50 protein-coding genes and 1 pseudogene (1 of these 51 running past the window's edge) are annotated in these 55,679 nt (G+C 72.1%); 24 read left to right on the top strand and 27 right to left on the bottom strand.

All coding sequences use genetic code 11. The annotated features are described in order from the left end of the window. A protein-coding gene (locus ACFVXE_RS24165; protein WP_389673998.1) for a carbohydrate ABC transporter permease crosses the window boundary here: on the bottom strand, positions 1-839 show its 5' portion. Its footprint begins 121 nt before the window's first position; only the first 839 of its 960 coding nucleotides appear in the window; its start codon is at positions 837-839; the stop codon falls past the left edge of the window. A 125-nt stretch (positions 840-964) separates the two neighbouring features. Between ACFVXE_RS24165 and ACFVXE_RS24160 the strand changes: the two genes are divergently transcribed. After that, complete coding sequence (locus tag ACFVXE_RS24160) at positions 965-1,831, top strand: phosphotransferase enzyme family protein (RefSeq protein ID WP_389673997.1); 867 nt, start codon at positions 965-967, stop codon at positions 1,829-1,831. Positions 1,832-2,362: 531 nt separating this feature from the next. Here the strand turns inward: ACFVXE_RS24160 and ACFVXE_RS24155 are convergent. The 4 genes and pseudogenes from ACFVXE_RS24155 to ACFVXE_RS24140 all read right to left on the bottom strand — a co-directional run bounded on the left by ACFVXE_RS24155 (position 2,363) and on the right by ACFVXE_RS24140 (position 5,906). Next, the gene (locus tag ACFVXE_RS24155; RefSeq protein ID WP_389673996.1) at positions 2,363-3,214 is read right to left on the bottom strand and encodes a PHP domain-containing protein; all 852 of its coding nucleotides are present in this window, start codon (positions 3,212-3,214) and stop codon (positions 2,363-2,365) included. Positions 3,215-3,496: 282 nt separating this feature from the next. Then, positions 3,497-4,216, bottom strand: a complete 720-nt coding sequence (locus tag ACFVXE_RS24150) for an exonuclease domain-containing protein (RefSeq protein WP_389673995.1) — start codon at positions 4,214-4,216, stop codon at positions 3,497-3,499. Positions 4,217-4,278: 62 nt separating this feature from the next. Then, positions 4,279-4,584: pseudogene (locus ACFVXE_RS24145) on the bottom strand (3'-5' exonuclease); the annotation flags it as partial. An 89-nt stretch (positions 4,585-4,673) separates the two neighbouring features. Next, complete coding sequence (locus ACFVXE_RS24140; protein WP_389673993.1) at positions 4,674-5,906, bottom strand: SAV2148 family HEPN domain-containing protein; 1,233 nt, start codon at positions 5,904-5,906, stop codon at positions 4,674-4,676. A 345-nt stretch (positions 5,907-6,251) separates the two neighbouring features. Between ACFVXE_RS24140 and glgX the strand changes: the two genes are divergently transcribed. Both glgX and treY read left to right on the top strand, forming a co-directional pair. Next, a complete protein-coding gene (gene glgX, locus ACFVXE_RS24135; protein WP_389673991.1) occupies positions 6,252-8,423 on the top strand; it encodes a glycogen debranching protein GlgX in 2,172 nt (723 codons plus the stop codon). An 87-nt stretch (positions 8,424-8,510) separates the two neighbouring features. Next, positions 8,511-10,907 (top strand): malto-oligosyltrehalose synthase, encoded by a 2,397-nt coding sequence (treY, locus tag ACFVXE_RS24130; RefSeq protein ID WP_389673989.1) that lies wholly within the window; start codon positions 8,511-8,513, stop codon positions 10,905-10,907. On the opposite strand, the gene ACFVXE_RS24125 is transcribed toward treY, so the two are convergent. Beyond that, positions 10,867-11,880, bottom strand: coding sequence for a cytochrome P450 (locus ACFVXE_RS24125; RefSeq protein WP_389673987.1), 1,014 nt, complete (start codon positions 11,878-11,880; stop codon positions 10,867-10,869). The genes treY and ACFVXE_RS24125 overlap by 41 nt on opposite strands. A 67-nt stretch (positions 11,881-11,947) precedes the next feature. Next, the gene (locus ACFVXE_RS24120; protein WP_389673985.1) at positions 11,948-12,856 is read right to left on the bottom strand and encodes a LysR family transcriptional regulator; all 909 of its coding nucleotides are present in this window, start codon (positions 12,854-12,856) and stop codon (positions 11,948-11,950) included. Between the two features lie 99 nt (positions 12,857-12,955). Here ACFVXE_RS24120 and lpdA point away from each other — a divergent pair, with 99 nt between their 5' ends. Next, positions 12,956-14,392: a dihydrolipoyl dehydrogenase gene (lpdA, locus tag ACFVXE_RS24115; protein WP_389673983.1), complete on the top strand. Its 1,437-nt coding sequence runs from the start codon at positions 12,956-12,958 to the stop codon at positions 14,390-14,392. Between the two features lie 14 nt (positions 14,393-14,406). On the opposite strand, the gene ACFVXE_RS24110 is transcribed toward lpdA, so the two are convergent. After that, positions 14,407-15,000 (bottom strand): DUF1707 and FHA domain-containing protein, encoded by a 594-nt coding sequence (locus tag ACFVXE_RS24110; protein ID WP_389673981.1) that lies wholly within the window; start codon positions 14,998-15,000, stop codon positions 14,407-14,409. Between the two features lie 181 nt (positions 15,001-15,181). Here ACFVXE_RS24110 and ACFVXE_RS24105 point away from each other — a divergent pair, with 181 nt between their 5' ends. After that, positions 15,182-16,135 carry a GNAT family N-acetyltransferase gene (locus tag ACFVXE_RS24105; RefSeq protein ID WP_389673979.1) on the top strand — a complete coding sequence of 318 codons (954 nt, stop codon included), beginning with the start codon at positions 15,182-15,184 and terminating at the stop codon, positions 16,133-16,135. A 72-nt stretch (positions 16,136-16,207) separates the two neighbouring features. Here ACFVXE_RS24105 and ACFVXE_RS24100 read toward each other — a convergent pair whose 3' ends face one another. Continuing rightward, a complete protein-coding gene (locus ACFVXE_RS24100) occupies positions 16,208-17,338 on the bottom strand; it encodes an alpha-L-fucosidase (protein ID WP_389673977.1) in 1,131 nt (376 codons plus the stop codon). 130 nt (positions 17,339-17,468) lie between these two features. On the opposite strand from ACFVXE_RS24100, the gene ACFVXE_RS24095 reads away from it, so the two are divergent. Next, a complete protein-coding gene (locus ACFVXE_RS24095) occupies positions 17,469-18,695 on the top strand; it encodes an MFS transporter (protein WP_389673975.1) in 1,227 nt (408 codons plus the stop codon). Here ACFVXE_RS24095 and ACFVXE_RS24090 read toward each other — a convergent pair. Further along, on the bottom strand, positions 18,684-20,045 hold the full coding sequence (locus tag ACFVXE_RS24090; protein WP_389673973.1) for a GH1 family beta-glucosidase: 1,362 nt from the start codon (positions 20,043-20,045) through the stop codon (positions 18,684-18,686). The two genes, ACFVXE_RS24095 and ACFVXE_RS24090, sit on opposite strands and share 12 nt — an antisense overlap. Before the next feature lie 157 nt (positions 20,046-20,202). Between ACFVXE_RS24090 and treZ the strand changes: the two genes are divergently transcribed. Continuing rightward, positions 20,203-21,963: a malto-oligosyltrehalose trehalohydrolase gene (gene treZ / locus ACFVXE_RS24085; protein WP_389673971.1), complete on the top strand. Its 1,761-nt coding sequence runs from the start codon at positions 20,203-20,205 to the stop codon at positions 21,961-21,963. A 134-nt stretch (positions 21,964-22,097) separates the two neighbouring features. On the opposite strand, the gene ACFVXE_RS24080 is transcribed toward treZ, so the two are convergent. Further along, positions 22,098-23,225 carry an aminopeptidase P family protein gene (locus ACFVXE_RS24080; RefSeq protein ID WP_389673970.1) on the bottom strand — a complete coding sequence of 376 codons (1,128 nt, stop codon included), beginning with the start codon at positions 23,223-23,225 and terminating at the stop codon, positions 22,098-22,100. Between the two features lie 70 nt (positions 23,226-23,295). Beyond that, positions 23,296-23,931 (bottom strand): nucleoside/nucleotide kinase family protein, encoded by a 636-nt coding sequence (locus ACFVXE_RS24075; protein ID WP_389673968.1) that lies wholly within the window; start codon positions 23,929-23,931, stop codon positions 23,296-23,298. Positions 23,932-24,009: 78 nt separating this feature from the next. Here ACFVXE_RS24075 and ACFVXE_RS24070 point away from each other — a divergent pair, with 78 nt between their 5' ends. Next, the gene (locus ACFVXE_RS24070) at positions 24,010-24,399 is read left to right on the top strand and encodes a VOC family protein (RefSeq protein WP_389673966.1); all 390 of its coding nucleotides are present in this window, start codon (positions 24,010-24,012) and stop codon (positions 24,397-24,399) included. 124 nt (positions 24,400-24,523) lie between these two features. Here the strand turns inward: ACFVXE_RS24070 and ACFVXE_RS24065 are convergent, their stop codons facing one another. Then, positions 24,524-24,991: a winged helix-turn-helix transcriptional regulator gene (locus ACFVXE_RS24065; RefSeq protein ID WP_389673964.1), complete on the bottom strand. Its 468-nt coding sequence runs from the start codon at positions 24,989-24,991 to the stop codon at positions 24,524-24,526. A gap of 94 nt (positions 24,992-25,085) precedes the next feature. On the opposite strand from ACFVXE_RS24065, the gene ACFVXE_RS24060 reads away from it, so the two are divergent. Next, complete coding sequence (locus ACFVXE_RS24060) at positions 25,086-25,580, top strand: PaaI family thioesterase (protein ID WP_389673962.1); 495 nt, start codon at positions 25,086-25,088, stop codon at positions 25,578-25,580. Positions 25,581-25,748: 168 nt separating this feature from the next. Here ACFVXE_RS24060 and ACFVXE_RS24055 read toward each other — a convergent pair whose 3' ends face one another. The 4 genes from ACFVXE_RS24055 to ACFVXE_RS24040 all read right to left on the bottom strand — a co-directional run bounded on the left by ACFVXE_RS24055 (position 25,749) and on the right by ACFVXE_RS24040 (position 29,879). After that, entirely contained in the window at positions 25,749-26,663 is a 915-nt protein-coding gene (locus tag ACFVXE_RS24055; protein WP_389673960.1) for a LysR family transcriptional regulator, read from the bottom strand. A gap of 109 nt (positions 26,664-26,772) precedes the next feature. Continuing rightward, entirely contained in the window at positions 26,773-27,966 is a 1,194-nt protein-coding gene (locus ACFVXE_RS24050) for a glycine C-acetyltransferase (protein ID WP_389673958.1), read from the bottom strand. Positions 27,967-28,020: 54 nt separating this feature from the next. Then, complete coding sequence (tdh, locus tag ACFVXE_RS24045) at positions 28,021-29,049, bottom strand: L-threonine 3-dehydrogenase (protein ID WP_389673956.1); 1,029 nt, start codon at positions 29,047-29,049, stop codon at positions 28,021-28,023. Between the two features lie 380 nt (positions 29,050-29,429). Continuing rightward, positions 29,430-29,879: a DUF2690 domain-containing protein gene (locus tag ACFVXE_RS24040; RefSeq protein WP_389673954.1), complete on the bottom strand. Its 450-nt coding sequence runs from the start codon at positions 29,877-29,879 to the stop codon at positions 29,430-29,432. Positions 29,880-30,363: 484 nt separating this feature from the next. Here ACFVXE_RS24040 and ACFVXE_RS24035 point away from each other — a divergent pair, with 484 nt between their 5' ends. The 3 genes from ACFVXE_RS24035 (at position 30,364) to ACFVXE_RS24025 (ending at position 34,519) form a co-directional block, all read left to right on the top strand. Then, the gene (locus ACFVXE_RS24035; RefSeq protein ID WP_389674038.1) at positions 30,364-32,781 is read left to right on the top strand and encodes a GTPase-associated protein 1-related protein; all 2,418 of its coding nucleotides are present in this window, start codon (positions 30,364-30,366) and stop codon (positions 32,779-32,781) included. 394 nt (positions 32,782-33,175) lie between these two features. Continuing rightward, positions 33,176-33,943 carry an SDR family NAD(P)-dependent oxidoreductase gene (locus ACFVXE_RS24030; protein ID WP_389673952.1) on the top strand — a complete coding sequence of 256 codons (768 nt, stop codon included), beginning with the start codon at positions 33,176-33,178 and terminating at the stop codon, positions 33,941-33,943. Positions 33,944-34,057: 114 nt separating this feature from the next. Then, entirely contained in the window at positions 34,058-34,519 is a 462-nt protein-coding gene (locus ACFVXE_RS24025) for a hypothetical protein (RefSeq protein WP_389673950.1), read from the top strand. Between the two features lie 144 nt (positions 34,520-34,663). Here the strand turns inward: ACFVXE_RS24025 and msrB are convergent, their stop codons facing one another. From msrB to ACFVXE_RS24005, 4 genes are all read right to left on the bottom strand, one after another. After that, the gene (gene msrB, locus ACFVXE_RS24020; protein ID WP_389673948.1) at positions 34,664-35,074 is read right to left on the bottom strand and encodes a peptide-methionine (R)-S-oxide reductase MsrB; all 411 of its coding nucleotides are present in this window, start codon (positions 35,072-35,074) and stop codon (positions 34,664-34,666) included. 10 nt (positions 35,075-35,084) lie between these two features. Then, positions 35,085-36,479, bottom strand: a complete 1,395-nt coding sequence (gene murC, locus ACFVXE_RS24015; RefSeq protein WP_389673946.1) for a UDP-N-acetylmuramate--L-alanine ligase — start codon at positions 36,477-36,479, stop codon at positions 35,085-35,087. A 42-nt stretch (positions 36,480-36,521) separates the two neighbouring features. Continuing rightward, positions 36,522-36,974: an indole-3-glycerol phosphate synthase gene (locus tag ACFVXE_RS24010; protein ID WP_389673944.1), complete on the bottom strand. Its 453-nt coding sequence runs from the start codon at positions 36,972-36,974 to the stop codon at positions 36,522-36,524. A 134-nt stretch (positions 36,975-37,108) separates the two neighbouring features. Continuing rightward, positions 37,109-37,888, bottom strand: coding sequence for a pyrimidine reductase family protein (locus ACFVXE_RS24005; RefSeq protein WP_389673943.1), 780 nt, complete (start codon positions 37,886-37,888; stop codon positions 37,109-37,111). A gap of 35 nt (positions 37,889-37,923) precedes the next feature. Here ACFVXE_RS24005 and zapE point away from each other — a divergent pair, with 35 nt between their 5' ends. The 4 genes from zapE to ACFVXE_RS23985 all read left to right on the top strand — a co-directional run bounded on the left by zapE (position 37,924) and on the right by ACFVXE_RS23985 (position 42,056). Further along, entirely contained in the window at positions 37,924-39,015 is a 1,092-nt protein-coding gene (gene zapE, locus ACFVXE_RS24000; protein ID WP_389673941.1) for a cell division protein ZapE, read from the top strand. Between the two features lie 40 nt (positions 39,016-39,055). Continuing rightward, positions 39,056-39,481 (top strand): OsmC family protein, encoded by a 426-nt coding sequence (locus ACFVXE_RS23995; protein WP_389673940.1) that lies wholly within the window; start codon positions 39,056-39,058, stop codon positions 39,479-39,481. 124 nt (positions 39,482-39,605) lie between these two features. Further along, positions 39,606-40,985, top strand: a complete 1,380-nt coding sequence (locus tag ACFVXE_RS23990; protein WP_389673938.1) for an alkaline phosphatase PhoX — start codon at positions 39,606-39,608, stop codon at positions 40,983-40,985. A 204-nt stretch (positions 40,986-41,189) separates the two neighbouring features. Next, entirely contained in the window at positions 41,190-42,056 is an 867-nt protein-coding gene (locus tag ACFVXE_RS23985; RefSeq protein WP_389674036.1) for a polysaccharide deacetylase family protein, read from the top strand. 241 nt (positions 42,057-42,297) lie between these two features. Here the strand turns inward: ACFVXE_RS23985 and ACFVXE_RS23980 are convergent, their stop codons facing one another. The 4 genes from ACFVXE_RS23980 to ACFVXE_RS23965 are packed head-to-tail and all read right to left on the bottom strand — an operon-like array spanning position 42,298 to position 44,730. After that, a complete protein-coding gene (locus ACFVXE_RS23980; protein ID WP_389673937.1) occupies positions 42,298-42,498 on the bottom strand; it encodes a hypothetical protein in 201 nt (66 codons plus the stop codon). 14 nt (positions 42,499-42,512) lie between these two features. Further along, positions 42,513-43,181: an ABC transporter gene (locus ACFVXE_RS23975; protein WP_389673936.1), complete on the bottom strand. Its 669-nt coding sequence runs from the start codon at positions 43,179-43,181 to the stop codon at positions 42,513-42,515. Beyond that, complete coding sequence (locus ACFVXE_RS23970) at positions 43,178-44,008, bottom strand: ATP-binding cassette domain-containing protein (RefSeq protein ID WP_389674034.1); 831 nt, start codon at positions 44,006-44,008, stop codon at positions 43,178-43,180. The genes ACFVXE_RS23975 and ACFVXE_RS23970 overlap by 4 nt, the downstream gene beginning before the upstream one ends. Before the next feature lie 44 nt (positions 44,009-44,052). Next, a complete protein-coding gene (locus tag ACFVXE_RS23965; protein WP_389673934.1) occupies positions 44,053-44,730 on the bottom strand; it encodes an AIM24 family protein in 678 nt (225 codons plus the stop codon). 83 nt (positions 44,731-44,813) lie between these two features. Here ACFVXE_RS23965 and ACFVXE_RS23960 point away from each other — a divergent pair, with 83 nt between their 5' ends. From ACFVXE_RS23960 to ACFVXE_RS23940, 5 genes are all read left to right on the top strand, one after another. Next, complete coding sequence (locus tag ACFVXE_RS23960) at positions 44,814-45,527, top strand: peptidyl-tRNA hydrolase (protein ID WP_389673932.1); 714 nt, start codon at positions 44,814-44,816, stop codon at positions 45,525-45,527. Positions 45,528-45,671: 144 nt separating this feature from the next. Next, entirely contained in the window at positions 45,672-46,409 is a 738-nt protein-coding gene (locus ACFVXE_RS23955) for a DUF4142 domain-containing protein (RefSeq protein ID WP_389674033.1), read from the top strand. A gap of 123 nt (positions 46,410-46,532) precedes the next feature. Next, on the top strand, positions 46,533-47,978 hold the full coding sequence (locus tag ACFVXE_RS23950) for a DUF692 domain-containing protein (RefSeq protein WP_389673930.1): 1,446 nt from the start codon (positions 46,533-46,535) through the stop codon (positions 47,976-47,978). Between the two features lie 5 nt (positions 47,979-47,983). Then, positions 47,984-49,063 (top strand): TIGR04222 domain-containing membrane protein, encoded by a 1,080-nt coding sequence (locus tag ACFVXE_RS23945; RefSeq protein WP_389673929.1) that lies wholly within the window; start codon positions 47,984-47,986, stop codon positions 49,061-49,063. A 78-nt stretch (positions 49,064-49,141) separates the two neighbouring features. Continuing rightward, positions 49,142-49,930 carry a TIGR04222 domain-containing membrane protein gene (locus ACFVXE_RS23940; RefSeq protein ID WP_389673928.1) on the top strand — a complete coding sequence of 263 codons (789 nt, stop codon included), beginning with the start codon at positions 49,142-49,144 and terminating at the stop codon, positions 49,928-49,930. Between the two features lie 373 nt (positions 49,931-50,303). Here ACFVXE_RS23940 and hemQ read toward each other — a convergent pair whose 3' ends face one another. Further along, the gene (gene hemQ, locus ACFVXE_RS23935; protein WP_389673926.1) at positions 50,304-51,017 is read right to left on the bottom strand and encodes a hydrogen peroxide-dependent heme synthase; all 714 of its coding nucleotides are present in this window, start codon (positions 51,015-51,017) and stop codon (positions 50,304-50,306) included. Positions 51,018-51,021: 4 nt separating this feature from the next. Continuing rightward, complete coding sequence (hemG, locus tag ACFVXE_RS23930; protein ID WP_389673924.1) at positions 51,022-52,497, bottom strand: protoporphyrinogen oxidase; 1,476 nt, start codon at positions 52,495-52,497, stop codon at positions 51,022-51,024. A gap of 127 nt (positions 52,498-52,624) precedes the next feature. Between hemG and ACFVXE_RS23925 the strand changes: the two genes are divergently transcribed. The 3 genes from ACFVXE_RS23925 to ACFVXE_RS23915 all read left to right on the top strand — a co-directional run bounded on the left by ACFVXE_RS23925 (position 52,625) and on the right by ACFVXE_RS23915 (position 55,641). After that, positions 52,625-53,638 carry a DUF4349 domain-containing protein gene (locus ACFVXE_RS23925; protein ID WP_389673923.1) on the top strand — a complete coding sequence of 338 codons (1,014 nt, stop codon included), beginning with the start codon at positions 52,625-52,627 and terminating at the stop codon, positions 53,636-53,638. A gap of 46 nt (positions 53,639-53,684) precedes the next feature. Next, positions 53,685-55,064 carry an FAD-dependent oxidoreductase gene (locus ACFVXE_RS23920; RefSeq protein WP_389673921.1) on the top strand — a complete coding sequence of 460 codons (1,380 nt, stop codon included), beginning with the start codon at positions 53,685-53,687 and terminating at the stop codon, positions 55,062-55,064. An 85-nt stretch (positions 55,065-55,149) separates the two neighbouring features. Continuing rightward, the gene (locus ACFVXE_RS23915) at positions 55,150-55,641 is read left to right on the top strand and encodes a hypothetical protein (protein ID WP_389673919.1); all 492 of its coding nucleotides are present in this window, start codon (positions 55,150-55,152) and stop codon (positions 55,639-55,641) included. The last annotated feature ends 38 nt before the right edge of the window (positions 55,642-55,679 follow it).

Here is a 55,679-nt window from a genome sequence, read left to right as displayed (position 1 = left end):
TCCTCGTACGCGAAGAGCATCGGCAGCCGGGTACGGCCGCCGGGCCCGCCGTTGGTCAGGACATAGACCAGCGCGAACGAGTTGAAGTTCCAGATGAGGTTGAGCGCGGTGATGGAGAGCGCGACAGGCCGGAGAGCGGGCCAGGTGACGGTACGGAACCGGCGCCAGGCACCCGCGCCGTCCAGGGCCGCCGCCTCATGGAGTTCGTGCGGCGTGTTCTGGAGTCCGGCCAGGAGGGCGACCGTGGTCTGCGGCATGCCGGCCCAGACGCCGACGAGGATCACGGCGGGGAGTGCCGTGCCGAGTCCGGTGAGCCAGTCCCGGCCGTCGCCGAGCCCGAGGTCGCGGAAGGTCTCGTTGAGGACGCCGGCGTCGGGGTTGTAGACCAGTCGCCACATGATGCCGACGACCACTTCGGGCATGGCCCACGGGACGATCGCGAGGGCCCGCGCCAGCCAGCGCATCCGCAGGTTCTGGTTGAGCAGGAGGGCGAGGCCCAGCGCGAGCACGAACTGCGGGACGGTGACGCCGACCGCCCAGACGAGGCCGATCCGGAACGATTCCCAGAAGAGGGTGTCGTGGAGCAGGTCCTGGAAGTTCAGGCCGCCGACCCACTGGGTGGAGCGGGTGCGGCCGGACTGGGCGTCGGTGAATGCCAGCGCGACGCCGTAGAGCAGCGGGCCCACGCTCAGGATCAGGATCGGGATCAGCGCGGGCAGCACCAGGAACCAGGTGCCGGAGTTCCGGTTGCTCCGTGGCGCTGAGCTCCGCTGCCCGGACCACGGGCCGGAGGGCGGGTCGTGCTGCCCGGGTCGCACCGCTGCATTGGCCAATGTCATGAATTCGCCCCCTTGCGTCATTGGATCTGTTTCATCCAGACCTGGCCGCTCAGGTGGCCTCCGCCATGGTCCTGACGGTCCGTCGGTTCGTCAAGGTGGCCTGCACGGATGCGAAAATCGACGCCATGAACGAGATGCGTGCGCGCGAGGTGCTGACCGCCGCCGGCCTGTCCGACGGCGCGGAGCTGCTCGCGCTGGGTGAGAACGCGGTGTTCGCCGTCGGTGACCTGGTGGTCAAGGTCGGCCGGGACGCCGTGCAGAACCCGGAACTGCTGAGCCGGGCCGAACGTGAGGTGGCCGTCGCGGAGTGGCTCGCCGCGTCGGGGGTCCCCGCGGTGCGGGCCGCCGAACCGAAGGCCCGATCGGTCGAGGGGCACCCCGTGACGGTGTGGCACCGGCTCCCCGACGCGGTACGCGCCGCCGAGCCGCGGGATCTGGCACAGCTGCTCACCCAGGTCCACGCGCTGCCCTCCCCTGAGGGGCTCGCACTGCCGCGGCGGGAGCTGCTGGGCGGGGTGGAGCGGTGGCTGCGGCTCGCGGGGGACGCGATCGATCCTGCCGACGCCGCGTATCTGCGCGAACGGCGGGACGGGTTCGCCGCGGCGGCCGCGGCGCTGGTGCCGCATCTGGCCCCGGGGCCGATCCACGGCGACGCGCTGCCGCGCAATGTCCATGTCGGTCCGGACGGACCGGTGCTGGTGGACCTGGAGACGTTCTCCATGGATCTGCGCGAGCACGACCTGGTGGTCCTCGCACTGTCCCGGGACCGGTACGGGCTGGCGCCGGAGGCGTACGACGCGTTCACGGACGTCTACGGCTGGGACGTCCGTGACTGGGACGGGTGCGCGGTGCTGCGGGGGGCACGGGAAACGGCCAGCTGCGCATGGGTCTCGCAGCACGCGCCGGGCAACCCGAAGGCGCTCGCGGAGTTCCGGCGCAGGGTCGCGTCCCTGCGCGACGACGATCCGGAGGTGCGCTGGTATCCGTTCTAGGGGGTGTTTCGAAAGTCCCGCCTGCTCGGCGACGTCTCGCACGCACGCTCGCCGCGTTGTCGGGATCCCCCCGATACATCCAGTATCGGGGCGACCCTCCGCCTTGCGATCGAATCCACGGGCTTCGCGGCGTCCCCGCGCCGAGAGGTGGCCGGGAAGCCAGCCGGTGGAGATGCCGGCCTCGTTGTCCGTGGTGGTGGCGTGCGTCTCGTAGATGATTTCCACTGCCGTGCGAGGGCTCCTGGGGTGCGGGTCTGCAGAACGACCGGGTCATGCCGCGTCAATGATGAGGGGGCGTCCGCCCCACCGGATGCCCCTTCTCGCTGCGGATGCGGGCGCGTTCGCGGCGTTGGGCTGCGAGGACGTCTGGGTCAGTCTGCGCATACGGACAGGCTCGGCCACCGCACCTCCACCGAACGGATCGGATGTCACCGCGCATCCAACCGCGCCGACCATCAAAACCGGCGAACCTGTGCGATCACAGCCAGCCCACCTGATGCAGGGCTTACGGGGTGGCTGACGCAGGCGAGATCAGTCCACGCGTCCCCAGAGGTCGTACGGGTTCGCCCCGGGGCGGAACCCATGAGCTTCTGCCATCTGTGCCGCCTCACGGAAACCGCGGGCGATGGCTGAGGGGTCGTGGGCGTCGCTTCCGAACGTCACCGCGTCTCCGCCTTCTTCGTGCCACCACCGCAGGATGGTCGCGTGCAGCGGTATGCGGGTGCTGATCTCCAGCGCCCTGCCCGACCGGGCAGTCGCCCGCAGCGCGTAGCGGAACTCGTCCTCGAACGCCGAAAGTTCGAACGGCCCGGCCTTCTGCTGCGGCCAGTAGCGGATCGGGTAGTCGATGTGGGCCAGCACGGAGAACGCATCGCTTTCGCTCACCAGCCTGGCCACTTCAGCCAGGTACTCCCGGACGACCTCCGCCGCCTCCCCATGCTCGTACAGGCCCGGCGGCTCGGCGAACCCGTCCCCACCCGGAAGTGGAAGGCAGTGCAGGGAGCCGAGCACCCGGTCGAACCGGCCGGCGCCGAGCACCTCCGCGATGGCCGCAGCGTGCCAATGCGGTTCTCCCATCTCCAGGCCGCTGAGGATCCGAAGCTCCGGGAACCGTTCGCGGCACTCCTCGATCGCCTCCAGATACCCGGAGGCGTCGAATTTCGGGGGAGTCAGCTGCCCGTCCGGCGTGGCCAGGGCAGCGAGATGGTCGCTGGCGTGGAGGCCGTCGAGGGCGACGGTCCAGACGGTGTGGTCGAGATGTTCGGTGAAGGCGATCGCCGGCAGACTCAGGTCCACCGCCTGCGCGCAGGAGAGCTCCATCGAGCCCATCGGTGCGTCCCAGGACCACTCGCTGTGCACGTGACTGTCCGCGGGCAACGTCACGAGTCCCCCCGTTCCCCAGGTGCATCGACCAGCACCACGACCGTCCGCCGCACCCCCGCCGGGTTTTCCGCGGGCCGGCTGATCCGCTTCAAGCGGCTGCCCTCCTCCATGCTGACCGGCCGGACGAACACACTCGGTCGACGCTCCACGACCACCTCCGAGATCAGGTCCGGGAAACAGTCTGCTGACCACCGGACGGCACGTCGATCAGCGGGCCAACGATGTGAGCCGAGCCACTGGTCGGGGCCGGTCGCCCCCGGCTCCGGGCGGAATTTCCGGCTGTCAGCGGACGTACGGCACGACGGGCCAGGCCGGCTCGACTGTCGCTTCGGGGTTCGAGGTACGACGGAGGTATTTCTCCAGCGAAGCCGCCTGCTCGGCTGCCGCACGAACCTGGAGGTCGTGCAGCTCCGTGGGAGCCAGCGTCCCTATGACCGAGTGTTTGACGCCCATGGACCGCGCCGCACGTGCCGCAGCCAGTGCGTCCGCGACGGCGTTGTGCGCGTCATCGAGCGGCACTCCGTAGTGCTCGCAGAGCGCCTGGAGCTTCCTTGACCCCTTCCGATACCGGTCCACGTGCTTGTCCAGGACCAAGGGATCGATGACGGGCGACAGCGCTGCCCCTCCCCGCAACCGCTCGACCAACGGTTCTATACCGTGCCGTCGGCACTCGCGGTCAAGGAGCGAGAGGTCGTACCGCGCGTTCATCACCACCAGCGGAGTCCCCGAGTTCAGCACCTCGGCGACAGCTGAGGTGATCTCCTCGATCGCAGGATTTGCCGCAACCCCATGCCTGCGGGCGTGCTCCGTGGAGATGCCGTGGATGGCCGAAGCCTGTCGCGGGATGGTCACCCCCGGATCGAGCAGCCACGTCCGGGCCTCCGGCGGTCGCCCATCCGCCTCCACGGCCACGACCGCCGCGGTGACGATCCGGTCGGCCTCGATGTCGGTCCCTGTGGTCTCCAGGTCGAAGGCCACCAACGGTCCGCTGATCCAGCTCATCACAGGGCCCCACCCACCAGGGCGTCCTGAGACACCTGGGACGCACCCGGAGTGCGGGGACCAAAGGCCGCGTCGTACGCGACGACCGGCACCCCCTGGCGCCGGAAGCCCGTGAGCGTCCCGGCGACCTCCTCCGCCACCTCACGCACCGGCCGGCCCTCCGCAGCCGCCCGCTGGCTGCTGATGCCGTGGATCGCCGAGGCCTGCGTGGGAATCCGGATGCCGGGATCCGCCGGCCAGGTGCGCGGCCGCGAAGGCTCCCGGTCCGCGCCGCCGACGATCGCGGCTGTCACGATCCTGGCCTCCAGCGGTTCCGTGCCCGTCGTCTCCAGGCCGAAGCCGACCAGTGGCTCCCGGTGCCAGTTCATCCCGTACCTCCTTCGTGGTGCTCTCCCCCAGGTGACGACCACCCTGTCATGCACCACTGACAACGCGTACGAGAGGTGGGCGCGACGCCTCAGGAGACCGGCCGGGAGTCCGCCCAAACGGACTCGAACTCCTCGCGGTACGTCTCGAAGAGTCCGTGCTCGTGGTCCTGCCCGGCCCGGACCACCGCCCTTCCCCCGCCCCGCAGCACCAGCACGGGTGCCTCCATGCCGCGTGCGCGCCGCAGATAGGGCTGGACGACGCCGACCGCGTCCGCGCCGTCGCCGTCCACCAGATAGGCGGTGAAGCGCGGCGTCTCGTCGAAGACGTGGATCTCGAACGCGCCCGGATCACGGAGCTTGGAACGGACCCGGCGCATGTGAAGGATGTTCATCTCCACCGACCGGCTCAGCTCGCCCTTCTTGATGCCGAGTTCCCGCTCGCGGCGTTTGACCGCGCTGCTCGCCGGGTTGATGAACAGCAGCCGGATCCGGCAGCCCGATTCGGCGAGCCGGACCAGCCTGCGCCCGGAGAAGTTCTGCACCAGCAGATTGAGGCCTATGCCGATCGCGTCGAGCCGGCGCGAACCGCCGAAGAGATCCTCGGCGGGCAGCTGGCGCTGCAGCCGGACCCGGTCGGAGTGGACCGAGACCACATCCGCGTACCGGTCTCCGACCAGCTCCTCGACGGCGTCGACCGGCAGCCGGTCGGCGGACGGGACCGCGGCGCCGCTGCCGAGGATCTCCAGGAGCCGCGCGGAGGCGCGCTCGGCCTGGGCGAGCACCGCCTCGTTGAGCGCCCGGTTGCGGGAGACCACGTTACGGGCGACCTCCAGCTCGTCGAGGGCCAGCTCGACATCGCGCCGGTCGTCGAAGTACGGCTCGAAGCAGGGCCAGTGCTGGACCATCAGCTCCCGCAGCTGCGGGAGCGTCAGGAAGCTGAGGACGTTGTCGTCGGCCGGGTCGAGCAGATAGCCCTTGCGGCGGGAGACCTCGCGCACGGCGACGGCGCGCTGCACCCATTCCTGTCCGGCGGGCCCTGCGGCGGCGACCACCCAGTCCTCGCCGTGCACCGGTTCGTAGATCGGCCGAAGCACCGCGGCCACCACGGCACGCAGCCGCTGCTCCACGAGATTCAGCCAGATGTAGGCGCGTCCGGCCCGCTGGGCCCGGGTCCGGACCTCGCTCCAGGCGTCCGCGCCCCAGTCCAGTTCGGCGCCGATCTCCATGGGCTGCGCGAGCGACACCGCCCCGGGCGGGGCGTCGCCGGATTCCCCCTCGTGACCTGCGTCACCTGGAGGCAGCTCGAACCCTCCCGAGCTCACCCGCGCACCGCCTTCCACTCCCCCACCAACGATCAAGGAAGGGTACTCCGGGAGCGGGAGCCGGTGCAGCAGGATGCACAGGCTCCTTTCCCAACTCCTCCATGTGACACGCCTGTTCTTGCGACGAGATCTACCGGAGTGAGCTGATTCATAGTGATTGGGTATCCCCTCGGAGGTCGCATTCCGGACGCGCGACCCGGTCAGGTTCTCGGATTCCGGTTGCGGGCGACACGAAAGGACCCGAAGTTGACGCACCCTGAGCGGGCGCCACTCTTTCGGGGAAGATCTGGCCGGTCGGTCCCAAGCGCCCCCACCACGGGGATCAGAAGTGAAAGAGTCATATCCATGCAGGTCTGGCCGGGACAGGCGTATCCCCTCGGCGCCACGTACGACGGCGTCGGTACCAACTTCGCGGTCTTCTCCGAAGCCGCCAACAGAATCGAGTTGTGCCTGCTGCACGACGACGGTTCCGAAACGGCGGTGGAGCTGAGGGAGACCGATGCCTTCGTCCGCCATGCCTACCTGCCCGGGGTGATGCCCGGTCAGCGGTACGGATTCCGGGTGCACGGGCCGTACGAGCCACAGCGCGGAGCCCGCTGCAACTCGGCGAAACTGCTCCTCGACCCGTACGCGCGTGCGGTCTCCGGACAGATCCGGTGGGGCGAGGCGGTGTACGGATATCCGTTCGGCCGGCCCGACGCGCGCAACGATCTCGACTCGGCGCCGCACACCATGTCCTCGGTGGTGGTCAACCCGTACTTCGACTGGGGCGACGACCGACGGCCCCGTACGGACTACCACCGCACGGTGATCTACGAGGCCCATGTGAAGGGTCTGACGATGCTGCACCCGGGGCTGCCGAAGGAGCTGCGCGGTACGTACGCGGCGCTGGCCCATCCGGAGGTCATCGCGCACCTGACGGAGCTCGGGGTCACGGCGATCGAACTGATGCCGGTGCACCAGTTCGTCCAGGACCACCGGCTGGCGGACGCCGGCCTCGCCAACTACTGGGGCTACAACACCATCGGTTTCTTCGCCCCGCACAACGCCTACGCCTCCCGGGGCGACCGCGGCGAGCAGGTGAGTGAGTTCAAGCAGGCCGTGCGGGCGCTCCACCAGGCGGGCATCGAGGTGATCCTCGATGTGGTCTACAACCACACCGCTGAGGGCAACCACCTGGGGCCGACGCTCTCCTTCCGCGGGCTCGACAACGCCTCGTACTACCGCCTCGCGGACGACCAGCGGTACTACATGGACACCACGGGGACCGGGAACTCGCTGCTGATGCGGTCCCCGCACGTGCTGCAGCTGATCATGGACTCGCTGCGGTACTGGGTGACCGAGATGCATGTGGACGGCTTCCGGTTCGATCTGGCGGCCACGCTGGCCCGGCAGTTCCACGAGGTGGACCGGCTGTCGTCGTTCTTCGACCTGGTGCAGCAGGACCCGGTGGTCAGCCAGGTGAAGCTGATCGCCGAGCCGTGGGACGTGGGCGAGGGCGGCTACCAGGTGGGGAACTTCCCGCCGCTGTGGACGGAGTGGAACGGCAAGTACCGGGACACGGTCAGGGACCTGTGGCGCGGTGAGCCGCGCACCCTCGCCGAGTTCGCGGGGCGACTCACCGGATCCTCGGACCTGTACCAGGACGACGGCCGGCGACCGCTCGCCTCCATCAACTTCACCACCTGCCACGACGGGTTCACCCTGCACGACCTGGTGTCGTACAACGACAAGCACAACGACGCCAACGGCGAGAGCAACCGGGACGGCGAGAGTCACAACCGGTCGTGGAACTGCGGCGCGGAGGGCGAGACGGACCAGCCGGAGGTGCTGCAGCTGCGCGAGCGGCAGATGCGGAACTTCATCGCCACACTGATGCTGTCGCAGGGGGTGCCGATGCTGAGTCACGGCGACGAGTTCGCCCGGACCCAGCAGGGCAACAACAACGCCTACTGCCAGGACAGCGAGTTGTCCTGGGTGCACTGGCCGGAGCCGCGGAAGGCCGACGCCGAGGAGGACGACCGGGACGACCAGGAGGACCGGGACGACCCCGATCCCCCCACCAGTCTGCTGGAGTTCACCCGCGCGATGGTCTGGCTCCGCCGTGACCACCCGGTCTTCCGGCGCCGCCGCTTCTTCCACGGCCGGCCGGTGGAGGGCACCCACGACGAGCTGTCGGACATCGCCTGGTTCACCCCCGAGGGCGGCGAGATGACGCAGCGGGACTGGCAGGCCGCGCACGCCAAGGCGCTGACGGTCTTCCTGAACGGGCACGCCATCTCGGAACCCGGGCCGCGGGGGGAACGGATTTCCGACGACTCGTTCCTGCTGATGTTCAACGCGAGCGCCGACACGCTGGAGTTCGCCGTCCCGGTCAACCACGGGCGCCAGTGGTCGGTGGTGGTCGACACGGCCCGGCCCGACGGGGTCCAGCCGGGTGCGGGGCCGAAGGTGGTGGCGGGTGAGCGGGTGACGCTGGTGGGGCGGAGCATGGCGGTGCTGCAGCGGCCGGCGTAGCCGGAAGGTGCGGCGCGGGCCCCTCGTCCGGATGGATCGGCCGGATGCGGTGTCACAGTCGGCGCCAAGCTGGGTACGTACGTTCGCATGACGCCCACAGCCACCTACCGGCTGCAGCTCCAGCCGGACTTCCCGTTCTCGGCCGCCGGACTCGCGGTGCCGTACCTCGCCGCGCTCGGCGTCTCCCATCTGCATCTGTCGCCCGTCCTCGAAGCCGTACCCGGCTCCAGCCACGGCTACGACGTGGTCGATCACAGCCGGGTCCGGGCCGAGCTGGGCGGCGAGGACGGGCTGCGGCAGCTGGCGGACACCGCGCGGGGGCACGGGCTCGGACTGGTGCTGGACATCGTGCCGAACCACATGGCCGCGGTGCCCCGCCACAACCGCGCCCTCTGGGAGGTGCTGCGCGAGGGCCCCGGGTCGCCGTACGCCCGCTGGTTCGACATCGACTGGGCCGCGGGCGGCGGGCGGGTGCTGCTGCCGGTGCTGGCCGGCCGCGTCGGCGACGAGCTGGAACGGTTCCGGGCCGACGGGGAGGTGCTGCGCTACGGCGAGCAGGAATTCCCGCTCCGGGCCGGCACCGGGGGCCTGCCGCTCGCCGAGCTGCTGGACGCCCAGCACTACCGGCTCGGCTGGTGGCGGCTGGCCCGTACCGAACTGAACTACCGGCGCTTCTTCACCATCTCGGACCTCATCGGGCTGCGGGTGGAGGACCCGGAGGTCTTCGCCGCCACCCACGGCAAGATCCTCGAACTGGTCCGGGACGGTGTCGTCGACGGGCTGCGCATCGACCATCCGGACGGGCTCGCCGACCCCGCCGCCTATCTGGAGCGGCTCGGCGAGGCGACCGGCGGGCGGTGGACGGTGGTGGAGAAGATCCTCACCGGCGCCGAGCCGCTGCCCGCCGGCTGGGCCGTCGCCGGGACGACGGGGTACGACGCGCTGCGCCGGATCGACGGGCTGTTCATCGACCCGGTGGGCGTCGCCGAGCTGCTCGGCCGGTACCAGGAGTTCGCCTCCCCGGCCGGGGACCGCGGCGGCCACTGGGCCACGACGGTACGCCGCGCGGCGTACCGGGTGGTGACGCACGAGCTGGCCGCCGAGACCGCTGTGCTCACCCGTCTCGCCGTACGCATCTGCGCCGAGGACCCCGCACTGCGCGACCACGCCCCCTGGGCGCTGCGCACGGCCGTCACCGAACTGCTCGTCCGTGTCCCGGTCTACCGGCCGTACGTCACAGCGGGCGGTGCCTGCTCCCGCGAGGCGGAGGCGACCCTGCCGGACGCGGCCGTGCGGGAGGCCAGGGCGGTGTTCGCCGTGCCGGAGGAGGCGTCGGCCGTCGACGTGGTGCGGGAGCTGGCGCTCGGGCGGCTCGGTGGCGGGCCGGACCGGGCGGCGTTCTGTGCCCGGTTCGCCCAGACCGCGTCCGCGCTGCGGGCCAAGTCGGTCGAGGACACGGCGTTCTACCGGTACGTGCCGCTGATCTCCGCGACCGAGGTGGGCGGCGACCCCGGGGCCCCGGCGGTCGCTCCGGACGAGTTCCACGCGTTCTGCACCCGGCTGGCACGCGACTGGCCCACCACCGGCACGGCGCTGACCACGCATGACACCAAGCGCAGCGCCGACGTACGGGCCCGGATCGCGGTCCTGTCCGAGTGCCCGGAGCAGTGGTCGGAGCTGCTCGCCGGGCCGGCCCTGGCGGCCCCGGCGGCGCCCGACCCCCAGCTGGCCTGGCAGGCCTGGCAGACGGCGTTCGGCTGCGTGGGGCTGCCCGCCGATGAGCTGGCCGGCCGGCTCGGCCCCACGCTGCTGAAGGCGGTCAGGGAGGCGGGCCTCTTCACCAGCTGGACGGAACCGGATCCGGGGTACGAGCAAGCGGTGTCGGACTTCGTCGCGGCGGGGCCCGCCGCCGGAACCGGCCGGGCCCGGGCGGCGCTCCGGCAATTCGCCGACGCGCTCGACCCGTTCGCCCGGGCCAACGCCCTCGGGGCCGCGCTGGTGCAGCTGACCATGCCGGGCGTGCCGGACCTGTACCAGGGCACGGAGCGGGAGTACCTGGCGCTGGTCGACCCGGACAACCGGCGGCCGTTCCGCCGTCCGTCCGCGGACGGTCCCGCGGACGAGAAGGCAGCGCTCACGGCGGCGGCTCTCCGGCTGCGGCGCGACCGGCCGGAGCTCTTCGGCGAGTCGGGGACGTACACCCCGCTGACCGCGCACGGCCCGGCGGCCGCGCACTGCCTGGCCTTCTGCCGTTCCGGCGAGGTGGTCACGGCGGTGACCCGGCTGTCGTTGCGGCTGGCCGGGGCGGGCGGCTGGCGCGACACGGAGCTGGCGCTGCCGGACGACGGGCGGCCGTGGACCGATCTGCTCACGCCGGACCGGGAGTTCCCCGGGGGCCGGGTCCCGGTGGGTGAACTGTTCGCGGAGCGGCCGGTGGCGCTGCTCAGCCGGGCCGTACGAGAAGCGTCCGCGGGCCGCGGGTGAGCAGTCCGGTGGAGACCGGACGGAACCCCTCCGCCCAGCGGATCCGCGGCATGGCGTCGAGCAGGGCGCGCACCCCCTGCTCGGCCTCCAGCCGGCCGAGCAGGACGGCGGGGCAGGACTCGGGGCCTGCCGTGGACCGGCCCTGGTCCGTCCGGAAGGGGTCGAAGCGGTCGGGTGCGGCATAGCGCTCGGGGTCGCGGCAGGCGGCGCCGACCAGGCACGCGACGGGCGCCCCGGCAGGGAGCGTGCCGCCGCTGACGACGACCTCGGCGACGGTGCGGCGCAGCACGACCTGCACCGGCGGGTCGCGGCGCAGCGACTCGGTCCAGGCGCGGTGGGCCAGGCCGGGTTCGACGCGCAGGGCGGTCAGCAGGTCGGGGTCGTCCAGCAGGTTGGCGAAGAGGGAGGCGAGCGCGGTTTCCCGGAGGCCCGTCCTGCTGGTGCACGGGATCGGGGCCGCCACGGGTGGCAGTCCTGCCGGGTACGGTCCGCCGGAACCCACCGGCAGCCATCGGCAGAACTCCTCGACGAGATCCGCCTGTTGGCGTCCTGCTATGCGGCGGGCGAGAACGTACGCCGTCCGTGCGACTCGCTCGGTGAGGTGGCGTGGCGCGGACGGAGCCGCCCGCGCCGGGTCCTGTTCCCCGGGCGTGCAGCGCGCGCTCCCGTGGCAGAGTCCGCGCGGTGCGGGGCCGCCGCGGGGAGCACCGTCGTGCGGGAAGCCGGTGAACCGTGGATCGGTGAGGGCGGTGGTCACATCGGCGTGCCGGCTGAGCAGCCAGGCGCCGAGGGGTGCGTCGTAGCTGAGCGGGTACGTCTCGCGGAGCACGCGGTAGAGCCGGTACGGATCGTGTGCGGCGCCGGGGGCGAGCAGGCTGGGGCCGGTGCGGGCGTACCGGGCTCCGCGGGTCCGTCGCGCGGCGCGGCGGACGGGCGGGGGCGCGGGTATGCCGTCGGGCGGGTCGGCCTGCATCCGTTCCCCCCGGGCTCGGTGCGCCGCGGTGCGGCGGGGACGACTCAAGTGGATCACCGCGGCGGGCTCAGCGCAGTGGAGGTACGGCCGTTCGGGTGAGAGGGCCGGCCGTCCCCATGAGCTCCGTGAAAGCCGCCGCCGCCCCGGTCGGTTCCACCCGGGAGAAGACCGCAAGCTGCCGCCGCCAGGGCGGATCCACTGAGAGAACCGCGCAGTCCTCGCCGACCGCGCCCCGGACCATGTGCGCGGGGGCCGTCGCGACCCCGACGCCCGCCGCCGCCATCCGTACCGCTGTCGAGGTGTGTTCGGTCCGCACCGCCGTACGCGGCACGAAGCCGGCCAGGGCGCAGGCATGGTCGAGGAAGGGTCTGCCGTGGACGACGGGCTCCATCGCGCAGCGGACCCACGGCCGGTCGGCCAGCTCGTCGAGCCGCACCGAGGTGCGTCCGGCGAGGCGGTCGTCGAACGGGACGACCAGGACGACCTCCTCCGTGCCGATCGGGACGACCGGACCCTCCCAGTGCGCGGGGACCGGACCGACGGCGAGGTCGGCGACGCCGCGTTCGAGTTGTTCCTCCAGTGCCTCCGTGGTGGCGTATTCGTGGAGGACCAGGCCGACTGCGGGGTGCGCGGCCCGCCATCGGGCGAAGATGTCGGGGAGGATGCCGACGGCCACCGCGTGCACGGTCGCGATGTGCAGTTCACCGCCCTCCGCACCCGCCGCGGCCCTGGCCGCCCGCCGGGCCTGGGCGGCGCTGCGCACCGAGCGCTCGGCGTGGGGCAGGAAGGCGCGCCCCATCGGGGTGAGGCGGACACCGCGCGGCAGGCGTTCCAGCAGGGCGCCGCCGACGGCCCTCTCCAGCGACTTGATCTGGTGGGAGAGCGCCGGCTGAGTGACGTGGAGCAGTTCGGCGGCCCGGGTGAACGACGACTCCTCGACGACGGCGAGGAAGTACTCCATCTGCCGCAGGCTCATCGTGCGTGCTCCCAAGGCCGGTTGACATGAAAGCTGTGCATGGGAACCAGATATACATTGCCTTGGACTCATGTCATGGGCCGGGCCGAGGCTGGGGCCATGAACGACTCGAGGAACACAACGGAAGCCGGCACACGCGAAACCGATGTACTGGTGATCGGCGGTGGTACCGGCGGATACTCCACCGCCCTGCGGGCGGCCTCCCTCGGTCTGGAGGTGGTGCTCGCCGAGCGGGAGAAGGTCGGCGGCACCTGTCTGCACCGCGGTTGTATCCCCAGCAAGGCGATGCTGCACGCCGCCGAGCTGGTCGACGGTATCGCGGAGGCGCGCGAGCGGTGGGGGGTGAAGGCGACCCTGGACTCGGTGGACTGGCCGGCGCTGGTCGCCACCCGGGACGCGATCGTGTCACGCAACCACCATGGCGTGGAAGCTCATTTGGCCCATGCCTCCGTCGAAGTGGCTCATGGACAGGCCGAGTTGACCGGTCCGCGCACTGCGCGTATCACCGGGTACGGGGACGTCGCCGTACGCCGTGGCATCGTCCTCGCGACCGGTTCCCGGCCGCGGATGCTGCCGGGCCTGGCGGCCGACGGGCGGCGCGTCGTCACCAGCGACGACGCGCTGTTCGCCCCGGGGCTGCCGGGGTCGGTGCTGGTGCTGGGAGGTGGGGCGATCGGCGTCGAGTACGCCTCGTTCCACCGGTCGATGGGCGCCGAGGTCACCCTGGTGGAGGCGGCCGAACGTCTCGTGCCGCTGGAGGACGCCGACGTGTCGCGGCATCTGACCCGGGGGCTGAGGAAGCGGGGCATCGATGTGCTGGCGGGGGCGCGGCTCTCGGACACGGCCGTGCTGGACGACGGGGTACGTGCCACCGTACGCACCGCGCGGGGGGAGATCCGGACCGTGACGGCCGAACGGCTGCTCGTCGCCGTGGGGCGGACGCCGGTGACGGAAGGTCTCGGTCTCACGGCGGCCGGACTGGCCACCGACGAGCGGGGACACGTCGCACCGGCGGACTGGACGCGTCTGGAGACCGCCGTCCCCGGTATCCACGTGGTGGGCGATCTGCTGCCCCCGCCGTCCCTCGGTCTGGCCCATGCCTCTTTCGCCGAGGGCCTGTTGGTCGCCGAGACCCTGGCCGGTCGCGCCCCGGCGGCGGTGGACTACGCGACCGTCCCGCGGGTCACGTACTCCTCCCCGCAGACCGCCTCGGTGGGCCTGACCGAGGCCGAGGCGCTCAACTCCGGGCGCGAGGTCACCGTCAACACCATGCCGCTGACCGCCGTGGCCAAGGGCATGGTGCACGGCCGGGGCGGCCTGGTGAAGGTCGTCGCCGAGCGGGGTGGCCGGGTCCTCGGCGTCCATCTGGTCGGGCCGAACGTCTCCGAGATGATCGCCGAGAGTCAGCTGATCGTCGGCTGGGACGCCGAACCGTCCGATGTGGCCCATCACATCCACGCCCATCCGACGCTCTCCGAGGCCGTCGGTGAGGCATTCCTCACCCTCGCCGGGCGCGGCCTCCACCAACAGGCGTGACCCGCGTCCCTGTCTCAGGCCGGACGGCCGGGGAGGGCCGGGGGGCCGGGCGGCTTCGGTGCGGGCGCGGAGAGCCGGAACGTGATCCGGCCGAAGCTCACCTGGTCCCCGTCCCGCACCGACACCGCACCGGTCACCCGCTGCCCGTTCACGCAGGTGCCGTTGGTCGAGCCGAGGTCGCGCAGGATCCACCGGCCGCTCTGCACGGTGAGTTCGGCATGCTTGCGCGAGACGGTCTCATGGGTGAGCCGCAGCCCGTTCGCCGGGTCACGGCCGATGAACAGGGGGTACGGGCTGGGCGTGGGCAGCAGCAGCTTCGGGAGCCGTTCGGCCTGCCAGGCCCTGCGTACCCGGGCGGGGAAGCCGGAGACCGCCCCCACGGCCCGGAACAGTCCCCGCGCCCAGCGTCCCTCGCTCCGCAGGTCGGCGGTGAGCGCCGCCAGCTCCTCCGGGCGGTGGGCGGCCAGGGCCAGTTCCATCCGCCGTACGAAGGTGTCGTGCGAGAGCCTGCCCTGTGCGGCGCCTTCTCTGAGCACATCGAGAACACGGTCACGCTGGGCGTCGGAGACCCGCGCGGGATACGTGTGGAACTCGAAGGGCGACGTCACAGGATCGATTGTCGGGCCGACCGGCCCAGGGTGTCCAGAACAACCCCGCTTTCTCCCGCTCCTGACCTGCGCGGCACCCGCCGCCTGAATATCCGGGGCGCGTTCCGGCGGACGTTGCTACTGTCTGCCACCGCGCGCCGCACGGTGATCGCCGGGCGGCCCGGCGCCTCAAGGAGACTTTGTGACCGTTGTTCCCCCGGCTCTGACCGTCCGTCCGCTCACCGGACCGGACGAACTGGCCCTGTTCCACCGTCTGTCGTACGTCCTCGACCACGAGCTGGCCGACGACCTCGCGACGGGGCGCCGCCGCCCCGAGTGGATGTGGGTGGCGCTGCGCGGCGACCGCGTGGTCGCACGCATCGCCTGGTGGAGCCAGGGCGGCGACATACCCCTCGCGCTCGACTTCTTCGACCTCGACGACACCCTGCCCGAACCGGAGCGCACCGAGACGGGCCTGCGGCTGCTGGAGGAGGCGACGGCGGCGGTCGTCCCCGCCGGGGTCCCGCGCCCCGAGTACGGTCGCTTCGTACCGCCGGACTGGCGCGAGGACCCGGTGGCCCGCGACCTCGTGGAGGCGCGGATACGGGTGATGGAGCGCACCGGAGCACGGATGCTCGTCGAGCGGCTGCGCCTGGAGTGGCGGGCCGGTACCCCGGTGCCTGCCGACAGCGGCCGGCTGCGGTTCCGCCCGGTGGCCGGGCGCGAGGATCTCCTCGCGCTGATGACCCCGGTGATGGAGGGCACGCTCGACGCGCACGGCCAGGAGGACCTGGCGTCCGGGCTGTCCGCCCGCGAGGCCGCGGAGAAGCATTACGACGAGGAGCTCGGCACGTACGGCACCCCGCGCGCGTGGTGGCGTGTCGCCGAACTCCCGGACGGCGAGCCGGTCGGGTTCGTGGTCCCCGCACGCAACAACTACAACCCGATCATCGCGTACATCGGCGTGCTGCCCGCGCAGCGCGGCCACGGCTACATCGACGACCTGCTCACCGAGGGCACCCGGGTGCTCGCCGCGCAGGACGGTGTGGAGCGGATCCGGGCGGCGACGGACCTCGGCAATGTTCCGATGGCGAAGTCCTTCGCGCGCCTGGGGTACGTCAACTTCGAGCGCGCGTTCAACATGGTCTGGAGCTAGGGCGCGTCCTGTCCGGTCGGGCGGATACCGGATCCGGGCCGCCGGGTACACGCGTCCCGGCGTCCCATCCGGTCAGCCGGGAACGCATCCGTCCGCTGCGAGACCCGGGGTGAGCTCCGCCAGCCAGTTCAGGCGGAGCTGCTGCTCGGCGGGGATGGCCGCGTCCTCGCCGCGCGGCCCCACGTTGAGCAGCAGGTTGCCGCCCGCGGCGGCGGTCTCCGTGACCAGTGACGTCAGTGCGGGGCGGCTGAGGAAGTCGTCGGGCGACGAGTTCCGGTTGTAGCCGAAGCTGTGGTCGATGCCCCGGGTTATCTCGTACGGGTCCGGGCCGGTGTAGCGGGCGAACTCCGGGGTGCGGAAGTCGTAGTACGGGGGCTTGCGCGGCACGAAGCCCTCGCCCTGCGCGATGGTGCGGCGCTCCCACCGGTCGTACAGGGCCTTGGCCCCGGGCAGTTGCAGTGCCCTCCACATCGGCGCGTACGGGAAGAGACGGTCGTTGACGACGCCGTGCGGAACCGTGAAGCGGTAGTACTCGATGAGCCGCTGGACGTCGGCGCGCGAGCCCGGCCAGGCGATGTCGTTCCACAGGATGTCGGGACGGTAGCGCCGGATCAGTTCCCGCATCTGGGCGTCGGCGTACGCGGGGTAGGCCCCGCGCGGCACGGCGGAGACCGTGTCCGCGCCGGTGCCGATGGGCCGGTCGTCGAAGGTCCAGTCGAGGCCGCCGGAGTAGTAGACCCCGAAGCGCAGCCCTTCGGCGCGGGCCGCCTCGGCGAACTCGCCGACCACGTCGCGGCTGGTGTGCCAGCCGGTGCGGTGCGGGTTGCGGACCTCGGACGGCCAGAGGCAGAAGCCGTCGTGATGCTTGGTGACGAGGACGGCGTAGCGGGCGCCGGCGGCGCGGAAGCTGCGCGCCCAGGCCGCCGGGTCCCAGTTCTCCAGCGCGTCGTTGAAGTCGTGGCCGAAATCGGTGTACGGGCGGGTGCCGTACTCCGCCCGGTGATGGGCCGAGACGGGACTGGCGGGGAAACGAAGCCCGTTCTCGTACCACTCGGCGTACGAGGTCCAGCCGAGCGGTGTCCGGCGGCCCGCGAGGGGCAGCTCGTCCACCGGGACGTACGGCGGGGCCCAGCCCGGTACGGACGCGGGTGTCCAGTGCACGAAGATTCCCAGCTGGGCCCGGGACCACCATGAAGCAACCATGGCGCGAAGTATTGATCATCGAGGGGGCCGTTCGTAAGATCCGGGCAACCCGGGCCCTCGTCCGGGGCACCTCCGGGGCACTTCCGACCGTGATGGCTACGGGCACCACCGAGCTGATGGCGAGCGGCCGATGACCGTGGACGACCCCCGCACCGAACCGCAGTCCCGCGTCGGCGTCGGCTGGATCGGTGGCCTGGTCCTGGCCAACCTGGGCCTGTACATGGCCTTCCTCACCCCGATCCAGGTGCTGCTCGCGGAGCAGATCGACGATCTGACCCCGTCCGGCAAGGAGGTCGCGCTCGGCTGGGCGACCGGTGTCGGGGCGCTCGTGGCGGTGGTCGCCAACCCCCTCGCGGGTGCGCTGTCGGACCGTACGGTCGGCAGGTTCGGCCGCCGGCACCCGTGGATCGTGGGCGGGGCGGTGGTCGGCGCGGCCGGTCTGGCGGTGACGGCGGCGCAGACGACGGTGGCCGGGGTGGCGATCGGCTGGTGCCTGGCGCAGCTGGGGCTGAACGCGATGCTGGCCGGTACCAACGCGGTGGTGCCGGACCAGGTGCCGGTACGGCAGCGGGCGGCGGTGTCGGGGTACATCGGGATTCCGCAGACGCTGGGGCTGGTCCTCGGTGTGCTGCTGGTGTCGGTGGCGGTGACCGGGACCGCCGCGGGATATATGGTGCTGGCGGGGCTGGTGGTGCTGTGCGCGCTGCCGTTCGTGGTGCTGACCCGTGATCCCGGCCCGGTGCGGACGCCGGCGGCCGCGGTACGACTGAAGGACTTCTGGGTGAGTCCGCGGCTCCATCCGGACTTCGGCTGGGCGTGGCTGACCCGGTTCCTCGTCCAGCTGGGCAACGCGATCGGCACGCTCTACCTGCTGTATTTCCTCAAGGACGCGGTGCACTACCCGGACCCGGACCTCGGCGTGCTGTATCTGACGCTGCTCTACACCGGCGGTGTGGTGGTGACGGCCGTCGCGGGCGGGATCGTGTCGGACCGGCTGGGCAGGCGGAAGATGATGGTCAGCGCGTGCTCGATGGTGATGGCCGCCGGGTCGCTCCTGCTGACGTTCTGGCACACCTGGCCGGTGGCGATGGTAGCGGCGGTGCTGCTCGGACTCGGCTTCGGGATCTATGTGGCGGTCGACCAGGCACTGATCACCCAGGTCCTGCCCGCGGCCGAGGACCGGGCGAAGGATCTGGGGGTCATCAACATCGCCAACTCCGCGCCCCAGGTGCTGGGCCCCGCGCTGGCCGCTCCGGTCGTGGCCTACGCGGGCGGCTACGCGGGGCTCTACCTGCTGTCCACCGTGGTGACGGCGGTGGGCGGGGTGCTGGTGTGGCGGATCCGGTCAGTCGGCTGAACCGTTCGCCTTCTGGCTGCGGATGACGTCGCGGTACCAGGCGTACGACTCCTTGGGGGTGCGGCGCAGCGTCTCGTAGTCGATGTGGACCAGCCCGAACCGCTTGCCGGCACCCTCGGTCCACTCGATGTTGTCGGTCAGCGACCAGGTGAAGTAACCGCGGACGTCGACGCCTTCGTCGATGGCCTCGCGGAGCGCGCCCAGGTGGCCCTCGAGAAACGCTATCCGGCGGGTGTCGGCGACGGCCTCGTCGACGGCGCAGCCGTTCTCGGTGATGTAGAGCGGCGGCAGCCGGTCGCCGTAGCGGTCGCGCAGCTGGACGAGGGTCTCGCGCAGCCCGTCGGGCACCACGGGCCATCCGAAGTCGGTCTTCTCGTAGCCCTCGATCTCACGGATGCCGAAGGGGAGTTCGGCGGGCATCGTGAAGCCGGAGAAGCTGTCGAGGGCGTCCGCCGCCCTGGGGGCGCCGACCAGGGTGGGGCTGTAGTAGTTGACCCCGTACCAGTCGAGCGGGGCGGAGATGGTCCTGAGGTCGTCCTCGACCGGTCCCGGCATCAGCGCGGCGACGCCCTCGTCGGGATAACGGCCGGTCAGGACCGGGTCGGCGAACATCCAGTTGGTGAGCGTGTCGTACAGCCCGGCGCCGAGCCGGTCCTCCTCGGACTCCCCCGCGGTCCAGACGGGGGTGTGCGAGACGGCGATGCCGATGTTGGCGGCGCCGGCCGCCCGCAGCGCCCGGACGCCGAGTCCGTGCGCGAGGAGCTGGTGGTGGGCGGCGGGCAGGGCGTCGAAGAGGAGGGTACGGCCGGGGGCGTGCTCGCCGAGCGCGTAGCCGAGCATGGTCACCTCGGCGGGTTCGTTGATGGTGATCCACATCGGTACCCGGTCGGCGAGCCGTTCGGCGACGATGCCCGCGTACTCGGCGAAACGGTAGGCGGTGTCCCGGTTGAGCCAGCCGCCCGCCTCGTCGAGCGGCAGCGGGGTGTCCCAGTGGTAGAGAGTGGGGGCCGGGGTGATGCCGTGGGCGCAGAGTTCGTCGACGAGCCGGTCGTAGAAGTCGAGTCCCGCCGCGTTGACGGGTCCGCGGCCGCCGGGTACCACGCGCGGCCAGCTGACGGAGAACCGGAAGGCGTCGGCGCCGAGACCCGCCAGCAGAGTGACGTCCTCGCGGTAGCGCTCGTGGAAACCGGTGCCCCGGGTGGTGTCGGCGCCGTCCTTGATCCGTCCCCGTGCGGCGAAGGCGTCCCAGCCGGAAGGGCCCTTGCCGTCTGTGTCGGCAGCTCCTTCGGTCTGGAAGGCGGAGGCTGATGCGCCCCAGAGGAATCCCGGCGGAAACGTCGGCACAGTCATCTCGGCCTCCATCAGCCGTACGTATGAGCAGAACCCGGTCGGGCAATGATCAGGACCAGACCTTATTCGCCAGTGACGTGCTCGATCCAGAGTCGCGGGCCGGTGATCGTGACTTCTGCCGACCATGGGGCCGGAACGAGGAGACAAGGAGCGACGCATGCTGTTCGAGGTGTGGGCACCGGAGGCCGGCTCGGTCGGTCTGCGGCTGACGGGCGAGCTGCGGGCGATGGAGCGCGACCCCGCACGGACCGGATGGTGGACGGCCGAGGCGGAGGCTGCGGACGGCGACCGGTACGGCTTCGTCCTCGACGACGGACCGGTCCTGCCCGATCCGCGCTCGCGCCGCCAACCGGACGGCCCGGACGGCGAGAGCGCCGTGGTCGACCAGGAGGCGTACACCTGGCGCGCCCGATGGGCGGGGCGCGGGCTGCCGGGCGCCGTCCTGTACGAGCTGCATGTCGGCACCTACACCCGGGAGGGCACCTTCGCCGCCGCCGCCGCGCGGCTCGGGCACCTCGCCGAGCTGGGCGTCACGCATGTGTCGCTGATGCCCGTCTGCCCGTTCCCCGGCACACACGGATGGGGGTACGAGGGGGTGTCGCTGTGGGCCGTGCACGAACCGTACGGCGGCCCGGACGGACTGAAGCGATTCGTCGACGCCGCGCACGGCCTCGGTCTCGCGGTGGTCCTCGACGTGGTCCACAACCACCTCGGCCCGTCCGGGAATCATCTGCCTTCCTTCGGGCCGTACTTCACCGATACGCACCACACTCCGTGGGGCGCCGCGGTCAACCTCGACGCCGCCGGATCGGACGAGGTCCGAGCGTATCTGCTGGGCAGCGCGCTCGGCTGGCTGCGCGACTACCGGCTCGACGGGCTGCGGCTCGACGCCGTCCACGCACTCGCCGACACCCGGGCGCTGCCCTTCCTGGAGGAACTGTCCGAGGCGGTCGACACGCTCGCCGCCGAGCTCGGCCGCCCGCTGTCGCTGATCGCCGAGTCCGACCTGTGCGACCCGCGTACGACGACGCCGCGCTCCTCGGGCGGCACCGGGCTGCACGCCCAGTGGAACGACGACTTCCACCATGCCCTGCACACGGCCCTGACCGGCGAGTCCCAGGGCTACTACGCCGACTTCGCCGCCGCTCCGCTGACCGCCGTCGCCAAGACCGTGACGAACGCCTTCTTCCACGACGGCACCTACTCCAGCTTCCGCGGCCGTACGCACGGGCGCCCCGTCGACGTCTCCGGCAGCGCCGCCCACCGCTTCGTCGGCTACGCGCAGACCCACGACCAGATCGGCAACCGGGCGCTCGGCGACCGGCTCGCCGCCACGCTCTCCCCCGGGCTGCTGGCCTGCGCGGCGGCCCTGGTGCTGACCGGCCCGTTCACCCCGATGCTGTTCATGGGCGAGGAGTGGGGAGCCCGCACCCCCTGGCAGTTCTTCACCGACCACACCGATCCGGAGCTCGCCGATGCGGTACGCAACGGCCGGCGGCGGGAGTTCGCTGCACACGGCTGGGCGGCCGACGACATCCCGGACCCGCAGGACCCGGCCACCCGGCACCGCTCCTGCCTGGACTGGACCGAACCGGAACGCGAACCGCATGCCCGCCTGCACGCCTGGTACCGGGAGCTGATCGCGCTGCGCCGCGTCATGGCCGACCTCTCGGACCCGGATCTGGCGTCGGTGAAGACGGCCCACGACGAGTCGGCGCGCTGGCTGGCCTACCGCAGGGGCGATCTCCGGGTCGCGGTCAACCTGGCGGCGGCGCCGGCCACGATTCCGCTCGGCGGCGGGCGGAACCGGAACGGCGGCGGCCGGGTGCTGGCCGCCTGGGAAACGGTGGCGGCGCCGGAGAAGGACGGCTTGCTGCACCTGCCGGCGGAGTCGTGCGTGGTGCTCGCCGACGACTGACGCCTCGCGACGCCGCTCCGGCCCGCCCGTGTTCCGCTTCGACTCGCCCGCGCTGAAGCGCCCTTGGCCCCGCAGCCCCCGGTGGGACCGGACGGAAGGAATCCAGGAAGCAGCGATCCGCTCCCCCGGTCCCGCTACTCGACGATTGCCAGCTCGCGCGCGGTGGTGTTCAGCCGCTGTCCGCCGTCCTCCGTGACGGTCACGATGTCCTCGATGCGGACGCCGAACCGGCCCGGCAGATAGATGCCGGGCTCCACGGAGAAGCACATCCCGGGCACCAGCGGCTGCTCCTCGCCCTCGATCATGTACGGGGGCTCGTGGGTGGTGACGCCGATGCCGTGGCCGGTGCGGTGGATGAAACGCTCGCCGTACCCGAACTCGGTGATGACGGCGCGGGCCGCCCGGTCGATCTCCTGGCAGGCGATCCCGGGCCGGACCGCCCGGCAGCCGGCGTCCTGCGCCTCCCGCACGATGTCGTGGACCCGCTGCTCCTCGGCGGTGGGTTCACCGACGTGGACCGTACGGGAGGTGTCGGAGCCGTAGCCGTGCTTGAGGCCGCCGAAGTCGAGCACCACCATGTCGCCGCCCACGATGGTGCGGTCGCCCGCCTCGTGGTGCGGGTTGGCGCCGTTCGGGCCGGAGCCGACGACGGTGAAGTCGACCTGCGAGTGACCGAACTGCTTGAGCAGCGCCGCCAGATCGGCGGCGACCTCGGTCTCCTTCCGGCCGGAAAAACGGACCTTCAGGATCTCCTCGTACGTGGCGTCGGCGGCAGCGCCCGCCGCCGCGAGCCGTTCCAGTTCGGCGGCGTCCTTGACCGCCCGCAGCATCGGCAGGGCCTGCGTGAGCGAGACGTACGAGGTGCCGGGGAGGAACTGCTGAAGCCCGAGCAGATGCATCGCCCAGGCGTTGTCACTGATCCCGAACCGGCCGCCCGCGTCGAGCAGCGGGGCGCTCACGGCGTACGGGTCCTTGCCGTCGGTCCAGTCGCGCAGGGTCAGGGCCGGGGAGCCGACGGCCCGCTCGGCGTCGGGTGCCTCCAGGGTGGGGACGACGAGGACCGGGTCCTCGCCCGCCCTGAGGACCAGGAGCGTCAGGCGTTCGGTGTTCACCGGCTGGTAGCCGGTGAGGTGGACGAGGTCCGGGCCCGGCGCGACCAGAACACCCGCGAGCCCCGCCTCTGCCGCGGACCGGGCGGCCCGCTCCATCCTCGCCCGGTAGTCGTCTGCGGTGAACGGCACGGGCTGGTTCAGGCTGGACATGCGGACCTCCTGGCGACGCGACGGGGCAGACAGCATCCTGCCCGGCCGCGAGAGCGGGCGCGAGTGGGAATCAGGGCGCCGTCCGGAGACGGACCACGAGGTCGGCACGGTCCCTGCCACCGGCGACGAGCCGCGCGTTGACCTCGTCGGACCCGGCGACCCAGCGCTCGGCGTACGGCCGCGGCTTGCCGAACCGCACATGGCGGTCGATGAGCCGGCGGACCCGTTCGTCCGGCTCCAGGTCGAGGAACCACACCTCGTCGAGCAGCCCGCGCACCGGCGCCCACGGTCCTTCGTCATGGAGGAGGTAGTTGCCTTCGGTGACGACGAGCGGGATGTCCGGAAGTACGGGAATGGCGCCGGCGATCGGCTCCTCCAGGGCGCGGTCGAAGGCGGGGGCGTAGACGGGCCCGTGATCCCCGGGCGTGCGCAGGCGTCGGAGCAGGGCGGCGTATCCGGCGGCGTCGAAGGTGTCGGGGGCACCCTTGCGGCCGGCGCGGCCGAGGCGGTCCAATTCGGCCTGCGCGAGATGGAAGCCGTCCATCGGGACGAGGACGGCGAGCCCGCCCAGCCCGTCGACCAGCCGCTCGGCGAGCGTGGACTTCCCGGCGCCGGGCGGCCCCGCGATGCCGAGGATGCGGCGCCGGCCGGGGACAGCGAGCCGGCGGGCACGGGCCGACAGTTCACCGACGTCACTCGTCTGCATGCGGCGCATTGTTCCGGCACGAGCGGCATCCTCGATAGTGTTACGTATAACCAGACTCCGTACCTTCGAGGAACCGCCATGTCACACATCGCCCTGGTCACCCTGGTCGTCCGCGACTACGACGAGGCCATCTCCTTCTACACGGACGCCCTCGGCTTCGAGCTCGTCGAGGACACCGACCGCGGGGACGGCTCCCGGTGGGCGGTCGTCGCGCCGCGCGGCGCGACGCAGGGCACGGGGCTGCTGCTGGCCCGCGCCAAGGACGAGGGCCAGCGGGCGAGCGTCGGGGCGCAGACCGGCGGCCGGGTCGGCTTCTTCCTGCACACCGAGGACTTCGCGGCCGACCATGCGCGGATGCTGGCGGCCGGCGTGCACTTCCTGGAGGAGCCGCGCCACGAGCCGTACGGCTCGGTCGCGGTCTTCGAGGACCTCTACGGCAACCGTTGGGACCTGCTGCAGCCCGCGTGAGCCGGCCCGAGACGTTCCCGCCGCGGCGGACTCCGGCGGGACGGGATCGATCCGTCGCTGCCGCAGGGCCTCGGAATGCAGGCGCCGACGACCGATACGAAGGGGTCAACTCGCCTGCAGCCACTCAGCCGTGAGGTCTGGCCGCAGGTCCGGGCAGGACCGTGACCTCCGCCGGGGTGAGCGCGGCATGCTCACCGGAGCACTCGACCACGACCCGCACCGGGGCGCCGCAATCGCTGTGCCGGATGTCCAGGACCGGCCCCTCGGCATCGGCGACGTAGGTCTCGCCCCACTGCCTGAGCGCCACGAGAACGGGCCAGAGATCCCGACCCTTGCGAGTCAGGCGATATTCGTGCCGGGTCCGGCTGCCCTGCTCCTGATACGGGACGGTCTGCAGGACCCCGGCCGCGACCAGCTTGCGGAGCCGACCGGCCAGGACCGCCTCCGAGAGCCCCACGTGCCGGCGGAAGTCGTCGAAGCGGCGCACCCCGTTGAAGGCGTCACGCAGGATCAGCAGCGTCCACTTCTCGCCGACCACGTCGAGGGTGCGCTGGACCGTGCAGTTCTCCGTGCTCATCTCCAGCCACTTCATCCCGTCATGCTAGCCCGCCTGGCTCCTATATTGACAGTCAGCTGCAGCGACAGCTAGCTTCATCGAACAAAGCCAGATGAGGAGGATCAGCCGCATGGGACGGTCACGTACATACGAATGGGAAGATCCGGCGGTCTCGGCGGCCGCCGTCGGGCAGACCACAGGTCTGGAGTTCGTGCGCGAGATCGCCGCAGGACGGCTGCCCGGCGCTCCGATCGCCGCCACCCTGGACTTCACTCTCGACGAAGCCGAGCACGGGCGCGTGGTGTTCTCGCTGGTCCCGGGCGAGGAGCACTACAACCCCATCGGCAGCGTGCACGGCGGGGTCTACGCCACACTGCTGGACTCGGCCGCCGGCTGCGCGGTGCAGACCACCCTGCCACCGGGCATGGGGTACACCTCGCTCGACCTGACCGTGAAGTTCCTGCGCCCCGTCACCGTCGACACCGGCAGGATCCGCGCCGTCGGCACGGTCATCAGCGGCGGCCGCCGCACCGCCCTCGCCGAGGCCCGGCTGCTCGACGGGAAGGACCGCCTGCTCGCTCACGCCACCAGTACATGCATGCTGCTTCCACTGCCGGCGCCCTGACCCTCCGAGGGCTGCAACGGCCTCGGGCCGAGCCCTTCGTGGCGAGGCGCAGACGTTCATGAAGCGCGCGAAGTGGCGGGCCGGCACGCCGGCGGCCGGCTACGCGTACGAAGCGGTGCAAGCCCGTCCGGTGATCGAGGCCGGAGCCCGCCGCAGGCTGACGCCCACTCAGCCGGCAGGCAACCGCACCGCCGCACCCCGCAACGCATCGAGCACCGGCTTGATCAGCGGATGCCCCTCGGCCCCGTGCCGCACCGCCGCGAACACCCGCCGGGTCGGTGCGCTGCCCTCCACCGGCCGCACCACCACGCCCGCGAGGTCCATCCCCCGCAGCGCCCATCTCGGCACCAGCGCCACTCCGGCGCCTGCTCCGGCGAGCGCCACCACGGCCCGGAAGTCGTCGGAGGAGTGTTCGAGCTTGGGCTGGAAGCCGGCGAACTCGCAGGCCAGGACCACCACGTCATGGCACGGGTTGCCCGGATACTGACCGATCCACGGGTCCTTCTCCAGGTCCGCGATCGTCACCTGGTCCTGGTCGGCCAGCCGGTGGCCCATCGGCAGCACCGCGTCGAACGGCTCCGAGTACAGCGGCACCCGGGTCAGCCGCCGGTCGTCCTCGTCCGGCGCGCCCCGGTATTCGACGGCGACCGCCACATCGACCTGCCGGTCGAGCACCATGGGCACGCTCGCATCGCCCTCCGCGTCCTGGACCCGTACCCGTATACCGGGCGCGGTCAGCGTCAGCTCGGTGATCGCCGGGGCGAGCACCAGGCCGATCCCCGTGGCGAACGCGGCGACCGTGACCGTACCGGCGTCCCCCGCGCTGTAGGCGGCGAGCTCCGCCTCGGCCCGTTCCAGCTGGGCGAGCACCGCATTGGCGTGCGTCAGCAGGATCTCCCCGGCCGCGGTGAGCCGGACCCCCCGGGCGCTGCGGTCGACCAGCCGGTGGCCGGTCTCCTGCTCCAGTGCGGCGAGCTGCTGCGAGACGGCGGACGGCGTCAGATACAGCGCGGCGGCTGCCGCGGTCACGGTGCGGTGGTCGGCCACCGCACGGAGGATACGCAGCCGCCGTGCATCGATCATGCGATCCATTGTCCCAGGTACCGCGGGATGTCCGGGTCCTGGGACCGGGCGGGGAGGCCGGGATCGCCGGAGGCCCGGGACCGTCCGGTCCCGGGCCTCCGGCGGGCTACTACTCGCCCAGCGCGGCCCGCGCGTCGACGAACGCGTCCACCGCACGGTTCACGTCGTCGGTCGAGTGCGCGGCCGAGAGCTGCACGCGGATGCGTGCCGCGCCCTGCGGGACGACCGGGTAGGAGAACCCGATCACGTACACACCGCGCTCCAGGAGCAGCTCCGCCATCCGGCCTGCCTTCGCCGCGTCCCCGATCATCACGGGGGCGATGGCGTGGTCGCCGGGCAGGATGTCGAAGCCTTCCTCGGTCATCCGGGTGCGGAAGAGCGCGGTGTTGGCATTCAGCCGCTCGCGCAGGTCGCCGGCGGACTCCAGCAGGTCGATGACCTTGAGTGAAGCCGCCGCGATGACCGGGGCGAGGGAGTTGGAGAAGAGGTACGGGCGGGAACGCTGGCGCAGCAGCGCGACGATCTCGGCGCGGGCCGCGACGTAGCCGCCGGACGCGCCGCCGAGCGCCTTGCCGAGGGTGCCGGTGATGATGTCGACGCGGTCCATGACGTCGTGCAGCTCCGGCGTGCCGCGGCCGCCGGGTCCGACGAAGCCGACGGCGTGCGAGTCGTCGACCATGACCATGGCATCGTACCGGTCGGCCAGATCACAGATCTCACGGAGCGGCGCGACGTACCCGTCCATGGAGAACACGCCGTCCGTGACGATGAGCCGGCGTCGCGCCCCGGACGCCTCCTTGAGCTGCTGCTCCAGGTCGTCCATGTCACGGTTGGCGTAGCGGAAGCGCTTGGCCTTGGAGAGACGGATGCCGTCGATGATGGAGGCGTGGTTGAGGGCGTCGGAGATGACCGCGTCCTCCGGGCCGAGGACGGTCTCGAAGACTCCGCCGTTGGCGTCGAAGCAGGAGGAGTAGAGGATCGTGTCCTCCTGGCCGAGGAACGACGAGAGCCGCTGCTCCAGCTCCTTGTGGACCTCCTGCGTACCGCAGATGAAGCGGACCGAGGCCATTCCGTAGCCCCAGCGGTCCAGCGCGTCGTGGGCGGCGGCGATCACGTCGGGGTGGTCGGCGAGGCCCAGGTAGTTGTTGGCGCAGAAGTTCAGCACCTCGCCGGCGCGGCCGCCCGCGGTGACGGCGACGGTCGCGGACTGCGGGGTGCCGATCACGCGCTCCGGCTTGTGCAGTCCGGCGGCCTTGATCTCGTCGAGGGTGGTGCGCATGTCGTCGCGTACGGAGTCGAACATGAAGGGTGTCTCCTGGTGTGTACGGGCGGTGTGTACGGGCCGGTACGGGGCCGGTCAGACGGTCCAGTCGAGGATGACCTTGCCACCGCGTCCGCTCGCCGCGTCGTCGAAGGCCGCTTCGAAGTCGCGGTAGCCGTACCGTCCGGTGATGACCGGGGCGAGGTCGAGGCCGCCCTCCAGGAGCACGGACATGGCGTACCAGGTCTCGTACATCTCGCGGCCGTAGATGCCCTTGATCGTGATCATCGAGGTGACGATGCGCGACCAGTCGACGGCGAACTCCTCGGACGGCAGTCCGAGCATGGCGATCCGTCCGCCGTGCGTCATGTTCGCGATCATGTCGCGCATCGCCTCGGGGCGACCGGACATCTCCAGACCGACGTCGAAGCCCTCCCGCAGACCGAGGTGGCGCTGTCCGTCGGCGATGGTCTCCTCGGCGACGTTGAGGGCGAGGCTGACACCGACCTTGCGGGCCAGGTCGAGGCGGGCCTCGCTGACGTCGGTGATGACGACGTTGCGGGCACCGGCGTGCTTCGCGACGGCGGCGGCCATGATGCCGATCGGTCCGGCGCCGGTGATCAGTACGTCCTCGCCGACCAGCGGGAACGACAGCGCGGTGTGCACGGCGTTGCCGAACGGGTCGAAGATCGCGGCGACGTCCAGGTCGACGGGGACCCGGTGCACCCAGACGTTGGAGGCGGGCAGCGCGACGTACTCGGCGAACGCACCGTCCCGGCCGACGCCGAGTCCGAGGGTGGAGCGGCACAGGTGGCGGCGTCCGGCCAGACAGTTGCGGCACTTCCCGCAGACCAGGTGGCCCTCGCCACTGACCAGCTCGCCGACGGCGAGGTCGACGACGTCGGCACCGATCGCGGCGATCTCGCCGACGAACTCGTGGCCGAGGACGAGCGGCGTCTTCACGGCCTGCTGGGCCCAGCCGTCGTAGTTGCGGATGTGCAGGTCGGTGCCGCAGATGCCGGTACGGAGCACCTTGATCAGCACGTCCGAGGGGCCGATCTCCGGCTCGGGAACGTCCATCAGCCAGAGTCCGGGCTCGGCCTTGTGCTTCACGAGTGCCTTCACGGCTGCGGCTCCCTGTACCTGTGCGTGGTGAGAACCCCGGGCCGGGGGCAGCCGAAAGGGAGCCTGCGGCCCGGGGAAGATGAGAGGGACGGCATGGGGGGGCAGCACGCGGTGATCGGCTGCCGCGCACCATCCTGCGCCGTCAGGGAGAAATCTGCCGCACCCCGCGCCCCAGGTCCATCGAGGATTTCTTAAGCGCGGCCGCAGCTCCGCTTCATGCCCGCGCCGACCGGCGCGGGCCCGCCCGCCCGTCGGGTCGGACGGGCGGTGCGGTCGGCCGCGGGACCCGGTCGGCTCCCGCGGCTAGCACTTGGTCCATCCGGTGGACACGTACCGCGCCCGCCGACGTGTCCCCCGGCGGGCGGCCTCGAACGTCCGCATCAATGCCAGACGGTGCACGCCCAGTCGCCACCGCTGCCGTAGTCCTCGACGCAGGCCCGGTACCGGTCGCTCGACCACACCATGGGCGTGTACGCGACCCGTGCGAACGAGGCGGACTCCACATATGTCGCACCCCGCTGGACCTGGATCTTGAAGCGGTACCCGTCGAATCCCTTCGGGACGTAGGCCCACGCGGCGCTGCACGCGGCGGAGACCCGCAGCTGGACCACGGGCCCGCCGCCGTCCGACCTGACGCGGTCGAGGGTTCCGGCCCCTCGGTCACACTTCGTCGTGTGCGGGTTCCTCCCCGCACAGGACGCCCCCCTGCACCCGGCGGCCTGCGGGGCCCGGGGGTGGACCACCGGCGTCACCCCGGCGCTCGCGGACGGCGCCAAGGCCCCCACCGCCACCAGCGCAGCGGCCACGGCACCGATTCGCACACGCATCATCCGTCCTCCTGACGATCGATGATCACGGAATTGATCAAGGAATTTATAGCGTTATGTGCGTAATTGCCGCCACCGTGTCGACGTTCCGATGACACGGGAGGGTGATATGTCACACCGAACCCTCCCGGACCGTCATGATCCGTGCGGCAGACGCCTGTTGTCCGGTGCCGGGCGGCGGGCGCGCCCCCGCCCCGTACCGCCCGTAGCCGGTGCGGCCGGCCCGAGCCGGTGAACTTCCTCCCGGCCGGGCCGACATGGGAGAGACCGCTCGGACCGAATGCTTCCGTCGCAGTTGCCCGGATCACGTTTCGGCAGCGTGCCTGCGGGAGCGACGCGCCTTGATAGCGTCGCTCCCGCGATCGCGGACCGCTCCCCGCCGGGGTCGTCGCCGCGCCCGTACGGCCGGTCCATGACGGACCGACGACGTGGGCAGTGCGTGCTGTCACCCGGGGACGTACGCGGCAAGGACGAAGAGGGCCGACGCATGAGCCTCGCGCAGTTGCACTACTCCTCCGTCTCTGCGGGTGACGACGGGGTCGGCGCACGGTTCACGGCGGTCGGTGGCGGCATACCCACACCGGTGCTGACCGAAGCGGAGCAGCTGCTCGGTTACGAGACTCCGGCCGGGGCTCCGTACCATCCGACGGCAGCGGAACTCCGTTCGTTCCCCGAGGCGTTCAGTTTCAGCGCGCTCTCCGACGGCAGCCATCTGCTGAGCCGCACCGTGGCGCTCGGGGGATCCGGTGCCGGTCGCTTCCACGCACATGCGGTGCACCTTCCGGCCGGTACCCGACTGCCGGGCGACGCGCTCCCGATCACGGCGTGGCGGTCTCCGGGCTGGGCGTCGGCCACACCGGACGGCGGCACACCGGACCGGATATCCGCCCTGCCCGCCTCCGCCGCCTTCGGGCAGGAGGCACTCAACGACTTCGCGGTCTCCCGCAGCCCCTGGCTCGCGGGGGTCTTCGCCGATCTGCGGCAGGTGTGCGAGAGAGCGTCGTCGGCGCAACTGGTCCTCGTGGAGCGGCAGAGCGCGGACGTCGCCCGGTGGATCGCGCTGGCCGGAGCCGTCCTGCCGCCGGAACACGCCCAGCGGCTGACGTTCACCACCTACACCCGCCGTCCGGCGCACTCCCCGCACCAGGTCATCGGCGTTCTGCCGGACGACGCGCACGGGCTGGTCCACTCAGGCCTCCACGTCCACACGTGTACCGGCGCGGCCCCGGAGAGCCAGGCGGACGACGTCTGGGCGGAGACCGTCGCCCGGATCTGGCGCGGCCGCGCCCCGGAGCTCTTCCGGGCGGCGGCCGCGCTGCCGGGCGAACCCTTCGCCGCCGGGCCGCTCGCCTTCACCGCCCTGCACGCCGGCATCGCACTCGGGCCGAACAGCCGCGCCGCGGCCGCGGATTGGGCGGCCGCGCGGCCGTACGCACTGGACGAGCAGCAGATGCACCGGCTGACCACCGCGCTCACGGCACCGGCCGACGACCGCACCGCCGCCGAGTCGATGTCCGTGGCCAGGCTGCTGGCGGCACTCGAAGGCCGGGCCCCCGCCACCACCACGGCGCCGCTCGCCGCGCTGCTGGTGACGGAGGCGGTACGGCGCAACGACGTCGCACTCGCGCTCCCGCCGCGTTCGGCGTTCGCCGAACCCGCCGCCGTGCAGGAGCTGGCCGGCGGACTCGGCCCTGACCTGCTCGCCGAACTCACCCCGGGTACGGCGGAATCCACCGACGGGACGACCATCGGGCGCCAGGTGCAGCTGCTCCGGATCGCCCGGCTGCTCGACATCGACCTCACGGCCGAACTCCCTTCCGTCGCCCGGCACATGGCCCGGACACTGCTCGCAGCTCCGGCGCCGGAGAGCGGTCCGGCGCTCCTCGACCTCCTGGACGAACAGTTCGACGTGCGTACGGCGCTCCTGGGTGAACTGGACCAGCTCGCCCTGGCCGCACCCTCCGCCGCCGAAGAGCTCCTCGCCCGGGTGGCCCTCCCCTTCACCGGTACTCAGGCGCTGCCGCATCTGCGGATGTGCGCGGAGGCGCCCCGCGCGAAGGAGCAGGGATCCGACCGCATGGCGGCGCTGCGCCCGGTGCTTCGCGCCGCCGGGTTCTCACCGTTCGCGGAGCCGCTGGTGCTGCGGACCGCGGTGGGGCTGATCTGGGGCGACGAGACTCCGACGGCGGGTGAGGCGCGGCTCCTCCTCGGCGAGTCCGGCTCCGACTCGCACCGGACGGCCGGTACGTGGTCGCACCTGGTCGCCGCCGCGCTCTCCGCGCCCGCCGACGACGTCGAGGCCGCCGAACTCGCCCATGACCTGCTGCGCTGCTTCCCGCAGGAGATCGGCACCCGGGTCCGGGGAGCGCTGAGGCTGCTGGAGTTCGCCCGCGACGTACGGTCAGGCTCCGCGGCCGCCGGCTGGCCGGCGGCCGCCGCGGCACTGCGCGCCCACGCCGAACCAGTGGAGGCCACCGTGTTGGAGCACGCCTACGGCGCCCTCGCCCGCCGCCTGCTGGCACCGGACCGGCCCGAGGCGGAGCTGTACGCCTTTGTGCACAGCGACGACCCGGACCTGATCGCCGCCTACGGCAGGGCGGCCCGCCACGGCGACGTCCTGGACCGGCTGCGGTCCGAACCGTCCTACGTGGCCGACTGTTTCACCGTCTGGAGCTCCCACCCCCACGCGGGCCGGAGCTGGAACGAGACCCGGACCGCGCTGCTGGAGGAAGTACTGCGCCCGGTGGTGCGCGGCCTGTCGGGCAACGGGATCGCCGCGGTGGAGCGGGCCGTCGAGGGCTCGGCGAGCAGCCGTACGGCGGAGGCGTTCCGGACGTGGAACCGGCCGGTCACGTTCGGCCGCCGCCTGGGGAGCAGGCTGGCGGCGCGGGTACGGCGGCCGTAGGGCCTGTCCGGAGCTGTGATCAGTGGTGGGGAAAAGGATGGGGGGATGATGCGCGGCCCGGTACCTCGCCCGGCATCTCGGCCGGTCGGTCACCTCGCCGGCCTGAGGTGAGCGTCCGCGCCGACCGGTCTGCCGATCGGGCGACGCTGCCGCGGCCCGGGTCGGGGCCTCCGCCGCCTCCAGCGCCGCCAGACCTCCGGTTCCACCACCGTCCCGGCCGCATCGTGAGGGGCGTGGGCCACCGTGGACTCCACGCCGACCAGGGACATGTCGGCCCGGCCACGTCCGGCCCCGGGGGCTGGGGCCCGGAGCCCCCGCCCGGCGTGAAGGGGCCGGTCGCCGACGTCGGGCACATGGGGTTGGCAGCGGGCCGCCCATGCCTGATCTTGGTCCCATGACATCCACGACGAACGTGCCACGTACGGCCCTTGTCACCGGCGCAGCACGCGGCATCGGCGCCGCGGTGGCCCGGCAGCTGGCCCGCGACGGACTGGCGGTCGGTGTGCTCGACCTGGACGAGGCGGACTGCGCGGGCACCGTGCGGGCCATCCGGGACGACGGCGGGTCGGCGACGGCGGTCGCCGCCGACGTCGCGGACGAGGCGGCGGTGACCTCTGCCGTCGCCCGGGTCGCCGCCGAGCTGGGTCCGCCGACGGTGCTGGTGAACAACGCCGGTGTCGGTCCGCGTGCCGACCTCGTGGAGATGACGACGGACCAGTGGGACGCGGTCCTGGGAGTCAATCTGCGCGGCCCGTTCCTCGTCACCCGGGCCGTCGCCCCGTACATGATCGAGGCCGGCTGGGGGCGGATCGTCACCATGTCCAGCATCTCCGCGGCCGGCGACGCAGCCCGCGTCGACTACGCCAGCGCGAAGGCAGGTCTCCTCGGCTTCACCAAGTCGCTCGCGCTGCAGCTCGGACGGCACGGCATCACGGCCAATGCGATCGCCCCGGGCTTCGTGGTCAGCGAGATGACCAGGACCTCGGCCCGCCGGCTGGGCCTCGACTTCGAGGAGTTCAAGCGCGGTGCGGCGCAGTCCATTCCGGTCGGAAGAGTGGGGCAGCCGGAGGACATCGCCCATACGGCGTCCTACCTCGTGAGTCCCGGAGCGGGGTTCGTCTCCGGGCAGGTCATCCATGTGGCGGGCGGGCCGGTGGCCTGAGACCGGCGGATGTGTGTCACGGGCCGCCCGGGGCTCCGGGTACCGTGGGAGGTACCGATCTCGTGGACCTCCTGGCGGGCTGCGTGACTCCCCGTAGGAACAGATGAGGACTCGATGACGACGAACCGCGGACGCAAGGACGTCATCCGCGACCGGATGGCCGCCACCGGCGAGTCGTACAACGTCGCCGCCCGCAATCTCAAGGCGATGAAGGACATGGGCGCCACCCGTGACGCCGTCCTCACGCAGCGCTGGCGCCCGGCGGACTCGCTCGACGTGCCGTGCCCCTGCGGCGGGACGTGCGAGCCGGGCGAACGGTGCGAGCGCTGCCATGCCCGGCACCGGCACGTGGCCCGCTACCCCGGCAGCGTCACGGACGTGGAGACCTGGGCGGACCGGTACGACTGCCTGGGCTGCTCGTCCTCGTACACCCTGACCGTCGTCCTGCGCGGCCGCCCGTGGGGCGTCGCCGAGACGGTGGTCCAGGGCGGCGCGGCGGAGTCCGTGGTCAGGGCCCGGGTCTTCCCCGGCGTCGCCCATCCGCTGCTGCGGCCCGAGACCCCTGAGGACGACTGACCCCGTCCGGCCGCGCCGGCGCGCGGCGCCCCCCCGGGCCCCCCCCCCGCGCCGCCGCCCCCACCCCCCAGCGCCCCCGTCCCCCCGCCCGCCCCCCGCCCCGCCCCCCCCCCGCGGGGCCTCCGCGGCCGGGCGCGCGGGTGATCAGTCCTTCCCGTCCTCCGCGAGACGCAGCGAGATCGAGTTGATGCAGTACCGCTGGTCGGTCGGCGTGGGGTAGCCCTCGCCCTCGAAGACATGCCCCAGGTGCGAGCCGCAGCGGGCGCAGCGCACCTCGGTGCGGACCATGCCGAGGCTGCGGTCCTGGATCAGTTCGACCGCGTCGGTGTCCTTCGGGTCGTAGAAGGACGGCCAGCCGCAGTGCGACTCGAACTTGGTGTCCGAGCGGAACAGCTCGGCGCCGCAGGCCCGGCAGGAGTAGACCCCGGCCGTCTTGGTGTCGGTGTACTCACCGACGAAGGCCGGTTCCGTGCCGGCCTGGCGCAGGACCGCGTACTCGGCGGGGGTCAGCTCCGCCCGCCATTCCTCGTCAGGCTTCTCGATGTCGTACGGCACGGTGGCTCCCTCAGCTCGACAGGTGTTCCAGGATCTGCGGGCCGAGGTCCGTGACGTCGCCCGCTCCCATGGTGAGAACGAGGTCGCCGGGCTTCGCCATTCCCGCCACGGCCCCGGGGACCTCCGTCCGGTCGTGGACGGCGGTGACATCGGCGCCGGCCCGCTTCGCCGCGTCGATGATCAGCGCGCTGGTCACCCCGGGGATCGGGTCCTCACGGGCCGGGTAGATGTCGAGCACCACGGAGGCGTCGGCGAGGGCGAGCGCCTGCCCCATCTCCGTGCCCAGTTCCTGGGTGCGGGAGAAGAGGTGCGGCTGGAAGACCACCAGGAGCCGGGAGTCCGCCGCGGCGCCGCGCATCGCTTCGAGGTCGGCGGCCATCTCGGTGGGGTGGTGCGCGTAGGAGTCGATGACCTGGACGCCGGCCGCCTCGCCCTTGAGCTGGAGGCGGCGCTTGACGCCGGTGTACTTGCCGAGGGCGGAGGCCAGGTTGTGCGCCGGGATACCGAGCGCGACGCCCGCGGCGAGTGCGGCGACCGCGTTGTGCGCGTAGTGGCGGCCGGGCACGGAGACGGTGAAGGTCAGGTACTTCCCGTTCAGGACGACCGTGACCTCGCTGGTCAGACCGCGGGGGGTGACCTTGTGGACCCGTACGTCAGCGGTCTCGGACTCCCCGTACGTGACGACGTTCACCCCGGCCAGGTCGCGCACCCGCTTCGTCAGCTCGACCGCGCCGGGCTGGTCGGCGGCGACGACCAGGGTGCCGCCGGGGACGATCTTGCCGACGAAGGTCTCGAAGGAGTCGTAGATCTCGTCCATCGAGGCGTAATTCGCGTGGTGGTCCAGCTCGACGTTGAGGACGATCGCGACCTCGGGGTCGTACTTCTGGAAGCTGCGGTCGCTCTCGTCGGCCTCGGCGACGAAGATGTCGCCTTCGCCGTGCGTGGCGTTCGTGCCGGGGCCCGCGAGGTCGCCGCCGATGGCGTACGACGGGTGGAGGCCGAGCTCCGACAGGGCGACGGCCAGCATCGACGTGGTGGTCGTCTTGCCGTGGGTACCCGCGACGGCGATCGCGCGCAGGCCCTGCATCAGTGAGGCGAGTGCGTCGGAGCGGTGCACGACGGGGACCGACAGCTCGGCGGCGCGCAGCAGCTCCGGGTTGTCGGCGCGGATGGCGCTGGAGACGACCACGCAGGACGCGTCCTGTGCCAGGTGGCCCGCGGCGTGCCCGATGTGGACGGTCGCGCCCAGCGCCCGCAGCGCCTCGGCCGTGCCCGACTCCTTGGCGTCGCTGCCCGCGACCTTCGCGCCGCGCTGCGCGAGGATCTTCGCGATGCCCGACATTCCGGCGCCGCCGATGCCGATGAAGTGCGGCCGTTCCATGGCGGCAGGAATACCGGGTGCCATGCGTGTGTCTCCCAAGGTTGGTCCGGGTAGCGGCCTCCCAGCCTATTCGCTGTGCGCGAAGAGTTTGAGCACCGGTACGCCGACCTTGTGACGGGCCCGGGAGGCCCAGTCGCGGTGGAAGAACTCCTCCACGTAGTGCGGGGCGGTCAGCACGATGACCTCGTCCGCCCCCGCCTCGTCCACGACCGACTTCAGCTTGTCCAGCGGATGGTCCTCGATCACCTGCCCGACCGCCTCGGAGCCCGCCTGGCGCAGGGCCGCGAGCGACACCTCGAGTGCCAGCTCGGCGGGCTTCCTGGCGTCCTTGCCCTCCGGCTCCTCCAGCTCCCGGGCGGCTTCCTTCAGCTCGCCGATCGCCACGTCGTCGATGGCGCGCAGCAGTACGTCGGCCTGGTCACCGCGCGGCTGCATCAGCACGACGAACGAGATCTCTTCCTCTCCGTGCAGGGTGGTCACGAACTCGACGTCCTCGGAAGTGAGGGGCTTCTCGATCATCAAAACGCTGGTGAACACCTCGGGCGCCCTTCTGCTCCATCGACTCTCGACGGCCGCTGCTGAAACCATCCTGCCCCGTGACGGCACGGAGACTGCCTGAGTAAGTGTGCCCATCGGAAGCTAACCGGAACGGTTTACTCCGCTGATTGTCGGATCCGGCGGTAGCGAGTGAAGAGGAACCCCTCCTCCTCCAGCATCGACGCCAGGGCGAATCGTTCCGGCACTTCCACCGAGGGGCCGCCGGCGATCCGCTGGGCATCTCCGGCGGTCAGCATCGGCGAGAGGGTCAGGCAGATCTCGTCCAGCACCCCCGCGGCCACGAACTGACCGAGCAGCCGGGGTCCGCCCTCCGTCAGCTGGCGCTTCAGTCCGCGGTCCGCGAGCTCCCGCACGGCCCTGGCGGGATCCACCCGGGACCCCTCTCCCGCGATCACCACTTCGGCCCCCGCCGTCCGGGCCGCCTCGATCCGGCCGGGGGGTGCGCCGGCGCCGGTGACCACAAGGGTCGGGACGAGCGGTGAGACGAAGAGCGGGAGCGAGAAGTCCAGGTCCAGGCTGCCGCTGACCACGGCGATCACCGGCGCGGGGCCCTGCCCGGCCGCCGCCCGCCGCCGGGCGAAGGCGTCCCGGGCCCGGGCGGGCCGGTACCCCTCCATCCGTACGGTCTCGGCACCCGCCACGACCACGTCGGCCAGACCGCGCAGGGTGCCGAAGATCCGCATGTCCGTGTCGCAGGAGATCGGCTGCGAGCGTCCGTCGTGCTGGGCGGCGCCGTCGAGGGTGGAGACCATGTTGGCGCGCAGCCAGGGGCCGTCGCCCGCGGGGTACGCGTACGCGTCGGCGAGCTCGTCCAGGCTCCACTCCCCTCCTTCGCCAGCCGGTGTCGGGTCGGTCACAGGGAAGAGGCGTCGCATTCGTGCAGTCTCGCACGGCCCTTAAGCTGAGAGCTGTGTCGTCCTCCACCGCCGTGCCGGGGCAGAGCCCCATAGCCGAAACGGCCCCGCTGTCCCTGTGCGCCCTCGAGCCGCATGTCCCCGCCGACCGCCTGGTCGCCGAGATGGTGCCGCCGCCGCGCTTCGACTCGGTGCGCTTCGACACGTACGTGCCCGATCCCAACCAGCCCAGTCAGATCGAGGCGGTGAAGGTTCTCGGCGAGTTCGCGCACGGGCTCGGCGGGGCGCACGCGACGGGTACGGGCAAGCGCAAGTGGTTCGGCAGGAAGCCGGCACCGGTGACCGGGCCGCGCGGTGTCTATCTCGACGGCGGTTACGGCGTCGGCAAGACGCACCTTCTCGCCTCGCTCTGGCACGCCACGCCCGCCGCCCCCTCACTGAAGGCGTTCGGCACCTTCGTCGAGCTGACCAATCTGGTGGGCGCGCTGGGCTTCCAGCAGACCGTGCAGACGCTCAGCGGGCACCGGCTGCTCTGCATCGACGAGTTCGAACTCGACGACCCGGGCGACACCGTTCTCGTGTCGTCGCTGCTCAGCAGGCTGGTCGAGGCCGGGGTCGCACTCGCCGCCACGTCCAACACGCTGCCCGGCAAGCTCGGCGAGGGACGGTTCGCGGCCGCGGACTTCCTGCGGGAGATCCAGGGGCTGTCCTCGCACTTCCGGCCGCTGCGGATCGACGGTGAGGACTACCGGCACCGCGGTCTGCCCGAGGCACCCGCGCCCTTCTCCGACGAGCAGGTCACCAGGGCCGCGTACGCCACCGAGGGCGCCAGCCTGGACGACTTCCCGTCGCTGCTCGGCCATCTGGCCCGCGTGCACCCCAGCCGGTACGGCGCGCTGACGGACGGCATCCGGGCGGTCTGCGTCACCGGGGTGCAGCCGGTGGCGGACCAGTCGACCGCGCTGCGGCTCGTCGTCCTCGCCGACCGGCTCTACGACCGGGAGGTCCCGGTGCTCACGTCGGGGCTCCCGTTCGACCGGCTGTTCAGCGACGAGATGCTGAACGGGGGGTACCGGAAGAAGTACTTCCGGGCGATCTCCCGGCTGACGGCGCTGGCGCGCGACGCAAAGGGACTGGTGGCGCAGTAGGTTCGGATGCGGTAACTCCACCGTTCCGAAGGGATTCAGCATGGCAACCACGCGTCAGGCGCACACGGTCTGGGAAGGCAACCTGATCGAGGGCAAGGGCGTTGTCACCTTCGACTCCTCCGGCATCGGGGAGTACGAGGTCTCCTGGCCGTCCCGCGCGGAGAAGGCGAACGGCAGGACCAGTCCGGAGGAGCTCATCGCGGCGGCGCACTCCAGCTGCTTCTCGATGGCGCTGTCCAACGGTCTGACCGCGGCCGGCAACGCGCCGACCCGGCTGAACACCCAGGCCGAGGTCACCTTCCAGCCCGGCACCGGTATCACCGGCATCCACCTCACCGTGCAGGGCGAGGTGCCCGGTCTCGACGAGGCGGGCTTCGTCAAGGCGGCCGAGGACGCCAAGGCGAACTGCCCGGTCAGCCAGGCGCTCACGGGCACGACGATCACCCTGAGCGCCTCGCTCGTCTGATCCCGCGGGCCCCTGGGGCCCGTGACACGCATGAGGTCCGGTGACCCGCATGGTTCCCGCGCGACGCAACGCGTGGTACACACATGCGGGTCACTTCTCCTGTCCGCCAACAGGGAGTTGCCTCATGTCATCAGCTGCACCTCGACGGATCGCAACACGACGTCAGGTCCTGGCCGGCAGCGGTGCGACCGCTGTCTCGATCGCCTTCGCCGGGGCCTTCTCCGAACTCTTCACGGGCACCGCGGCCGCCCGTGGCCACAGCGGATACGGCCCCCTGGTCGCCGACCCGGACGGCCTGCTCGATCTGCCGGAGGGGTTCCGCTACCGGGTCCTGTCCCGCGAAGGGGACCGGCTCCGCTCCGGCGAGGGCCCGGTCCCCAGCAACCACGACGGCATGGCCGCGTTCACCGGTCACCGCGGCCGCGTCCACCTCGTCCGCAACCACGAGAACCGGGTCACCGCCAAGATCCCGGTCCCGACGGTCGACGGCCTGACCTACGACCCGATGGGCAAGGGCGGCTGCACCGCGCTGGAACTCGACAGCCGCGGCGCGGTCCTCGGTGAACGCGTGGCCATCGCCGGTACGGCGGTGAACTGCGCGGGTGGCCGGACACCTTGGAACACCTGGCTGACCTGCGAGGAGACCGAGGACCGGGCCGGCACCAACGGCTACACCAAGGACCACGGCTTCATCTTCGAGGTCGACGGCACCGACCCGCACCGCACCGGAGCCGTGCCGCTCACCGCGATGGGCCGCTTCCAGCACGAGGCGATCGCGATCGACCCGGGCGACGGAACCGTGTACGAGACGGAGGACGCGTTCGAGAAGCCCTTCGGGCTCTTCTACCGTTTCCTGCCCGAGAAGCCGCTGGGCGGCACGGGGTCGCTCCGGGCCGGTGGTGAACTGCAGGCCATGCGGGTCCCGGGCGTCCCCGACCTCTCCGTCGTCCAGGAGACCGGCGCGAGCTTCGACCGCGTCGAATGGGTCCCCGTACCCGATCCCCAGGCTGCGGGGACCCCGATCCGGCTGCAGGACTTCGGGCCCCGGGGCATCACGCACGCCCAGAAGCTGGAGGGCTGCTACTGGGGCGGTTCGTCGGTCTACTTCGTCTCCAGCTTCGCGCAGAGCGCCGCGGGCTCGGCGGCCGACCACTTCGGCCAGGTGTGGCGGTACGAGCCGCAGCGGCGCCGCCTCACCCTCGTGATCGTCTTCGGCCCGGGTACGGATGTGCAGCTGCCCGGCGAGTCCCCCGACAACATCTGCCTGTCGTCCGACGGCGGCCTGATGGTGTGCGAGGACGGAAACGGCGCCCAGCACGTGTTCGGCCTGACACGGCGCGGCGAGGTGTACGCGATGGCCCGCGGCCGGCAGAACATCGGGACGCCGGAGAGTCCGGCGTGGGGCGAGTTCGCCGGGGTCACGTTCGCACCGGACGGCGGGACGATGTTCGTGAACTGCTACACGCCGGGCACGACGTTCGCGGTGACGGGCCCCTGGCGCTGACCCGCCGAGCGGTGCGGGGGCGCGGTCCGCCGCCCCCGCACCGGACCGGGCCCGGGACTGCGACCGGTCGGCCGAGGCCGCCGGCCGCGGCTCGACGGGCCGGGTGAATCCGGGGCGACATCGATACGGACCGAACCGTCGCGACCGTCCTCCGCCCGCGTGGTCGGCTACTTTCCGTGAGTGAGCACACCTGCACGAAGGTTGATGGCGGCGGCTGCCCTGGGCGCCCTTCTCGGTCCTGTCCTGACTGGTTGCGGGAGTGACGCCCCCTCACAAGGGATCGGAACAGCACCCGCTGCTCCCGGCCCTCGGCACGACCGGCCCTCCACATCCCCGTCACCTTCCGTGAAGGCGCCGCCCGCCGACCGGAAGCCGGCCGCGGCGGCGCAGGGGCCGGCCGGCCGGATGCCGGTCTTCGAGCGGGCGCACGGCACCCTCGACAAGGTGGTGGCACTCACCTTCGACGCCGACATGACGGCCGACGAGGGGCCGCGCGCGGACGCGGGCGAGCACTTCGACAACCCCGAACTGATCGCCCTGCTGCGTCTGCTGAAGGTGCCCGCGACGGTCTTCATGACGGGGCGCTGGGCGGACGAGTACCCGTCGCAGGCCCAGTCCATCGGCACCGACCCCCTCTTCGAGATCGCCGGCCACTCGTACAGCCACCATGCCTTCGCGTCGCCCTGCTACGGACTGCCGGTCGTGGACCGGGCCGACATGCGCGAGGAGGTGGAACGGGCCTTCACCGCGATCCGGAGGACGGGTGCGCTCCGTGTGGTGCCGTACTTCCGGTTCCCCGGCGGCTGCTACGACGATGCGGCGCTGCGCATCCTGGCGGCCGAGCGAATGACGGCGGTGCAGTGGGACGTGGTCAGCGGCGACGCGTTCGCACAGGACGCGGACGCGGTGGCGGAGCAGGTGCTGGACGGCGTGCGGCCGGGATCGCTGGTCGTCATGCACTGCACCCGCAGCGCCGCACCGGTCACGGGCGAGGCGGTCCGCCGGGTGGTGCCGGAACTGCGCAGCCGGGGCTACCGCTTCGTGAAGGTCTCCGAGCTGATGGGGCTGTGACGCGCCGTGATCCCACCGGGGCGACGGGCGGGGTTGTGAGCTGTGGGAACTCGCCCACCCACCACGGACCGGCCCCGGAGGGCCGGCGCCGAGCGGGAAGCGAAAGCGGGGGACCAGCGCATCCAACACCGTTCGGGATACGCCCAGTACGCAACAGCGAGCCCAGAACTCACTCACGCACACTGGTTGAGGAACGGTCGCTCGATGCCCGTCGTCGCGATCCGTTCGCAGCAGCCGGCACTCAGCCCGAACAGGCCGTGCGCTGCGCCTCCTGCCATTCACAGACCGGACACAGCGTGACGCCCCTGGCCGATTCCGGGTACTCGGTCGGCTTCCGGCACAGCACGCACTCCGCGTAGGGAGGACCGGATGCGGTCTCCGGGGTGGGTGCAGGGACCACCGAAGGTGTCCCGCAGTACGGCTCGTGCACACGCTCGTCCATGCGCACGAGCCTACTCAGCCCCGCGTCGAAGTGAGTCTGCAGACCGCCGTGGCCACCGCGGTGGCCACGGCGGCGGAGCAGATCAGCGGCAGGACGGGGATGTGCACCGCGCCGGTCAGCGATCCGGTGACCAGTCCCGTGACCGCGTACTTCGCGGGCGAGCCGGTGGCCACCAGCGACAGCAGGGCGGCGAGCGCGGTGGCCGCGACCGACCAGCCGCGACGGTGCAGCACCGGGCGGGTGCACAGCGCGCCGGCCGCCGCCCCGAGCAGCACGCAGCAGGCGGCGGCGAACAGGCCGGCGAGTCCGGCGGGCGGCAGCGGGACGCGGACCGTGTGGTCGACGTTGGCCGGATCACTGATCAGCAGCACGACCACCGTGCCCGCCACGCCCAGCAGCCCCGCGCAGCCCACGGCGGTGAGCAGTGAGGCCAGGTGCAGCTTCGGCTGTCCGGCCACCGCGGCGGCGACGGTCCGCGCGGCGGGCGGTTCCTGGGTGGCGCAGAGCCGGACGAGCCAGGCGGTGACGGGCAGGAGCACGGCGGCGGCGTAGCCGAGCGAGTCGAGCACGGGCTGCCCCGACTGGACGCCCACGGCGAGGAAGACCGCGTAGAGGAGGACGGGGGCGAGCCAGCGCTGGGAGCGGAGCAGCAGGGCGGTCTGGTAACGGATCAGGGCGGTCATGGTGTCTCCGACGGTTCGGCACGGGGCGCCGGTTCGGGCGCGGTCACCTCCGACAGGTGTCCGATGTGCCAGGGCGGGCGGGCCGTCAGCAGGGCGCGCAGCAGTGCGTCCGAGTGGACGGAAGCGACCGTGAGCCGGATGGTCTCCCCGATGCCGGGCTCCCGCACCGGGGCACCGGGCAGTCCCGCCGGGAGCGCGGCCCCGGCAGCGCCCGTGAGCTCGATCCGTACCCGCGGTCCCGCCTCCTCGGCCGACAGCGGTACCGGTACGGCGGCGAGCCGGTGCCCCACGACACGGTGGGTGGCGTCGACGGCGCCGACCAGCCGGCGCGGATCGTGATCGACGAAGACGACGGTGGAACCGGCCGCGACCCGCTCGACGACCGCCCGGTCCAGCTCGTCGCGGGCGGCGGTGTCCAGGCCGGTCCATGCCTCGTCCAGGACCAGCAGCTCCGGTTCGGCGAGGAGCGCCTGGGCCACGGCGACCTTCTGGCTGGTGCCCTTGGAGAGCTCCGCGAGCGGTGTGCGGGCGTGGCCGTCGGCCCCGAAGCGCGCCAGCCACTCCCGCGCCCGGACGGTCGCCTCGGTGGTCCGCAGGCCGTGGATCCGGCCCAGGTGGACGAGGTACCCGGCCGCGGTGAAGGGCAGTGCCGCCGGAAAGCGCTCGGGGACGTAGGCCGTACGCGGCCGGGGCCCGTCGATCCGGCCCTCGTCGGGGGTGTCGATCCCGGCGAGCAGCCTCAGGAGGGTGGATTTGCCGGTTCCGTTGGCGCCGTCGATCCGGATCAGGGCCCGCGCGGGCAGTTCGAGATCCACCCCGCGCAGCACCCATGGTCCACCGAGGCCGTACCGGCGGCCCACTCCGTTCAGGTTCAGTTGGCCGACGCCTTCTCTGTCTTGACCTCGCTGGGCCGTACGATCACGAACCCTTCGCCGTCCAGCCTCAGTTGGACGGCCTCACCGGAGCCGCCGCGGATCATGGAGCCGAAGCTCTGCGAGCGGTGCAGCGAGGTGTTCAGCTGCGCGCTCCAGCCGACCACGGCGTCCGTGTCGACGCACACCGGCTGCTGGGGCGTGACCGGGATCACTATGGGATTGCCCTCACACATCAGGCCGAGTTTGCCGTATCCGGTGAAGACGCTGTTGAAGAGCCCGCCGCCGGTCATCCCGGCGCCCTTCACCGTCTTGATCTCGTACGAGAGCGTGGAGTCGAAGCAGAGGACGTTGCGGCCGTTGATGGTGAGGACGTCGCCCTGCTCGATGTCCACGATGAAACAGTTGGCGGCCTCGTGCGCGAACCAGGCCTCACCCTGGCCGCGGACCGCCATCAGCGGCAGTCCCTCGCCGGTGACGGCACGCTTGAGCATGCCGCCGAGGCCCTGGCCCTTGCGCTCGAACTGGAGATCACCGCGGAAAGCGATCATCGACCCCTGGCGGGCGTGCATCTCGCCGCTGACGGCGTACTTGATGGATTTGGCGTTCTGCAGGGTCATCCCGGGGTCAGTTGCCGGGTGGGCCATGTTCTCGCTGGAAAAGAGATCGCTCTTCATGCGGTGCATCCTCACCCGGAGCATTTCATTCCGCCAAGAACGCGCCGGAAACACGGGAAGCGACGGCTGGCAGACTGGTACGAGTGAGCAGCAACGACACCTCCGCATCCCCGTTCCACTCCGAGCCGACCAGTCGCGACGACGCCCCGCAGTACGTGCTCCCGCTGGTCGTGCACATCGAGAAGACCGATCCGCCGGCCCGCACCGACGCGCTGTGCACCGCCGCCCGCGCCGTCCTCGTGATGCTCTCCGACGAGCGGTCGGCCGGTGAGGGCGAGTGGGCGCAGGCGATGCGTGACTGGCAGGACGCCCGGATCCGCAAGGTGGTGCGGCGGGCCCGCGGCGCGGAGTGGCGCAAGGCGTCCGCGCTGCCCGGCATCACGGTCACCGGCCTGAGCGCCGAGGTGCGCGTGTACCCGCCGGTGCCGCTGGACGGCTGGCCGAAGGAGCTGGTGAAGCTCCAGGTGTCGGGGACGGATCTGGACGATCCGGAGCCGCCCGCCGCACCCGACACGTCCGCTCCGGTGCTGTGGCTGAACCCGGAGCTCGGCATGTCCGCGGGCAAGGAGATGGCACAGGCCGGGCACGGCGCACAGCTCGCCTGGTGGGAGCTGTCGGAGACGGAGCGCAAGGCCTGGCGGGAGGCCGGGTTCCCGCTCTCGGTCGCCACCGCGGACGCCGCCCGGTGGGCGGAGCTCACCGTGAGCGGGCTGCCGGTGGTGCACGACGCGGGCTTCACGGAGATCGCCCCCGGGTCCTGCACGGTGGTCGCCGACCATCCGGCGCTGCGCCGCTGAACACTTCGGTGCCCCGGTCCGTATCTTCCGTTACTGCCGTAACCGGCACTACTGCCCAGTATCTTGAACGACCAGTCAGCCGCCGGTCGTTGGAGCCGGGTGGTTGATTCGACGTCGTCACGCCTCGGCCCGGGAGAGACCTTGTTGCGACGCATCAACGGAACGGCCGTCATCATCGCGGCGCTCGTCGCCACGATCGGCGCGCTCGCCTTCCCCGTCTGGTCCTACGCCGACCGTTCCGGCACCGGTCAGGCCAATCTCGACGCGTCGTCCGTCGCCACGCAGTGGGGCCCGCTCTCCGCCACCGACCGGGACTTCCTCGTGAGGGTGCGGCTGGCCGGTCTGTGGGAGCTTCCGGCCGGGCAGCAGGCCATCCAGCGCGCCCCGAGCGAGGCGGTCAAGGCGGCCGGCGACCACCTGGTGGTCGGGCACACGGATCTGGACCGCCGGGCCCGGGACGTGGCCGCCAAACTCGACGTGGAACTGCCGAACCAGCCGAACGAGCAGCAGCAGGGCTGGCTGCGCGAACTGACGGCGGCGAGCGGCGAGGACTACGAGCGGAAGTTCGCCAATCTGCTGCGGGCGGCGCACGGCAAGGTCTTCGCCCTGGTCGCCCAGGTCCGGAGCACCACCCGCAACTCACTGATCCGTCAGCTGGCGACCGACGCCAACCAGACCGTGCTCGACCACATCACCATGCTGGAGGCCACCGGCTTCGTCGACTTCGACGGAATCGCGCGCGACGCCGCGGGTGCGGCGACGGCCAGCCCGACCGGACCGCCGCCGCCGACGGGCGGCGCGGTACCCCCGCTTCCGGTGCCCGTGGAGCCTTCCGGGGACCAGTCGTTCACCTCGCGTCCGTCGACGGCCCCGATGCCCTGAACCGGGTCCGGCCGGGCCGTCGGGGGCCGGAACCTCAAATCATGCTCTGAACGTCACCCTCTTCGGATTGGCTGCCGCCCGCCGGGGCCATCACCCCTGCACGGAACGGCGGAGGGGGACACCATGGAGCTGGGAATCGGCATCGGCTGGCGGCCGGAGATCGCGGACGCGGTGGAGGCCCTGCCGGGGATCGACTGGGTGGAGGCGGTCGCGGAGAACCTCTGCGCCGATCATCTGCCCGACTCCCTGGTACGCCTCCGTGAGCGCGGTGTGACCGTCGTCCCGCACGGTGTGTCGCTGGGCCTCGGCGGGGCCGACCGCCCCGACCCCGGCCGGCTCGCGGCCCTGGCCGCCCGGGCCACGCTGCTGGGCACGCCGCTGGTCACGGAGCACATCGCGTTCGTACGGGCCGGGGGGCCCCGCACCGCGTCGCCGGCGCTCGAAGCGGGTCATCTGCTGCCCGTGCCGCGGACCTGGGACGCGCTGGACGTCCTGTGCGAGAACGTGCGGATCGCGCAGGACGCGCTGCCGGTGCCGCTGGCGCTGGAGAACATCGCGGCGCTGATCGCCTGGCCCGGCGAGGAGCTGACCGAGGGCCAGTTCCTGGCGGAGCTGGTGGCGCGCACCGGGGTCCGGCTGCTGATCGACGTCGCCAATCTGCACACCAACCACGTCAACCGTGGCGAGGACCCCGCGAGGGCGCTCGACGAACTGCCGGTGGAGGCGATCGCATACGTGCATGTGGCGGGCGGCGTCGAGAAGGACGGCGTCTGGCACGACACGCACGCCCACCCGGTGACCCGGCCCGTCCTCGACGTCCTCGCCGAACTCGGCTCCCGGGTGGACCCGCCCGGAGTCCTGCTGGAGCGCGACGACCACTTCCCGCCCGCGGAGGAACTGGCCGGAGAACTCACGGCGATCCGCGTCACGCTGGCCGCTGCGCACAAGGACGGGCCGGCTCGGCGCGGGACCGGACCGCTCCCCGCCGGACCCGCCCCGGCCGGACCCGGCGTCCACGTCGGCACCCTCCGCACCACCGGTGCTGCGGCCACCGTCACCGGATCCACCGTCACCGAGACCACCGCCGCCGGAGCCACGGCCGTCGTGGCCCCCGCCGTCGGAGCCGGCGCCGCCGCCCGTACCTCGGGCGTCCGCGCCGACGCCGCCCGCGATCGCGCCGCCGTAGCCCAGACCGCGCTGCTCTCCGCCCTCGTCGCGGGCACCCCGGCCCCCGAGGGCTTCGACCACCGACGCCTCGGTGTCCAGAGCCGCGCGCTGGCCGCCAAGCGAGCCGATGTCGTCGCCAAGGTGGCGCCCGAGCTGCCCGAGATCCTCGGTGACGGCTACCGGGGCGCGTTCCTCGCGTACGCCAGGACCCGCCCCATGTCAGCCGGTTACCGGCGCGACGCTCTGGACTTCGCCGAACAGCTGCTGATCGCGGGCCGCCCCGCGGACAGTGCCGCCCGGCGCCGGCTGACCCTCTGGTGGCAGGAGCGTGCGGCTGCCCGGCCGCCGCGCCGTGCCGCCCGGCTGGCACGGGCCGTGCGCTCCGCACTGGTGGGGAGGTGACCGGCGTGAACACGGTCGCCCTGGTCGTGACGCTCGGCGTCGCGGTCTCCTCGGTCCTCCTGATCGTGGGAATCTCGAACGCCCGGCGCGGTCCCGGCGGCCCGGTCCACGACCTCTACGAGGTGGCCTTCCTCAACGGCGGCCCCGGCAGGGTGGTGGACGCCGCGATCGCCGCCATGCAGGCTGACGGGCGCCTGACGGTCGGCGGTCCCGGCATCGTCTCCGTCCGGCGGCCGGCCGCGGACGACCCGGTGGAACGGGCGGTGCTCCAGGAGCACGCCGCCGCCCCCAGCGGCGCGCTGCACATCTTGCGGGACGCGGCGATGCGGCACCCGGCCGTGCAGGAGGTCGGTGACGGGCTGGCCGCCCGCGGACTGCTGGTCCCGCCGGGCGCCAGCGCGAAATGGCGCCGCTGGGGTCTGTTCCAGGGGCTGGGCTGCCTGCTGGCCGTTCCGGTCTCCTTCGCGGTGACGACGGCGCAGGTCGTGGCCGAGTCCGATCCGTTCGACGGCTCCCTCCCCTTCGTCATCAAGGTGTTTCCCGCGCTGTTCGTGGGCTTCCCGACCGGGATGATCTGCGCGGGCGTCGCCCGTACGCGCATCACCAAGGCGGGCCGGCGCGCCGCCGAGCAGTACCGTGCCGGCCACGCCGGCGCCGTCGGACCCGCCGGGCTGGTGGCGATGTTCGGGTTGCGCGCGCTGCCCGACCCCGTACTGCGGGCGCAGCTGGTGACCGCGGCACGGATGCGGGCCACGACCGGGCGGCGGCCCGTGTCACCCTCGCACTCCTCCTCGCACAGCGACGGACACTTCGTGGCGACGGCGTGGTGCGCCGGCTCGGGCCGTACGGAATCCGGCTGCGGGAGTTCCAGCGGAACGCCGGGTCACGGAGGCTGCGGCGGCGGGTCCGGATCCGGCTGCGGCGGCAACTCCGGGTCCGGCTGCGGCGGCGGGTCGAGCTGCGGCGGATCCGGATCCAGTTGCGGCGGCGGATCCAGCTGCTCCAGCAGCGGCGGATCCAGTTGCGGCAGCGGATCCAGCTGCTCCAGCAGCAGCGGGTCCAGTTGCGGCAGCAGCAGTTCCTGAGCCGAGCGCGCTCGCGCACCGGTCCGAATAATGAACAGGCCATGGCGCTTCACCGTCCGCCTCGCATAGAACTCCGACATGCTCTGGGTTCTGTTTCTGCTGGTCGCATGGGGTGTGGCGGGCGCCTCCTGTCTTCGGCTCTGCCTCGCCGCCGCGTCCGTCGACCGGGCGCGGGACCCCGGCCACGTCGAATTGACCCTGTACGAGGCGGCGTTCCTGACCGGCGGCCCGCACCGGGTCGCGGATCTGGCCCTCGTCACCATGCATCTGCGCAGACGTCTGCTGCTCGCCCACACGGGCTGGGCGACGGTCGTCGACCCGGAGGGCCGGGACGAGGTCGAGCGCACGGTGATCCGCGCCATCGGCCCCGGGGGACAGTCGCTGATCCCTCCGATCCGTTCGGCGACCGCCGCGGCCGATGCCGTACGTTCCCTCGCCGACCGGCTGGTCGGGGCGGGCCTGGCACTGCCTGGCGGTGAACGGACGGACCTCGCGTCGGCGATACGCGCGGTGCGCGGCGCGGCGCTCCTGGTGATCGCGATGGCCGGCGCCGCGCTGCTGCTGCCGGATCAGGAGAGCGGCATCGGCGTCCCGTTGACGGCTGAACTGGTGTGGTTCGCGCTGCCTCTGGTCCTGACGCTCGGCTGCCTGGCCATCGCCCGGATGGAGATCCATCCGTACAGCTCCTGGGCCTCCCCCACGGGACAGCGCCTGCTGGACTCGTTCGCCGCCCCGCCGGGGAGCGCGGACCGTGAGGTGCTGGCGGCGGTCGCCGTGCGGGGCGTCCGTGCCGTCGACGATCCGGCGCTGCGGGCAGCACTCTCGGGCGGCGGTCACCCGGCCGGTGCGACGTACCGGGATCGGTGAGGGATCCGGCGGACCGTCAGGCGGTGGCCCGCTGCGCGACCTCGGTCCCGGTCCTCGGCCGCAACCGGTCCGTCCTGGACGCCGGGGCCCGGCCCCCGTCGACCACGGCACGGCCGTTTCCGGCCGATCAGAGTTCGGGAGGCCGGACCTGCCGTGCTCCCGGCGGAGCACATGACCGGCCCGCGTCGGGGCGGGCCGGGGACGGGCGGGGAAGGACGTGTCACTCCCCCGCCCGTGCCGGGGAACGCCGCGGGTCCGAATCCCACGGCGTGCCCGGAGCCGAACCCGGTGTCGCTGGAGCGGCGGCAGCGCACAGCAGTGCGCCGGTATCCGCCGTCTGATCTTCCGGGTTGGGGTGGTCGGAGCCCGCTCGCTACGCGAGCCCGGCCACCAGGTCTGCGACGGACTTCCTGCGGCCCGTGTAGAAGGGGACCTCCTCGCGGACGTGCATCCGCGCCTCGGAGGCCCGCAGATGACGCATGAGGTCGACGATGCGGTACAGCTCGTCCGCCTCGAAGGCGAGGATCCACTCGTAGTCGCCGAGCGAGAAGGAGGCGACGGTGTTGGCGCGGACGTCGGGGTAGCCGCGGGCCATCTTGCCGTGGTCCGCGAGCATGCGACGGCGGTCCTCGTCGGGCAGCAGGTACCAGTCGTAGCTGCGTACGAAGGGGTACACGCTGACGTAGTTGCGCGGCGTCTCGTCGGCGAGGAACGCCGGGATGTGCGCCTTGTTGAACTCGGCGGGACGGTGCAGCGCCATGTTCGACCAGACCGGCTCCAGCGCCAGACCCAGCTTGGTGCGCCGGAAGAGGTTGTACGCCTCCTGCAGCTCGTCCGCCGTCTCCGCGTGCCACCAGACCATGACGTCGGCGTCGGCCCGCAGGCCGGACACGTCATAGGTGCCACGGACGGTGATGTCCTTGGCGGCGAGCTGGTCGAACAGCTCCTGGACCTCGTCGGCGTAACCGGCGCGGTCGGCGGGGAGTACATCGCGGAGCTTGAAGACGGACCACAGCGTGTAGCGGATGACCTCGTTGAGGTCCTTGGCCTTCTTGCCGGCGTTGGGGATCTTCTCAGGCGCACTCATACGGCTATTGTCCCGCCTCGCTCCGAGTGCCCTGAACCAGGGTGGGAGTGGCGATGATCTCTCCCGTGAGTTCGGCGGCGATCTCGTCCGCGGCCCGGTGGGCACTGGCGATGCAGGCCGGGATGCCGACGCCGTCGTACACCGCGCCGCAGACCCGCAGAGCGGGCAGTGCGGCGACCTCGTCACGGATCCGGGCGACCCGGGTCAGGTGGCCGACGGGGTACTGGGGCAGGCCGCCGATCCACCGGGTGACCTCGGTGTCCACCGGCTGCACGGCGAGTCCGGTGGCGTCGGCGAGGTCGCGCAGCGAGGCGTCGACGAGTTCGGAGTCCTCGCGGTGCAGATGGTCCTCCTCGCCGTACCGGCCGACCGAGGTGCGCAGGACGAACAGGTCCGGGGCCGCGTCGGCGACCCACTGCCACTTGTGGGTGGAGAAGGTGGATGCCTTGATCGTACGGCCGTCGACCGGCGGTACGAGGAAGCCGGAGCGCCCGTCGAGCGCGCCCGTGGCCGCCACGTCGGAGCGCCGGAACGCCATGGTGATCAGCGTCATCGACGCGTACTCGACGCCGGCCAGCTCGACGGAGGCGGCCGGGGACTCGGCGGCCAGCAGCGTGGACGCGGACCAGGCCGGGGCGGCGAGGACGACGCCGTCGGCGGCGATCACTCCGGTGTCGGTACGGACGTCCCAGCCGTCGGCGGTGCGGCTCAGGCCCAGCACGGGTGTGGCGGTGAGGATCTCGCCGCCTCCGGCGCGCACGGCGTCGGCGACCGCGCCGGGCAGGGTGCCGATGCCTCCGTCGATGCCCTGGAAGACCGGGCCGGTCTGCTGCCGGGCGGCGGCCTGCCGCTGGATGCGCCGGACACCGTCGAGCAGTGAACCGCCCTCCCGTGCCAGCTCGTAGAGCTGCGGTACGGCGGCGCGCATCGAGATCCGGTAGGCGTCGCCCGCGTACACCCCGCCGAGCAGCGGTTCCACGAGCCGGTCGACGACTTCGCGGCCCAGCCGGTCGGCGACGTAGGCACCGACCGCGACGTCGTCGCCGACGGCGGTCGGGGTGAGGTCCCGCTCCTGCGCGATGCGGGCCAGTCCCTCCGCGGAGATCACCCCGCCGAGTGCGGCGGGGTCGCCCGGTACGCCCATCACGTGCCCCTTGGGCATCGGCCGCAGCTCGCCCCGCGTCCAGACCGACGCGGTGGCGGTGGCCGGCGGCTGAAGCCGTTCGCCGAGGCCCACGGCCCTCGCCAGGCCGACCGCTTCGGGCCGTCTGGCCAGCATCGACTCCGCGCCCAGATCGACCCGGGTGCCCGCGATCTCACCGGTCATGAGCTTGCCGCCGAGCCGGTCGGTCGCCTCCAGGAGGGTGACCCGCAGTCCGGAGCCGAGGAGCCGGTGGGCAGCCGCAAGTCCGGCGATACCGCCGCCGATGACGACGACATGACCCGCACCTGCGTCCGCACGGTTTATTGATCGCTGCATGCCCCCACTCTCTCAAACCCTTTCCGGGTCCTGAACGTGACCGCTTCGCAACCCGTACGAGGCAACCCGCACCGCGGGGCCCGACGTCGAACCGGCATCATCAACCACCCGCCCCGGGGGAGCAGTTATGCAGAGATCGCACCATCCAGGCCGTTCGTCCACCCGCCGCCCGTCCGCGCGCCGTTCGCGTACGGCACTCGCCGCCGGGCTGCTCACCGCGCTGCTCGCGCTGAGCGGCTGCGGCGCGGGCGACAGCAGCTCCGCCGACCGGAGCGTGAGCGCGGCGGACGACAAGGCGGCGGCAGCCCCCGCGGGGCGGGCCGACTCCGCCGCCGGGGAGTCGGCCCGCGGGTCCTCCGCCGGCAGCCCGGCGCAGTCGGCGAAGCCGCCCACGCCGACCACCGCCCACATCATCCGCAAGGCCTCGCTCTCCGTGGAGGTGAAGAGCGTGCCGAAGGCGGCCGCGACGGCCCGATCCGTCGCGGAGGGCGCGGGCGGTCTGGTGGCGAGCGAGTCCACCGAGCGGGTCGACGCGACGCACGAGCAGTCGCACCTCGTGCTGCGGGTGCCGCAGGGCGAGTACGACGCCGTGCTGCGGGAGCTGGCGGGAGGCGGGAAGCTGCTGTCCCGGACGTCGGAGGCCAAGGACGTGACCGATCAGGTCGTCGACGTGGAGAGCCGGATCGCCACCCAGCGGGCGAGCGTCGCCCGGGTCCGGAAGCTGATGGACCGGGCCGAGAAGATCACCGATGTCGTCGCCCTGGAGGGGGAACTGAGCAACCGTCAGGCCGAACTGGAGTCGCTGCTCGCCCGGCAGGAGTCGCTCAAGGACCGCACCACCCTGGCGACGATCACCCTCGACCTCTCCGAGCCGGAGGCGCCCGCAGACGCCACGGACGACGATCCGGGGTTCGTGGACGCGCTCGGCGGCGGCTGGCATGCGTTCGTGACGATGGTGAAGTGGATCGCGATGGCTTTGGGCGCGGCCGCGCCGTTCCTGGCGGCCGCGGCCGCGTTGCTGCTGCTCTGGCGGCTGGTGCGTACCCGGTTCACCCGGCGCCGCGCCCCTCGGGCACCGGAGCCGGTCCCCGCACCGTCCGAGCACGCCCCCGTACCACCTCAGGCGCCGTCCGCGCCCTGAGCGCCGTAGCGTGGGTCCCCGGACTCGGCGGTCGAAGGGACCCGGCATGGCAGCGGAGCGACTGGTGGTCATCGGCGGGGACGCGACGGGTATGTCCGCCGCGTCCCAGGCCCGCAGGCTCAAGGGGCCCGAGGAGCTGGAGATCGTCGCCTTCGAGCGGGGCCGCTTCACCTCGTACTCCGCCTGCGGCATCCCGTACTGGGTCGGCGGGGACGTGGCGGAGCGGGACGACCTCATCGCCCGTACGCCCGAGGAGCACCGGGACCGCTCCATCGATCTTCGGATGCGCACCGAGGTGACGGAGATCGACATCGCCGGCCGGCGGGTGCGGGCGATGGACCGGGAGACCGGTGGGACGTACTGGACGGGCTTCGACAAGTTGGTGATCGCGACGGGCGCCCGGCCGGTGCGCCCGTCGCTGCCCGGCATGGATGCGGCCGGCGTGCACGGCGTGCAGACGCTCGGCGACGGCCAGGCGCTGCTGGATTCCCTGGACCGGGCGAAGGGCCGGAGCGCGGTCGTCGTGGGTGCCGGATACATCGGTGTCGAGATGGCGGAGGCGCTGCTGAAGCACGGCTTCGAGGTGACGGTGCTCAACCGCGGCGAGCAGCCGATGGCGACGCTCGATCCCGACATGGGGCGACTGGTCCACGACGCCATGGACGGCTTGGGCATCAAGACGGTGAACCGGGCCGAGGTGACCAGGATCCTCACCGGTCCGGACGGCCGGGTCACCGCGGTCGCCACCGACGACGCCCGTCATCCGGCGGATGTGGTGGTGCTCGGGATCGGGGTCGAGCCGGAGACGGCCCTGGCCCGCGCCGCCGGGCTCCCGGTCGGCCCGCACGGCGGTCTGCTCACCGATCTGTCGATGCGGGTCGCCGGGCACGAGAACATCTGGGCGGGCGGCGACTGCGTCGAGGTCCTCGACCTGGTGGCGGGCCGCACCCGCCACATCGCGCTGGGCACCCACGCCAACAAGCACGGCCAGATCATCGGGGCCAACGCCGGCGGGGGTTACGGGACGTTCCCGGGGGTGGTCGGTACGGCGGTCAGCAAGGTGTGCGACCTGGAGATCGCCCGTACGGGACTGCGGGAGAAGGACGCCCACGCGGTGGGCCTGCGGTTCGTCACGGCGACGATCGAGTCGACGGGGCGGGCGGGCTACTACCCGGGGGCCCGGCCGATGACGGTGAAGATGATCGCGGAGTTCCGCACGGGCCGGCTGCTCGGGGTGCAGATCGTGGGCCGGGACGGGGCCGCGAAGCGCGTGGACATCGCGGCGGTCGCGCTCACCGCGGGAATGACGGTGGAGCAGATGACGGCGCTCGACCTGGGATACGCCCCGCCGTTCTCCCCGGTCTGGGACCCGATCCTGGTGGCGGCCCGCAAGACGGTTCAGGCGGTACGCGGCGCGGGGGTGTGAGAGAACTCTCCGTGATCAGGCGGACGGTCGAACGGACGCGGTGACAGGTTGCACATGATCGAACACTTTACGTTAAATCGATCATATGATCCGACACTCTCTGCGCACCCTCTGCGCCGCCTCCCTCGTCATAGCCCCGCTCGCCCTGAGCTCCCCCGCCCAGGCCGCGACGTCGTGCTCGGTCAACGGCGTCCCCGCCTCGGGCCCGACCGTGAACGGCACAGCCGGCAGTGACTTCATCCAGTGCTCGTCGGTCGATGCGGGCCATTCGGTCAACGGTCTCGGCGGCAGCGACACGATCTTCCTCACCGGCCCCGTCAACGGCACCGTCAGCGGCGGCACCGAAGGCGACTTCATCTCGGTCGGCGCGTCCGCCGCGGTCGCGGGCGTCGTCGCGGGCGGCGACGGGGGCGACCACATCTCGGTGGGCGGGCTCGTGACGCCCGCCGGCCGGGTCCTGGGCGGCAATCAGGGCGACTTCCTTCAGGTCGCCGTGAACCAGGGTGTCGTCGACGGCGGCGCAGGCGTCGACGCGTGCCGGGTGAGTGCCGGCAACGCCCCCGTCAACTGCCCCTAGTCACCCCGCAAAGCGCCGCGCGCCGCGGAGCCCGGGGG

Origin of the sequence: Streptomyces sp. NPDC058231, from assembly GCF_042882275.1 — a bacterium.
In the GTDB taxonomy this organism is placed as follows: domain Bacteria; phylum Actinomycetota; class Actinomycetes; order Streptomycetales; family Streptomycetaceae; genus Streptomyces.
The sequence above is the reverse complement of the archived record's forward strand: the minus strand, read 5'-3'. Positions and strand labels throughout refer to the sequence as shown.

What these genes read in the sequence shown, in the direction of transcription:
- ACFVXE_RS24160 (WP_389673997.1), top strand. Translation starts at nt 965, where the DNA reads ATGAACGAGATGCGTGCGCGCGAGGTGCTGACCGCCGCCGGCCTGTCC.
- ACFVXE_RS24150 (WP_389673995.1), bottom strand. Translation starts at nt 4,216, where the DNA reads ATGAGCTGGATCAGCGGACCGTTGGTGGCCTTCGACCTGGAGACCACA.
- glgX (WP_389673991.1), top strand. Translation starts at nt 6,252, where the DNA reads ATGCAGGTCTGGCCGGGACAGGCGTATCCCCTCGGCGCCACGTACGAC.
- treY (WP_389673989.1), top strand. Translation starts at nt 8,511, where the DNA reads ATGACGCCCACAGCCACCTACCGGCTGCAGCTCCAGCCGGACTTCCCG.
- ACFVXE_RS24125 (WP_389673987.1), bottom strand. Translation starts at nt 11,880, where the DNA reads ATGCAGGCCGACCCGCCCGACGGCATACCCGCGCCCCCGCCCGTCCGC.
- ACFVXE_RS24120 (WP_389673985.1), bottom strand. Translation starts at nt 12,856, where the DNA reads ATGAGCCTGCGGCAGATGGAGTACTTCCTCGCCGTCGTCGAGGAGTCG.
- lpdA (WP_389673983.1), top strand. Translation starts at nt 12,956, where the DNA reads ATGAACGACTCGAGGAACACAACGGAAGCCGGCACACGCGAAACCGAT.
- ACFVXE_RS24100 (WP_389673977.1), bottom strand. Translation starts at nt 17,338, where the DNA reads ATGGTTGCTTCATGGTGGTCCCGGGCCCAGCTGGGAATCTTCGTGCAC.
- ACFVXE_RS24095 (WP_389673975.1), top strand. Translation starts at nt 17,469, where the DNA reads ATGACCGTGGACGACCCCCGCACCGAACCGCAGTCCCGCGTCGGCGTC.
- ACFVXE_RS24090 (WP_389673973.1), bottom strand. Translation starts at nt 20,045, where the DNA reads ATGACTGTGCCGACGTTTCCGCCGGGATTCCTCTGGGGCGCATCAGCC.
- treZ (WP_389673971.1), top strand. Translation starts at nt 20,203, where the DNA reads ATGCTGTTCGAGGTGTGGGCACCGGAGGCCGGCTCGGTCGGTCTGCGG.
- ACFVXE_RS24080 (WP_389673970.1), bottom strand. Translation starts at nt 23,225, where the DNA reads ATGTCCAGCCTGAACCAGCCCGTGCCGTTCACCGCAGACGACTACCGG.
- ACFVXE_RS24075 (WP_389673968.1), bottom strand. Translation starts at nt 23,931, where the DNA reads ATGCAGACGAGTGACGTCGGTGAACTGTCGGCCCGTGCCCGCCGGCTC.
- ACFVXE_RS24070 (WP_389673966.1), top strand. Translation starts at nt 24,010, where the DNA reads ATGTCACACATCGCCCTGGTCACCCTGGTCGTCCGCGACTACGACGAG.
- ACFVXE_RS24065 (WP_389673964.1), bottom strand. Translation starts at nt 24,991, where the DNA reads ATGAAGTGGCTGGAGATGAGCACGGAGAACTGCACGGTCCAGCGCACC.
- ACFVXE_RS24060 (WP_389673962.1), top strand. Translation starts at nt 25,086, where the DNA reads ATGGGACGGTCACGTACATACGAATGGGAAGATCCGGCGGTCTCGGCG.
- ACFVXE_RS24055 (WP_389673960.1), bottom strand. Translation starts at nt 26,663, where the DNA reads ATGATCGATGCACGGCGGCTGCGTATCCTCCGTGCGGTGGCCGACCAC.
- ACFVXE_RS24050 (WP_389673958.1), bottom strand. Translation starts at nt 27,966, where the DNA reads ATGTTCGACTCCGTACGCGACGACATGCGCACCACCCTCGACGAGATC.
- ACFVXE_RS24040 (WP_389673954.1), bottom strand. Translation starts at nt 29,879, where the DNA reads ATGATGCGTGTGCGAATCGGTGCCGTGGCCGCTGCGCTGGTGGCGGTG.
- ACFVXE_RS24035 (WP_389674038.1), top strand. Translation starts at nt 30,364, where the DNA reads ATGAGCCTCGCGCAGTTGCACTACTCCTCCGTCTCTGCGGGTGACGAC.
- ACFVXE_RS24030 (WP_389673952.1), top strand. Translation starts at nt 33,176, where the DNA reads ATGACATCCACGACGAACGTGCCACGTACGGCCCTTGTCACCGGCGCA.
- ACFVXE_RS24025 (WP_389673950.1), top strand. Translation starts at nt 34,058, where the DNA reads ATGACGACGAACCGCGGACGCAAGGACGTCATCCGCGACCGGATGGCC.
- murC (WP_389673946.1), bottom strand. Translation starts at nt 36,479, where the DNA reads ATGGCACCCGGTATTCCTGCCGCCATGGAACGGCCGCACTTCATCGGC.
- ACFVXE_RS24010 (WP_389673944.1), bottom strand. Translation starts at nt 36,974, where the DNA reads ATGATCGAGAAGCCCCTCACTTCCGAGGACGTCGAGTTCGTGACCACC.
- ACFVXE_RS24005 (WP_389673943.1), bottom strand. Translation starts at nt 37,888, where the DNA reads ATGCGACGCCTCTTCCCTGTGACCGACCCGACACCGGCTGGCGAAGGA.
- ACFVXE_RS23995 (WP_389673940.1), top strand. Translation starts at nt 39,056, where the DNA reads ATGGCAACCACGCGTCAGGCGCACACGGTCTGGGAAGGCAACCTGATC.
- ACFVXE_RS23990 (WP_389673938.1), top strand. Translation starts at nt 39,606, where the DNA reads ATGTCATCAGCTGCACCTCGACGGATCGCAACACGACGTCAGGTCCTG.
- ACFVXE_RS23985 (WP_389674036.1), top strand. Translation starts at nt 41,190, where the DNA reads ATGGCGGCGGCTGCCCTGGGCGCCCTTCTCGGTCCTGTCCTGACTGGT.
- ACFVXE_RS23980 (WP_389673937.1), bottom strand. Translation starts at nt 42,498, where the DNA reads ATGGACGAGCGTGTGCACGAGCCGTACTGCGGGACACCTTCGGTGGTC.
- ACFVXE_RS23975 (WP_389673936.1), bottom strand. Translation starts at nt 43,181, where the DNA reads ATGACCGCCCTGATCCGTTACCAGACCGCCCTGCTGCTCCGCTCCCAG.
- ACFVXE_RS23965 (WP_389673934.1), bottom strand. Translation starts at nt 44,730, where the DNA reads ATGAAGAGCGATCTCTTTTCCAGCGAGAACATGGCCCACCCGGCAACT.
- ACFVXE_RS23950 (WP_389673930.1), top strand. Translation starts at nt 46,533, where the DNA reads ATGGAGCTGGGAATCGGCATCGGCTGGCGGCCGGAGATCGCGGACGCG.
- ACFVXE_RS23940 (WP_389673928.1), top strand. Translation starts at nt 49,142, where the DNA reads ATGCTCTGGGTTCTGTTTCTGCTGGTCGCATGGGGTGTGGCGGGCGCC.
- hemQ (WP_389673926.1), bottom strand. Translation starts at nt 51,017, where the DNA reads ATGAGTGCGCCTGAGAAGATCCCCAACGCCGGCAAGAAGGCCAAGGAC.
- hemG (WP_389673924.1), bottom strand. Translation starts at nt 52,497, where the DNA reads ATGCAGCGATCAATAAACCGTGCGGACGCAGGTGCGGGTCATGTCGTC.
- ACFVXE_RS23925 (WP_389673923.1), top strand. Translation starts at nt 52,625, where the DNA reads ATGCAGAGATCGCACCATCCAGGCCGTTCGTCCACCCGCCGCCCGTCC.
- ACFVXE_RS23920 (WP_389673921.1), top strand. Translation starts at nt 53,685, where the DNA reads ATGGCAGCGGAGCGACTGGTGGTCATCGGCGGGGACGCGACGGGTATG.
- ACFVXE_RS23915 (WP_389673919.1), top strand. Translation starts at nt 55,150, where the DNA reads ATGATCCGACACTCTCTGCGCACCCTCTGCGCCGCCTCCCTCGTCATA.